The sequence below is a fragment of the Arthrobacter sp. UYCu712 genome, from assembly GCF_040547005.1.
GTDB lineage: Bacteria > Actinomycetota > Actinomycetes > Actinomycetales > Micrococcaceae > Arthrobacter.
In genome coordinates this window covers 1-54,531 of the sequence record NZ_JBEPOZ010000018.1, presented here as the reverse complement: position 1 = coordinate 54,531, position 54,531 = coordinate 1, and the positions used below count along the sequence as shown (strand labels likewise).

The 54,531-nt window shown below is 65.9% G+C and carries 58 protein-coding genes and 5 pseudogenes (1 of these 63 only partly in view); 43 read left to right on the top strand and 20 right to left on the bottom strand.

The window, feature by feature from the left end; translation table 11 throughout:
* Positions 1-1,364: the 5' portion of a sugar ABC transporter ATP-binding protein gene (locus tag ABIB51_RS16340; RefSeq protein ID WP_354189850.1), read on the bottom strand. 181 nt of this gene lie to the left of the window's left edge; only the first 1,364 of its 1,545 coding nucleotides appear in the window; it begins with the start codon at positions 1,362-1,364; the stop codon falls past the left edge of the window.
* A gap of 255 nt (positions 1,365-1,619) precedes the next feature.
* Between ABIB51_RS16340 and ABIB51_RS16335 the strand changes: the two genes are divergently transcribed.
* Complete coding sequence (locus ABIB51_RS16335) at positions 1,620-2,630, top strand: LacI family DNA-binding transcriptional regulator (RefSeq protein ID WP_354189848.1); 1,011 nt, start codon at positions 1,620-1,622, stop codon at positions 2,628-2,630.
* Positions 2,631-2,758: 128 nt separating this feature from the next.
* On the opposite strand, the gene ABIB51_RS16330 is transcribed toward ABIB51_RS16335, so the two are convergent.
* Positions 2,759-3,118: a VOC family protein gene (locus tag ABIB51_RS16330; protein WP_354189846.1), complete on the bottom strand. Its 360-nt coding sequence runs from the start codon at positions 3,116-3,118 to the stop codon at positions 2,759-2,761.
* Between the two features lie 163 nt (positions 3,119-3,281).
* On the opposite strand from ABIB51_RS16330, the gene ABIB51_RS16325 reads away from it, so the two are divergent.
* The 4 genes from ABIB51_RS16325 (at position 3,282) to ABIB51_RS16310 (ending at position 5,880) form a co-directional block, all read left to right on the top strand.
* On the top strand, positions 3,282-3,578 hold the full coding sequence (locus ABIB51_RS16325) for a hypothetical protein (protein ID WP_354189844.1): 297 nt from the start codon (positions 3,282-3,284) through the stop codon (positions 3,576-3,578).
* Positions 3,579-3,705: 127 nt separating this feature from the next.
* The gene (locus ABIB51_RS16320) at positions 3,706-4,749 is read left to right on the top strand and encodes an NAD(P)-dependent alcohol dehydrogenase (protein WP_354189842.1); all 1,044 of its coding nucleotides are present in this window, start codon (positions 3,706-3,708) and stop codon (positions 4,747-4,749) included.
* A gap of 42 nt (positions 4,750-4,791) precedes the next feature.
* Positions 4,792-5,193 carry a (R)-mandelonitrile lyase gene (locus ABIB51_RS16315; RefSeq protein WP_354189840.1) on the top strand — a complete coding sequence of 134 codons (402 nt, stop codon included), beginning with the start codon at positions 4,792-4,794 and terminating at the stop codon, positions 5,191-5,193.
* A gap of 135 nt (positions 5,194-5,328) precedes the next feature.
* On the top strand, positions 5,329-5,880 hold the full coding sequence (locus ABIB51_RS16310) for a heme-degrading domain-containing protein (RefSeq protein WP_354189838.1): 552 nt from the start codon (positions 5,329-5,331) through the stop codon (positions 5,878-5,880).
* Between the two features lie 78 nt (positions 5,881-5,958).
* On the opposite strand, the gene ABIB51_RS16305 is transcribed toward ABIB51_RS16310, so the two are convergent.
* Positions 5,959-6,840, bottom strand: a complete 882-nt coding sequence (locus ABIB51_RS16305) for an SDR family oxidoreductase (RefSeq protein WP_354189836.1) — start codon at positions 6,838-6,840, stop codon at positions 5,959-5,961.
* 101 nt (positions 6,841-6,941) lie between these two features.
* On the opposite strand from ABIB51_RS16305, the gene ABIB51_RS16300 reads away from it, so the two are divergent.
* From ABIB51_RS16300 to ABIB51_RS16290, 3 genes are all read left to right on the top strand, one after another.
* Positions 6,942-7,352 carry a winged helix-turn-helix transcriptional regulator gene (locus ABIB51_RS16300; protein ID WP_354189834.1) on the top strand — a complete coding sequence of 137 codons (411 nt, stop codon included), beginning with the start codon at positions 6,942-6,944 and terminating at the stop codon, positions 7,350-7,352.
* Positions 7,353-7,364: 12 nt separating this feature from the next.
* Complete coding sequence (locus ABIB51_RS16295) at positions 7,365-8,273, top strand: MBL fold metallo-hydrolase (protein ID WP_354189832.1); 909 nt, start codon at positions 7,365-7,367, stop codon at positions 8,271-8,273.
* Between the two features lie 69 nt (positions 8,274-8,342).
* The gene (locus ABIB51_RS16290; RefSeq protein WP_354189830.1) at positions 8,343-8,717 is read left to right on the top strand and encodes a hypothetical protein; all 375 of its coding nucleotides are present in this window, start codon (positions 8,343-8,345) and stop codon (positions 8,715-8,717) included.
* A gap of 33 nt (positions 8,718-8,750) precedes the next feature.
* Here the strand turns inward: ABIB51_RS16290 and ABIB51_RS16285 are convergent, their stop codons facing one another.
* Positions 8,751-9,440 (bottom strand): DUF2306 domain-containing protein, encoded by a 690-nt coding sequence (locus ABIB51_RS16285; protein WP_354189828.1) that lies wholly within the window; start codon positions 9,438-9,440, stop codon positions 8,751-8,753.
* A 108-nt stretch (positions 9,441-9,548) separates the two neighbouring features.
* Between ABIB51_RS16285 and ABIB51_RS16280 the strand changes: the two genes are divergently transcribed.
* Together ABIB51_RS16280 and ABIB51_RS16275 are read left to right on the top strand one after the other, a co-directional pair.
* The gene (locus ABIB51_RS16280) at positions 9,549-10,280 is read left to right on the top strand and encodes a TetR/AcrR family transcriptional regulator (RefSeq protein ID WP_354189826.1); all 732 of its coding nucleotides are present in this window, start codon (positions 9,549-9,551) and stop codon (positions 10,278-10,280) included.
* Between the two features lie 91 nt (positions 10,281-10,371).
* A complete protein-coding gene (locus ABIB51_RS16275) occupies positions 10,372-11,340 on the top strand; it encodes a dienelactone hydrolase family protein (RefSeq protein WP_354189825.1) in 969 nt (322 codons plus the stop codon).
* On the opposite strand, the gene ABIB51_RS16270 is transcribed toward ABIB51_RS16275, so the two are convergent.
* Complete coding sequence (locus ABIB51_RS16270) at positions 11,291-12,103, bottom strand: SDR family NAD(P)-dependent oxidoreductase (protein ID WP_354189823.1); 813 nt, start codon at positions 12,101-12,103, stop codon at positions 11,291-11,293. The genes ABIB51_RS16275 and ABIB51_RS16270 overlap by 50 nt on opposite strands.
* Positions 12,104-12,216: 113 nt before the next feature.
* Here ABIB51_RS16270 and ABIB51_RS16265 point away from each other — a divergent pair, with 113 nt between their 5' ends.
* The 3 genes from ABIB51_RS16265 (at position 12,217) to ABIB51_RS16255 (ending at position 14,665) form a co-directional block, all read left to right on the top strand.
* The gene (locus ABIB51_RS16265) at positions 12,217-13,110 is read left to right on the top strand and encodes a helix-turn-helix transcriptional regulator (RefSeq protein WP_354189821.1); all 894 of its coding nucleotides are present in this window, start codon (positions 12,217-12,219) and stop codon (positions 13,108-13,110) included.
* A 58-nt stretch (positions 13,111-13,168) separates the two neighbouring features.
* Positions 13,169-14,104, top strand: coding sequence for a prenyltransferase/squalene oxidase repeat-containing protein (locus ABIB51_RS16260; RefSeq protein WP_354189819.1), 936 nt, complete (start codon positions 13,169-13,171; stop codon positions 14,102-14,104).
* Positions 14,105-14,218: 114 nt separating this feature from the next.
* The gene (locus ABIB51_RS16255) at positions 14,219-14,665 is read left to right on the top strand and encodes a YegP family protein (protein WP_354189817.1); all 447 of its coding nucleotides are present in this window, start codon (positions 14,219-14,221) and stop codon (positions 14,663-14,665) included.
* A 9-nt stretch (positions 14,666-14,674) separates the two neighbouring features.
* Here ABIB51_RS16255 and ABIB51_RS16250 read toward each other — a convergent pair whose 3' ends face one another.
* Positions 14,675-15,382, bottom strand: a complete 708-nt coding sequence (locus ABIB51_RS16250; protein WP_354189815.1) for a FadR/GntR family transcriptional regulator — start codon at positions 15,380-15,382, stop codon at positions 14,675-14,677.
* A gap of 125 nt (positions 15,383-15,507) precedes the next feature.
* Here ABIB51_RS16250 and ABIB51_RS16245 point away from each other — a divergent pair, with 125 nt between their 5' ends.
* From ABIB51_RS16245 to ABIB51_RS16230, 4 genes are all read left to right on the top strand, one after another.
* Positions 15,508-16,926: an SLC13 family permease gene (locus tag ABIB51_RS16245; protein WP_354189813.1), complete on the top strand. Its 1,419-nt coding sequence runs from the start codon at positions 15,508-15,510 to the stop codon at positions 16,924-16,926.
* 61 nt (positions 16,927-16,987) lie between these two features.
* The gene (locus tag ABIB51_RS16240) at positions 16,988-18,232 is read left to right on the top strand and encodes a CaiB/BaiF CoA transferase family protein (protein WP_354189811.1); all 1,245 of its coding nucleotides are present in this window, start codon (positions 16,988-16,990) and stop codon (positions 18,230-18,232) included.
* Between the two features lie 3 nt (positions 18,233-18,235).
* Complete coding sequence (locus ABIB51_RS16235) at positions 18,236-19,780, top strand: carboxyl transferase domain-containing protein (RefSeq protein WP_354189809.1); 1,545 nt, start codon at positions 18,236-18,238, stop codon at positions 19,778-19,780.
* Positions 19,781-19,799: 19 nt separating this feature from the next.
* Positions 19,800-20,432, top strand: coding sequence for a DNA alkylation repair protein (locus ABIB51_RS16230; protein WP_354189932.1), 633 nt, complete (start codon positions 19,800-19,802; stop codon positions 20,430-20,432).
* Positions 20,433-20,512: 80 nt separating this feature from the next.
* Here ABIB51_RS16230 and ABIB51_RS16225 read toward each other — a convergent pair whose 3' ends face one another.
* Together ABIB51_RS16225 and ABIB51_RS16220 are read right to left on the bottom strand one after the other, a co-directional pair.
* Positions 20,513-20,716, bottom strand: coding sequence for a hypothetical protein (locus ABIB51_RS16225; RefSeq protein WP_354189807.1), 204 nt, complete (start codon positions 20,714-20,716; stop codon positions 20,513-20,515).
* Between the two features lie 101 nt (positions 20,717-20,817).
* The gene (locus ABIB51_RS16220; RefSeq protein WP_354189805.1) at positions 20,818-21,042 is read right to left on the bottom strand and encodes a hypothetical protein; all 225 of its coding nucleotides are present in this window, start codon (positions 21,040-21,042) and stop codon (positions 20,818-20,820) included.
* Positions 21,043-21,663: 621 nt separating this feature from the next.
* Between ABIB51_RS16220 and ABIB51_RS16215 the strand changes: the two genes are divergently transcribed.
* On the top strand, positions 21,664-21,993 hold the full coding sequence (locus ABIB51_RS16215) for a DUF6221 family protein (RefSeq protein ID WP_354189803.1): 330 nt from the start codon (positions 21,664-21,666) through the stop codon (positions 21,991-21,993).
* A complete protein-coding gene (locus tag ABIB51_RS16210; RefSeq protein WP_354189801.1) occupies positions 21,971-22,141 on the top strand; it encodes a Rieske 2Fe-2S domain-containing protein in 171 nt (56 codons plus the stop codon). The genes ABIB51_RS16215 and ABIB51_RS16210 overlap by 23 nt, the downstream gene beginning before the upstream one ends.
* A gap of 295 nt (positions 22,142-22,436) precedes the next feature.
* On the opposite strand, the pseudogene ABIB51_RS16205 reads toward ABIB51_RS16210, so the two are convergent.
* Positions 22,437-23,324 (bottom strand): annotated as a pseudogene (locus ABIB51_RS16205) (phospholipase D-like domain-containing protein); the annotation flags it as partial.
* A 34-nt stretch (positions 23,325-23,358) separates the two neighbouring features.
* On the opposite strand from ABIB51_RS16205, the gene ABIB51_RS16200 reads away from it, so the two are divergent.
* Genes ABIB51_RS16200 through ABIB51_RS16185 form a run of 4 tightly spaced genes read left to right on the top strand, consistent with a single transcriptional unit; the run spans position 23,359 to position 25,645 of the window.
* A complete protein-coding gene (locus tag ABIB51_RS16200) occupies positions 23,359-23,886 on the top strand; it encodes a GAP family protein (protein ID WP_354189930.1) in 528 nt (175 codons plus the stop codon).
* Between the two features lie 42 nt (positions 23,887-23,928).
* A complete protein-coding gene (locus ABIB51_RS16195) occupies positions 23,929-24,255 on the top strand; it encodes an ArsR/SmtB family transcription factor (protein ID WP_354189799.1) in 327 nt (108 codons plus the stop codon).
* Positions 24,252-24,953, top strand: coding sequence for a cation diffusion facilitator family transporter (locus ABIB51_RS16190; protein ID WP_354189797.1), 702 nt, complete (start codon positions 24,252-24,254; stop codon positions 24,951-24,953). Before ABIB51_RS16195 ends, ABIB51_RS16190 begins: the two co-directional genes overlap by 4 nt.
* Positions 24,950-25,645, top strand: a complete 696-nt coding sequence (locus tag ABIB51_RS16185) for a DsbA family protein (protein ID WP_354189795.1) — start codon at positions 24,950-24,952, stop codon at positions 25,643-25,645. Before ABIB51_RS16190 ends, ABIB51_RS16185 begins: the two co-directional genes overlap by 4 nt.
* A 141-nt stretch (positions 25,646-25,786) precedes the next feature.
* Here ABIB51_RS16185 and ABIB51_RS16180 read toward each other — a convergent pair whose 3' ends face one another.
* Positions 25,787-26,089: a DUF4193 domain-containing protein gene (locus tag ABIB51_RS16180; protein ID WP_354189793.1), complete on the bottom strand. Its 303-nt coding sequence runs from the start codon at positions 26,087-26,089 to the stop codon at positions 25,787-25,789.
* A gap of 407 nt (positions 26,090-26,496) precedes the next feature.
* Here ABIB51_RS16180 and ABIB51_RS16175 point away from each other — a divergent pair, with 407 nt between their 5' ends.
* On the top strand, positions 26,497-27,120 hold the full coding sequence (locus ABIB51_RS16175) for an AAA family ATPase (RefSeq protein WP_354189791.1): 624 nt from the start codon (positions 26,497-26,499) through the stop codon (positions 27,118-27,120).
* A 503-nt stretch (positions 27,121-27,623) separates the two neighbouring features.
* On the opposite strand, the gene ABIB51_RS16170 is transcribed toward ABIB51_RS16175, so the two are convergent.
* Positions 27,624-28,688, bottom strand: coding sequence for a class I SAM-dependent DNA methyltransferase (locus tag ABIB51_RS16170; RefSeq protein WP_354189789.1), 1,065 nt, complete (start codon positions 28,686-28,688; stop codon positions 27,624-27,626).
* A 279-nt stretch (positions 28,689-28,967) separates the two neighbouring features.
* On the opposite strand from ABIB51_RS16170, the gene ABIB51_RS16165 reads away from it, so the two are divergent.
* The gene (locus ABIB51_RS16165) at positions 28,968-29,693 is read left to right on the top strand and encodes a hypothetical protein (protein WP_354189787.1); all 726 of its coding nucleotides are present in this window, start codon (positions 28,968-28,970) and stop codon (positions 29,691-29,693) included.
* An 8-nt stretch (positions 29,694-29,701) separates the two neighbouring features.
* Here ABIB51_RS16165 and ABIB51_RS16160 read toward each other — a convergent pair whose 3' ends face one another.
* Complete coding sequence (locus ABIB51_RS16160) at positions 29,702-29,917, bottom strand: AsnC family protein (protein WP_502916158.1); 216 nt, start codon at positions 29,915-29,917, stop codon at positions 29,702-29,704.
* Between the two features lie 35 nt (positions 29,918-29,952).
* On the opposite strand from ABIB51_RS16160, the pseudogene ABIB51_RS16155 reads away from it, so the two are divergent.
* Positions 29,953-30,360 (top strand): annotated as a pseudogene (locus ABIB51_RS16155) (VOC family protein); the annotation flags it as partial.
* Positions 30,361-30,454: 94 nt separating this feature from the next.
* Here the strand turns inward: ABIB51_RS16155 and ABIB51_RS16150 are convergent.
* On the bottom strand, positions 30,455-31,042 hold the full coding sequence (locus tag ABIB51_RS16150) for a ferritin (RefSeq protein WP_354189783.1): 588 nt from the start codon (positions 31,040-31,042) through the stop codon (positions 30,455-30,457).
* A gap of 359 nt (positions 31,043-31,401) precedes the next feature.
* Between ABIB51_RS16150 and ABIB51_RS16145 the strand changes: the two genes are divergently transcribed.
* The 4 genes from ABIB51_RS16145 to ABIB51_RS16130 all read left to right on the top strand — a co-directional run bounded on the left by ABIB51_RS16145 (position 31,402) and on the right by ABIB51_RS16130 (position 34,023).
* On the top strand, positions 31,402-32,262 hold the full coding sequence (locus ABIB51_RS16145) for an alpha/beta fold hydrolase (protein ID WP_354189781.1): 861 nt from the start codon (positions 31,402-31,404) through the stop codon (positions 32,260-32,262).
* A gap of 17 nt (positions 32,263-32,279) precedes the next feature.
* Positions 32,280-32,867: a hypothetical protein gene (locus ABIB51_RS16140; protein WP_354189779.1), complete on the top strand. Its 588-nt coding sequence runs from the start codon at positions 32,280-32,282 to the stop codon at positions 32,865-32,867.
* A 207-nt stretch (positions 32,868-33,074) separates the two neighbouring features.
* On the top strand, positions 33,075-33,551 hold the full coding sequence (locus ABIB51_RS16135; RefSeq protein ID WP_354189777.1) for an NUDIX hydrolase: 477 nt from the start codon (positions 33,075-33,077) through the stop codon (positions 33,549-33,551).
* 145 nt (positions 33,552-33,696) lie between these two features.
* Positions 33,697-34,023: a GYD domain-containing protein gene (locus tag ABIB51_RS16130; protein ID WP_354189775.1), complete on the top strand. Its 327-nt coding sequence runs from the start codon at positions 33,697-33,699 to the stop codon at positions 34,021-34,023.
* Between the two features lie 24 nt (positions 34,024-34,047).
* On the opposite strand, the gene ABIB51_RS16125 is transcribed toward ABIB51_RS16130, so the two are convergent.
* From ABIB51_RS16125 to ABIB51_RS16115, 3 genes and pseudogenes are all read right to left on the bottom strand, one after another.
* Positions 34,048-34,350 (bottom strand): hypothetical protein, encoded by a 303-nt coding sequence (locus ABIB51_RS16125; protein WP_354189773.1) that lies wholly within the window; start codon positions 34,348-34,350, stop codon positions 34,048-34,050.
* Between the two features lie 113 nt (positions 34,351-34,463).
* Positions 34,464-35,786: a right-handed parallel beta-helix repeat-containing protein gene (locus tag ABIB51_RS16120; RefSeq protein WP_354189771.1), complete on the bottom strand. Its 1,323-nt coding sequence runs from the start codon at positions 35,784-35,786 to the stop codon at positions 34,464-34,466.
* A gap of 289 nt (positions 35,787-36,075) precedes the next feature.
* Positions 36,076-36,934: pseudogene (locus tag ABIB51_RS16115) on the bottom strand (pyridoxal-phosphate dependent enzyme).
* 140 nt (positions 36,935-37,074) lie between these two features.
* Between ABIB51_RS16115 and ABIB51_RS16110 the strand changes: the two are divergent.
* The 7 genes from ABIB51_RS16110 (at position 37,075) to ABIB51_RS16080 (ending at position 45,228) form a co-directional block, all read left to right on the top strand.
* Positions 37,075-38,763: an alkaline phosphatase D family protein gene (locus tag ABIB51_RS16110; protein ID WP_354189769.1), complete on the top strand. Its 1,689-nt coding sequence runs from the start codon at positions 37,075-37,077 to the stop codon at positions 38,761-38,763.
* A gap of 98 nt (positions 38,764-38,861) precedes the next feature.
* The gene (locus tag ABIB51_RS16105; protein WP_354189767.1) at positions 38,862-39,128 is read left to right on the top strand and encodes a hypothetical protein; all 267 of its coding nucleotides are present in this window, start codon (positions 38,862-38,864) and stop codon (positions 39,126-39,128) included.
* Between the two features lie 71 nt (positions 39,129-39,199).
* Positions 39,200-39,928, top strand: a complete 729-nt coding sequence (locus tag ABIB51_RS16100; protein WP_354189765.1) for a FadR/GntR family transcriptional regulator — start codon at positions 39,200-39,202, stop codon at positions 39,926-39,928.
* Between the two features lie 23 nt (positions 39,929-39,951).
* A complete protein-coding gene (locus ABIB51_RS16095) occupies positions 39,952-41,025 on the top strand; it encodes an asparaginase (protein ID WP_354189763.1) in 1,074 nt (357 codons plus the stop codon).
* Positions 41,022-42,455, top strand: coding sequence for an aspartate ammonia-lyase (locus tag ABIB51_RS16090; protein WP_354189761.1), 1,434 nt, complete (start codon positions 41,022-41,024; stop codon positions 42,453-42,455). Before ABIB51_RS16095 ends, ABIB51_RS16090 begins: the two co-directional genes overlap by 4 nt.
* Before the next feature lie 13 nt (positions 42,456-42,468).
* Entirely contained in the window at positions 42,469-43,971 is a 1,503-nt protein-coding gene (locus ABIB51_RS16085; protein WP_354189759.1) for an amino acid permease, read from the top strand.
* Between the two features lie 231 nt (positions 43,972-44,202).
* On the top strand, positions 44,203-45,228 hold the full coding sequence (locus ABIB51_RS16080) for a Gfo/Idh/MocA family protein (RefSeq protein ID WP_354189757.1): 1,026 nt from the start codon (positions 44,203-44,205) through the stop codon (positions 45,226-45,228).
* Between the two features lie 34 nt (positions 45,229-45,262).
* On the opposite strand, the gene ABIB51_RS16075 is transcribed toward ABIB51_RS16080, so the two are convergent.
* Complete coding sequence (locus tag ABIB51_RS16075) at positions 45,263-46,375, bottom strand: EAL domain-containing protein (RefSeq protein ID WP_354189755.1); 1,113 nt, start codon at positions 46,373-46,375, stop codon at positions 45,263-45,265.
* Between the two features lie 364 nt (positions 46,376-46,739).
* Between ABIB51_RS16075 and ABIB51_RS16070 the strand changes: the two genes are divergently transcribed.
* From ABIB51_RS16070 to ABIB51_RS16055, 4 genes are all read left to right on the top strand, one after another.
* Positions 46,740-47,717 (top strand): glutamate ABC transporter substrate-binding protein, encoded by a 978-nt coding sequence (locus ABIB51_RS16070; protein WP_354189753.1) that lies wholly within the window; start codon positions 46,740-46,742, stop codon positions 47,715-47,717.
* 10 nt (positions 47,718-47,727) lie between these two features.
* Positions 47,728-48,375, top strand: coding sequence for an amino acid ABC transporter permease (locus ABIB51_RS16065; protein ID WP_354189751.1), 648 nt, complete (start codon positions 47,728-47,730; stop codon positions 48,373-48,375).
* A 13-nt stretch (positions 48,376-48,388) separates the two neighbouring features.
* Positions 48,389-49,231 carry an amino acid ABC transporter permease gene (locus ABIB51_RS16060; protein WP_354189749.1) on the top strand — a complete coding sequence of 281 codons (843 nt, stop codon included), beginning with the start codon at positions 48,389-48,391 and terminating at the stop codon, positions 49,229-49,231.
* 112 nt (positions 49,232-49,343) lie between these two features.
* Positions 49,344-50,573, top strand: coding sequence for a phosphotransferase (locus tag ABIB51_RS16055; RefSeq protein ID WP_354189747.1), 1,230 nt, complete (start codon positions 49,344-49,346; stop codon positions 50,571-50,573).
* Positions 50,574-50,598: 25 nt separating this feature from the next.
* Here the strand turns inward: ABIB51_RS16055 and ABIB51_RS16050 are convergent, their stop codons facing one another.
* Positions 50,599-51,873 (bottom strand): MFS transporter, encoded by a 1,275-nt coding sequence (locus ABIB51_RS16050; protein WP_354189928.1) that lies wholly within the window; start codon positions 51,871-51,873, stop codon positions 50,599-50,601.
* Positions 51,874-52,007: 134 nt separating this feature from the next.
* Here ABIB51_RS16050 and ABIB51_RS16045 point away from each other — a divergent pair, with 134 nt between their 5' ends.
* Positions 52,008-52,589: an antibiotic biosynthesis monooxygenase gene (locus tag ABIB51_RS16045; protein WP_502916159.1), complete on the top strand. Its 582-nt coding sequence runs from the start codon at positions 52,008-52,010 to the stop codon at positions 52,587-52,589.
* An 18-nt stretch (positions 52,590-52,607) separates the two neighbouring features.
* Here ABIB51_RS16045 and ABIB51_RS16040 read toward each other — a convergent pair.
* A pseudogene (locus tag ABIB51_RS16040) lies at positions 52,608-53,076 on the bottom strand (Dyp-type peroxidase); the annotation flags it as partial.
* Between the two features lie 41 nt (positions 53,077-53,117).
* Positions 53,118-53,786, bottom strand: a pseudogene (locus ABIB51_RS16035) (siderophore-interacting protein); the annotation flags it as partial.
* Between the two features lie 543 nt (positions 53,787-54,329).
* Between ABIB51_RS16035 and ABIB51_RS16030 the strand changes: the two are divergent.
* A partial coding sequence (locus ABIB51_RS16030; protein ID WP_354189743.1) for a PRC-barrel domain-containing protein occupies positions 54,330-54,531 on the top strand: 202 nt, incomplete at its 3' end.

Sequence of the window (54,531 nt, the reverse complement as noted above, 5' to 3'; positions counted from 1 at the left end):
TCGGAAATGAGCCGGTGGACTTCGCTCTTGGTTCCGACGTCGATCCCGCGGGTGGGTTCGTCAATGATGAGCAGCCGGGGGTCGGTGGCGAGCCACTTGGCGAGCACCACTTTTTGCTGGTTTCCGCCGGAGAGGGTGGAGACGGCATGCTCCTGCGAGCCGGTTTTGACCTGGAGCCGCTTGCTCCAGTCCTGTGCCGCCCGGCGTTCCGCCGCACCGTTGATCAGGCCCGCCGTCGCGAATTTGTGGCGCAGGGTCAGGGTAACGTTCCGGGCCACGGACAGGTCCATCACGAGGCCCTGCTTGCGGCGGTCCTCCGGAACAAAGCCCATGCCCGCGGTGATCGCGGCCTGCGGATCCCGGGACTTGAGTTTCCGGCCCTCGAAGCTGATGTCACCGGCGTCGTAGGGATCGATGCCGAACACGGCGCGGGCGACCTCGGTGCGGCCGGCGCCGACGAGGCCAGCCAGTGCGACGATTTCGCCGGCGCGGACCTCGAAGCTGATGTCCCGGAAAACCCCGGCACGGCTGAGTCCGTCCACCTTCAGGACCACATCGCCGATCTCCGCCGCTGATTTGGGGAACAGCGCACCGATGTCGCGGCCCACCATCTCGCGGACGATCTGCTCCACCGTCACGCCTGAAACCCGGTGAGTGGAGATGTACCGGCCGTCCCGCATGACAGTGATGCGGTCGCACAGGTCGAAGACCTCGTCGAAGCGGTGGGAGATGAAGAGGATGCCGGTGCCCTTGTCCTTCAGGCTGCGGGCTACGGCAAACAGCCGCTCCACTTCCACGCCGCTGAGGGCGGCGGTGGGCTCGTCCATGACGAGGACCTTCGCGTCCAGCGAGATGGCCTTGGCAATTTCGATGATCTGCTGGTCCGCGATGGACAGGCCCTCGGCGATGCGCGTCGGGTCGATGGGGACGCCGAGCCGCTCGAACAGCTTGCGCGCCTCCCGGATCATGGCGGCCTTGCTGATCAGTCCGAACCTGCCCTTGGGCTGGCGGCCGATGAAGATGTTCTCGGCGACGGTGAGATCGGGAAAGAGCGTGGGTTCCTGGTAGATCACGGAGATCCCGGCGGCCTTGCTCTCGCCGACATTGCGGAACTGGACGCTTTCCCCGCTGACCCGGAAGTCCCCGGAGTCAGGGTGGTGCAGGCCGGCGAGGATCTTGACGAGGGTGGACTTCCCGGCGCCGTTCTCCCCGACCAGTGCGTGCACTTCGCCGGCCAGGATTTCGATGGTTCCGTCGGCCAGGGCGACCACGGGGCCGAAGGTCTTGGCGGCATGGGCGAGGGAGAGGACTGGACCGGACGATTCCCCCGCGGGACCGGACCGGGAACTGTTTGTCTGCTGCATAAATTGACCGCACCTTTGGGGCTTAGCGAACAACGCAATGAATCGTTTCATAACGTGCTGTGATTTGAATCATAGGGGTTCGGGGAGGTCTCGTCAACAGCGCCCAATCGGCCCGGCCGGATCGTTTTGATTCGTTTCATTTGAAAGGGTTCAAAACCGGCTCCGAACGGTATCCTGAGGAAAGCATTTGCGCACGCCCGCCCCGGCCGTCCCCCTTCCCGGGCCGGCGGCGCCCACCTTCAGGAGCTCAGGAAAATGGTTTCAGCCAGCGTCAAGGACGTCGCGGCACTGGCCGGCGTCTCGGTCGGGACGGTCTCCAACGTCCTGAACCGGCCGGAAAAGGTCTCGGCCGACGTCATGGCCAGGGTCCAGTCAGCCATTGACAAGCTCGGCTTCGTTCGAAACGACGCCGCCCGCCAGCTCCGGGCCGGAATGAGCCACAGCATCGGCCTGGTGGTCCTGGACGCCGCCAACCCCTTCTTCACGGAGCTGGCCAGGGGTGCCGAGGACCGCGCCGCAAAGGAGCATTTCACCGTACTGGTGGGCAACAGCAACGAGGACGCGGACCGGGAGTCCGCCTATCTGGATCTCTTCGAACAGCAGCGCGTCCGCGGCGTCCTGCTCTCACCGGTGGGGAACGTGATCCCGCGGCTGGAGCAGCTGCGCCGGAGGGGCATCCCCACTGTGCTCGTGGACCGCCAGACGGAGAACCTGAGCTTTTCCTCCGTCGCGGTGGATGACCTGGCCGGCGGAGAAATGGCCGTAGCGCACCTGCTCTCCGTCGGCCGCCGGCGGATCGCGTTTGTCGGCGGACCGGCCAGCATCCGCCAGGTGGCGGACCGGCTGTCCGGGGCACTCAAAGCCATGGAACCGGTCAGCGGCGCAACCCTGGAGGTCGTCGAAACAGACTCGCTGACGGTGCTCTCCGGCCGGGCCGCGGGCGAGGCCATCCGCCGCCGGCCTGCGGCCGAACGCCCGGATGCGATATTCGCGGCCAACGACCTCCTGGCCGTCGGAGTTCTCCAGGGCCTGATGCTCATGGGCGGTATCCGTGTGCCGGAGGAGATTGCGCTGATCGGCTACGACGACATCGAGTTCGCGGCCGCCGCCGTCGTGCCGCTCTCGTCCATCCGGCAGCCGAGCGCCCTGATCGGGTCCACCGCCCTGGAGCTGCTGTTGCGGGAGGCCGCCGCGGAGCCCGGGTTTGAACCCAGCCAGGTGGTCTTCCCGCCGGAGCTGGTGGTCAGGGCCTCCACCCGGGAGTGAGTCCGGGGGCTGCTCCCCCGCACGGCCCAACGATCACCGTCAACCGTGAGTGGCCGCCCTGCAGCGCGCCCGTCCGATCGTTGGAAGTGGGGCAGGACAGACGGCCCGCCGCTTCACCGTCGGAGGAGCTAGTCCACGCAGAGGCAGAACGGGTGACCGGCCGGGTCGAGGAAGACCCTAAAGGTGTTGCCGGGCTGAGTCTCTGCTTTGATGGCCCCCAGTTTGATGGCTTCCTTTTCTCCCACTTCCAGGTCCTCCACCATGAGGTCCAGGTGCATCTGCTGTGGCTTGGACTGCCCGGGCCAGTCAGGCCTCTGGTAGCCGTCTACCTGCTGGAAGGAAATGCAGTTGCTGCCGTCGCCGGGGCGGATCTCGGCCCAGTCGCCGTCGACCTTTGCATTCCAGCCCAGCAGGTCGCCGTAAAACGCTGCGAGGGCCCCGGCGTCGGGGCAATCGATAACGAAACCTGGGAAGCGTGCGATAGCCATACCGGAATGCTACCCCGGGCGGGTGCGGCCGTCCCTGAAGTCCGTGGGGCGGAGTAGTCCACCGCGGTGCCCATGCGGTTCAACTACACGGCCCCTTGACACGCCCGAGGGTGGAGTCTACGGCTGGCCTTGTCGAGTCCAGCACACAATTGTAGGAGCAGAAATGGCAACCACGGCGTACGGAATCGTGCACTTCTTCCCGGGAGGCACCAAAGAGCAGTACGAGGCCTCCCTTGCCGCCGTCCATCCCGGTGAGGGGGTCCTGCCGGAGGGCCAGATCTTCCACGCCGCAGGCTTGTCCGGGGGCGGCTGGACCATCGTGGCGGTCCATGAATCGAAGGAGAGCTGGGAGAAATTCCGCGACGGAATCCTGCTCCCCCGGATGCAGGAGGGCATCGAAGGCGGCTTCGCTTCTCCGCCCGAAGAGACTGTCGTCGACCTCTACAAGGTCATGCTCTGACGAGGGCGAAGGGGGTACGGCCAGTACCCGCATCAGCAGGGACTCCCGTGCGGCGTGGGGTCCCTGTTTACTTGGTAGGGGTCCATAGACACCATCCCCAACGCACCATCACCAGCACTGGAGAAACATGCCTACCGTTAACGCTTACGCCGCCACCTCGGCGACCGGCCCCCTCGCCCCGACCACCATCGAGCGCCGGGACCTTGGCGCCCACGACGTCCTGATCGAGATCAAGTTCGCCGGCATCTGCCATTCCGATATCCACACCGTCCGCGGCGACTGGGGACCCCAGACCTACCCGCTGGTCCCCGGACACGAGATCGCCGGAATCGTCACCGAGGTCGGCCCGGAAGTCACCAGGCACAAGATCGGCGACCGCGTCGGCGTCGGCTGCATGGTCAACTCCTGCCGCGAATGCGTCAACTGCCTGAGGGGCGAGGAGCAGTACTGCCTCAACGGAATGACCGGCACTTACGGGGCAGTCGACCGCGACGGCACCATAACCCAGGGCGGCTACTCCACCCACGCCGTCGTGACCGAAGACTTCGTCGTCACCGTCCCCGAAGGAATCGAGCTCGACGTCGCCGCGCCCTTGCTGTGCGCCGGCATCACCACGTACTCCCCGCTGCGCCACTGGGGCGCCGGCCCCGGCAAGAAGGTCGCCGTCGTCGGCCTCGGCGGTCTCGGTCACATGGCCGTTAAGCTCGCCCACGCCATGGGTGCCGAGGTCACCGTCCTGTCCCAGTCCCTGAAGAAGCAGGAAGACGGGCTGCGGCTGGGCGCGGACCACTACTACGCCACGAGCGACGAAGGGACCTTCGAGACGCTCGCGGGGAGCTTCGACCTCATCGTGAACACCGTCAGCGCCCCCATCGACATCAGCTCCTACCTGCAGCTGCTGACCCTCGACGGTGCCCTCGTAAACGTCGGCGCGCCCGCGGAACCGCTCGCGGTGAACGTGTTCGCCCTGATCATGGGGCGCCGGTCCTTCGCCGGATCCGCGATCGGCGGTATCCGCGAAACCCAGGAAATGCTCGACTTCTGCGCCGAACACAACCTCGGCGCCGAAATCGAAGTCATCCCGGCCAGCAAGATCAACGACGCCTACGAACGCGTCCTGGCCTCGGACGTGCGGTACCGCTTCGTGATCGAGATCTCCACCCTCAACTAGGACCGCGCACCCGGCGACATCATCGACATAGAAGGAGACAGGATGGAAGTCCAGGCAAAACTGCCGAGCACCAGGGGTCCGGCGGAGATGTTCACCGGCGACGTGTGGTTCGACGTCATCGCCAGGGGCGCGGAGCCCTCCCGCCTGCGCGTCAACACCGTGCGGTTCGCACCCTGCGCCCGCACGGCCTGGCACACCCACGCGGCCGGACAGACCCTGCACGTCACCGAGGGCGTGGGCCTGGTCCAGTCCCGGGGCGGCGACGTGGTTGTGATGAAGCCCGGCGACACTGTCTACACACCGCCCGGGGAATGGCACTGGCACGGCGCGGCCCCGGAGCACTTCATGACCCACCTGGCCATGTGGGAAGCCCTTGGCGAAGGCCAGGGCCCGGAAACCCAGTGGGGCGAACACGTCGGCAACGAGGAATACCACCCCGGCTAGCACCGCCCACCAACGCGGGGGCCCTCTGAGAGGGGCCCCGCTGCCGTTTTCCATGACCTCGTGGCAGGATCTTGCCAGGGAGTTCCGCGCGCATGCCGCCCGACGGACAGTCCATCAACACGAAAGTCTTGACTCATGATCCAGGAACCGCCCGGAGCGACGTCCGGACCGGAAGCAGAGTTCGATCCGGACTCTGCCGCAGCACAACCGGAATCATCCCTCCGGTCCCTGATCAGCCGCATCGAACATGAAATGGCGACCCTGCAGTTCGGCAGCTTCAGCCAGACCGAGGCGCTCGCCCTCGGACTGCTGCTGGTGGAGCTGGGAACGTCACGGAATCTCCCCATCGCGATCGATATCCGCAGGAACGCCCACATTCTCTTCCGCGCTTCCCTGGCCGGAGCAACAGCCGACAACGAGATCTGGGTGGAACGGAAGAGCCGGACCGCAGAACAATACGCAGAGCCGTCGCTCCTCGTCGGACTGCGCGGGCGGCTCGGCGGCGGCAGAATCGAGGACAACGCCTGGTTTGACCAGTCCCGATATGCCGCCCACGGCGGGGCCTTCCCGCTGTACGTGAAGGGAACCGGGGCGGTGGCAACGGTGACGGTTTCCGGGCTGCCGCAGAAAGCGGACCACGATCTTGTGGTCGAGGCATTGACGTCCTTCGCCAGCAGCGCCTTCTGACAGACCCGTCCGCCCCTGGGCGTGCACAAATCACCCCGGCCACCAGCATGCTGGTGACCGGGGTGATTCGACGCCGGGTCAGGCGTTGAGCGCGCCGGGAACTGCGCTGATGGCGGTCCGCACGGCTTCGCGCATCGGCGTGGACGGACGTCCGATAAGGGTGCTCAGGTCCCCGCTGGTGACGAGCAACTCGCCCCGGGCAATCCCGAGGTCGCTGTCGGCCAGGATGGCCGCATAGCCCTCCGGCATCCCGGCACCCACCAGGACCTCCGTGTACTTCTCTGCCGGCAGGTCCTGGTACTGCACCGAACGGTCGGCGGCCGCAGCCACTTCGGCCGCGAGCTCGCTGAGAGTGAAGGGCTCGTCGCCTCCAAGCTCGTAGACCTTTCCGGCTTGGTCCTCCAGGAGCAGGACTGCGGCGGCCGCCTGGGCGTAGTCGGCGCGGGTGGCCGCACTTACCCGGCCGCCGCCGGCGCTGCCGAGCACGGCGCCGTGCTCGAGGAAGTTGGCGAGCTGCGCGGTGTAGTTTTCCAGGTACCAGCTGTTGCGGAGCAGGGTGAACGGCAGACCCGAATCCTGCAGGGCCTTCTCCGTGCCCTGGTGTTCGGCTGCAAGCTGCATTTCGGCGCGGCCCGCGTTGGCAATGCTCGTGTATGCGATCAGACCGACGCCCGCTTCCTTGGCGGCCTCGATCGCTTTCCGGTGCTGCTCCACACGCTGGCCGACGTCGGTGCCGGAAATCAGCAGTACTTTCTCAGCGCCGGCAAAGGCCTTGCGCAGCAACTCCGGATCGTCGAAGTCGATCGGCCGGACCTGGACGCCGCGGTCCGCGAGGTCGGCGAGCTTGGCGGTGTTCCGGCCTGCCGCCACGATCTGGTCCGCGGGAACATTGCTCTCGAGGAGCGCTTCAACAACAAGGCGGCCGAGCTGTCCGGTGGCGCCGGTGATAACGAGGGTCATGGTGGTCCTTTCACGAAGGGGATGACTGACACCGATAACAACTGCACCGAAAACGGATTACTTCCCCAAAGAGAGTACGCACTTTCAGGTAAGGTACTGGCATGAAAGTAAGTACCTCGATCGGACAACCGGCGACCCTCGGGGCAGCCGAAATTTTCCCTGCCGGCTGCCCCAGCCGCACGGTCCTCGATCACGTGTCCAGCAAATGGGGCGTATTGATCCTGGTGGCGTTGTCGAACGGCCCGCTCCGCTGGGGCGAGCTTCGCCGCCGGGCCGAGGGCATCAGTGAGAAGATGCTCGCCCAGACCCTCAAGACGCTCGAAGGCGATGGCTTCATCCGCCGCGATGCCCAGCCGGTCATCCCTCCCAGGGTCGACTACAGCCTCACCGGCCGCGGCCAGGAACTTGTGGCCCTGCTATTGCCGTTGGTCACGTGGATAGCCGAGCACGCCACCGAAATCCTGCAGACCGGACACCCGGCGGAGGCGGCTTCTGCTGTTGCGCCTGGATGAGACAATGGCGCGGTGACCGAGCTGAATCTTGATGTGACCTGGCACGCCGGGGCTCCTGCCCGCACGGGCGGCGCAGCTGCCCCGATCCAGATTCACTGGGCCGACCCGACCACGGTCATCCTCCGGCAGAACATGGCGGTGAACTTCGAAGCACCGTTTCTCTACCTGCTGTTTGGCGACCACACGGCCTTCCTCCTGGACACCGGCGCCACCGAGGACGCCGCAAGGTTTCCCCTGCGCGCAACAGTCGACGCGCTCATCGACGAGTGGCTTCAGCGCCATCCCCATGAGGCCTACGCGCTCATCGTCGCCCACTCGCACGCCCACGGTGACCATGTGGCCGGAGACGGCCAGTTCGCGGGCCGGCCGCTCACCCGGATAGTCGGCCACACTGCCGGGGACGTCGCCGGCTTTTTTGCGCTTGCCGGCTGGCCGGACGGAGTTGCGGAGGTCGACCTCGGCGGCCGTGTCCTGGAGGTGATCCCGTCGCCTGGCCACCACCCCTCGGCAGTCACGGTCTACGATGCGGTGACCGGCACGCTCTTCACCGGAGACACGGTCTACCCGGGCCGGCTCTACGTCAGTGACTTCACGGCGTTTGAAGCCTCCCTCCGGACACTCTGCGATTTCGCCGCGTCGCACCAGGTCAAAGCTGTCCTCGGGGCACACATCGAAATGTCGACCACGCCGCGCAGGGATTTTCCGCTCGGCTCGACGTCGCATCGTGCCGAGGCTCCGCTGCCGCTGACGGTCCGGGACCTGCAGGGCATCAGGGACGCGGCGGCCGGAGTCACGAACCGGCCCGGGGCCCACCGCTTTGACAACTTCATCATCTGGAACGGGCCGTGCCGGCGGGAAGCCGCGGTCCACTTCGCCCGGCTCCTTCTGTCGCGGGTCAGCAGCAGGCACCGGCCCAGCTAGTCACCTGCGGGCCACGCTCTGCGGCGGGCGGAGATTCTCCCGCGCTTCCCGGAACGTCCGAGCAATGGCGTGGCCTTCGCCATGACCCAGGTTGCTGATGATGGCAGTGGTGCCTGCCAGATCCGCCGTCAAGGTCTCACCGGTGGTCTTCGTGCCAAGCGTCAGGCTTCCGACGGACTCCAGCGGGCACCTGAAGAGGGCGCGCCGCGGAGCGCATTTTGTGAGGAACACAAGACACCGGTCGGTCAGCGAAACCAGGCCCGGTTCGCCATTGAAGATGCCGGTTCCGATGGCCTGGACCCCCATGCCATGATGAAGTTGCTCTCGCTCACCCGGTCCGAGGCAGAAGAGCTGCATGCGAATATGATCCGCCTCATCGGGGCGGTCCAGGCGGGGTCCGCCGAGGGTCCCGGACCGGGCCGGCCGCTGGCCGAAATCAACTAGCCGGAGCAGGCTTCGGACCACCGGAAGAAGCGATCAGGGGCGACCGGTTGACCGTACGGACGGACGGGAGCGCCCGGAGCGCCGGTAGATGGCGTATTCGGCGACGGCGAGGTTGCTAACCCATGCCGCCCCCAGAAGGACGGCCCGGGTCAGCTCGTCGGTGGGGCCGACCAGAAGCAGCCACGGGATGCCCACCAGGGCCTGGGTACCCGCGGCGACGCCGATCGCATAGCCGCGTGTCATCCACGCGCTGTGCCGGACATAATCCCGGCGCCTGATCGACACGAGCCCCAGGACGATGCTCAGCACCATGGCCGTACCGAAGATCAGCCGCAGGACCAGGAGAAGGTCTCCGTCGCCGGCCGGGAGCGGGTAGAACAACGACATCCACAGGCCGGATAGGCCGGCGAGCAGTCCTGCGGGGATGAGGATGCTCCCCGCAATGCGATGCCAGCCGCGCCGGCCGCGCAGGGAGGGAACGAACTGGAACGCCCCGAGCATGCTGTAGATCGTGACCGAGACGATGTGGGTTACAACGGGGATCGGCGAGGCGAAGAACCGCGCGTTCTGCGGCGTGACGACGGCAGAGCCCGTCAGTTCCGCCAGCCGCAGGGCCCCGAAAATAACCGGGATGAGACTCAGGAGGATCAAGGCGGCGGGCACGGGCCACTGCGGCCTCGGGCGCCGGGCGGGAATGCGGACTCGGGTGGCTGCTGCGGTCATGGCGGGATCCTCGAATCTAGCAGGTATACGGCGTACACCTAATGCGGCCTACCGTAGGTGTACGCAGTACACTTGTCAAGGGAGGACTGTTACGGAAAGGTTGTCGGGATGACTCAGCAGCTGGATACGGCGCGACGGACTCCGTTGAACCGGGAGCGTGTGCTGCAGGCCGCCGTCGCGCTCGCGGATGAAGTCGGATTCGAGTCGCTCAGCATGCGCAGGCTCGCTGAGGAACTGGGCGTGGTGCCGATGGCGCTCTATAAGCACGTCGCGAACAAGGAAGGGCTGCTCGACGGCATGGTGGGTGTCATCATCGGCGGGATCGATCCCCCCGTCCGGGATGCCAACTGGAAGGTTGCGGTGCGGCTGCGGGTGCTCTCGGCGCGTCGGGCGCTGCAGCGCCACCCGTGGGCCAGGCAAGCTGTCGAATCCCGGACCAACAAGACACCGGCCGTCCTTGATTACATGGACTCCTTCACCGGGATGTTCCTGGCGGGCGGCTTCTCTGCCGATCTCACCCACCACGTCATGCATGCGATTGGCGGACGCATGTGGGGCTTCACCCAGGAGTTGTTCCAGGACGCGGCCGACCCTCAAGCACAGCCACCGTCGGAAATACCGGCCGACGCCCGCGCTGCCATGCTCCAGCAGATGGCCGCGCGGTACCCGAACATCGTGGCGATCGCGACATCCATGAGCCACGACGACGGTTCGGTCGTCGGGCACGGCTGCGATGACCAGTTCGAGTTCGAGTTTGCCCTCGATCTCCTGCTGGACGGTTTTGAGCGGCTGCAAGGGCGGGGCTGGACCTCAAAGCAAGCGATGATCGGGCGCCGCTAGCGGGTTCCCACCGTGCCGGGCCGAGCGCCGGACCTCTTGCCGGATGGCCCACTTCGGAGGAGGATATGCGGCACACTCCAGGAGGCCCGGGATGACCCAACTTGGCAAGTTCGAGAAGTACCTGATCGAGGAATTCTTCGACGACTTCCGCTCCGGCGACATGACCCACCGCACGTTCACCCGCCGCGTGGCTTTCATTACCGGGAGTATGGCCGCGGCGGCGGCGGCAATGCTGCTGGTCGGCTGCACCCCGGAGGAAGTCCCGCGCAGCACCGACCCGATGCCCACTCCATCGTCCCCCACCGGGACCGGAACCGCTTCGGCAGGTTCCGTACCCGGGGCCAAGAGCCCGCTGTCCGTCCCGGAAGGCGCCGCGGGCCTGGTAACAGCCACGGTGCGTTTCCCGTCCAGCGGAACCGACATCAGCGCCTACCTTGCCCGGCCGGAGTCCGGAACAGCCGGACCCGCCGTGCTGGTCTGCCACGAGAACCGCGGTCTGACCCCGCACATCCAGGACGTGGCCCGCCGTTTCGCCAAGGCCGGCTACTCAGCCCTGGCGCTGGACCTGCTCAGCAGGGAAGGAGGCACCGCGAGCCTGGACCCGGACGCCGTCTCCGGCGCCTTGACCAAGGCCGGCCCGCAGCGCCACGTCTCCGACTTCGCTGCGGGATTCGACTACCTGCAGTCACAGGACTTCGTGGCGGACGGGCGGATCGCCATGAACGGCTACTGCTTCGGCGGCGGCATCACCTGGCAGGCCGCAACGGACCTGCCCGGGCTGAAGGCCACAACAGCGTTCTACGGGCCCTCTCCCGACCTGGCCAAGGTCCCGTCCATCCAGCCGGCCGTCTTCGGCGTCTACGCCGAGCTGGATCAGCGGATTACCGGCGCAATGCCGGCGCTCCGGGACGCTCTCGGAGGCACGGAGGTCCGGCACCAGCTCACCGTCTATCCCGGCGTAGACCACGCGTTCCACAACGACACGAGCGAGCGTTACGTCGAGGCGCAAGCTACCGCCGCCTGGAACGACATGCTGGCCTGGTTCGGCAGGTACGTCTAAGCGCCGGGATGCCGGGGCTGCCTCCCGGGTCTAGGTCTGCTCGAAGGCCAGCGATGAGGACAGCGCACTGTGGGCGTCCACTTGTGCCAGCAGATCCTTCGCCTTCCGCTCGACACCCTCGACGGCGTCGGCGCCGGCTACCCAGCAGCGGCGGCTGGTCCTCGCCTGCAAGCCGCGCAGGGGCGTCCGCGAGCCTGGCGGGATCTCCGCCCCGCCGGCCGTTCATTCCGTTCCACGCCGAGACGGCCAGCCGGGTGCGTTCGGCGTAGTCCGTGGACTCCGGCGTGAGCAGATCCGTGCGGAAGAATCCCGGTTCGACGACCATGGTGCGGATGCGGAACGGGGCGGCCGTGGAGGAGGAGACCGTCAGCACGAGCCCGGAACGTTGCCGGCGCATCACCGGCAGGGCGGCCCGGGTGATGTTCATCGGGCCGAACAGGTTCGTTTCAATCTGCCAGCGGAACTGCTCCGGGCTGATCTCCTCGAAGAAGCCTGCGATGAAGTTCCCGGCATTGTTGACCAGCACATCGATGCGGCCGAACCGCTCGACGGCGGCCTGGACCGCCGCTTCGGACGCGGCGGGGTCTGTGATGTCCAGGGTGACTACCAGCAGGTCCCCGGCTTCACCTATGGCCTGGGCCACCTTCTCCGGGTTCCGCCCGGTGGCGACCACTGCGTGCCCCGCGGCAAGCGCAGCCTTGGCAATGTCCACACCCATCCCCCGGCCTGCGCCGGTGATGAAATAGACCTTTTTCTCAGTCATGTTCTTCCCATCCTCTTGTCGTGGTGGTTCGCCGGTCGGCGCACTATCCGTGCAACGTGGTTCTGCCGCCGCAGGGACTCCCTCCCCCGGCGGGGTACGCCTAGGCTTGGGGGATGGACAACCGCAACGAGGCCCGCGCGTTTCTGACCTCCCGGCGGGCCAAGATCACGCCGGAACAGGCCGGGCTGCCCGCCTACGGGGGTACCAGGCGGGTGCCTGGGCTGCGGCGCGGGGAGGTCGCCACGCTCGCCGGCATCAGCATCGAGTACTACACCCGCCTGGAACGGGGCAACCTTGCCGGCGTCTCCGAAGACATGCTCGAGGCAGTGTGCAGGGCGCTGCAGCTGGACGAGGCCGAGCGGGCCCACCTGTTCGATCTGGCCCTCGCCGCCTCCGCGGGCAGCAGGGCGCGCCGTCGTCCCGCCCCGAAGCAGCTCATCCGCCCCGGGGTGCAGTTGGCGCTCAACGCGATCACCGGTGCGCCGGCCTACGTCGGCAACGGGCGCCTGGACATCCTGGCCGCGAACCCGCTCGGCTACGCCCTGTACAGCGACATGTTCGCCAACCCGGCACGCCCGGCAAACCACGCCCGGTTCATTTTCCTGGACGACCGTTCCCGCTCGTTCTACCCCAACTGGGAGCGCGCGGCCAACGACACTGTCGCGATTCTGCACACCACGGCCGGCCGCGACCCGTACGACCGTGCCCTCACGGACCTGATCGGTGAAATGTCCACCCGCAGCGACGAGTTCCGCACCCGGTGGGCAGCGCACAACGTCCGGCTGCATTTCACCGGCGCCAAGCACTTCCACCACCCGGTGGTCGGGGACCTCCACTTGCTGTTCGAGGCCATGGAACTGTCCGCCGACACGGGACTGTCACTGTATGTCTACAGCCCCGAGCCCGGCAGCCCGTCCGACGACGCCGTCCGGCTCCTTGCGAGCTGGGCCGCGACCGACCAGCAGGACGTCCAAACGGAACGCGCCCACTCCCCCAAAGGCAGCTGAGTCACACCCGGTCCCCGGCACGATGTCATGGCGGCCCGCAGGGTGCTATTTTGTCCGGATGGACGTGCTCGACTGGCTGCTCGACTCTGACCCTGCGATCCGCTGGCAGGTCCTGCGCGATCTCACGCGCACACCGCCGGAGGATCTGGCCGCAGAACGGGCCCGCGTTGCCACCCAAGGCTGGGGCGCCCGCCTCCTCGCGCTGCAAGGCGACGACGGACAGTGGGACGGCGGGACGTATTTCCCCTCGCACTTCGGCGAATCCGAGAAGGGCCAACCCTGGACAGCGACCACCTACAGCCTGCTGTTGCTGCGCGACTTCGGGCTCGATCCCCGCAGCGACGGAGCCCGCCGCGCCGTCGGCTTCGTCCGGGAAAACAGCCGCTGGGAGGAGGGCGACCAGCCCTTCTTCGAAGGGGAAGTGGAACCGTGCATCAACGGGATGGCAGTCGCGCTGGGCGCCTACTTCGGCGAAAACGTCGACGGCGTGGTGGCCCGTCTGCTCGGCGAGCAGCTTGCCGACGGCGGCTGGAACTGTGAAGCGGAAAGAGGATCCACCCGTTCCTCGTTCGGCACCACGATCAACGTGCTCGAAGGGTTGCTGGAGCACGACCGAGCGAGCGGCGGGTCCCCGGCCGCGCTCGCAGCCCGGCGCCGTGGCGAGGAGTACCTGCTCGAGCGCCGGCTGCTCCGGCGCAAGACAACCGGCGAGCTGATCGACCAGGACTGGCTGCAGGCCTCGTTTCCGACCCGCTGGCAGTATGACGTGCTCCGGGTTCTCGAGTACTTCCGCGCCGCCGGCGGGCCGCCGGACACCCGCATGGCCGAGGCCATCGAGGTGGTGCGCTCGCAGCGGCAGCCGGATGGCACCTGGCTGCTGGAGAACACTCATCCCGGCAGAGTGCACTTCGCGCTGGAGGACGGAGACGGGCGGCCGAGCCGGTGGAACACGCTCCGGGCGCTCCGTGTCCTCGACTGGTACGGAAACTCCTAGGCTGGTGCCGCCAGGAAGATCCGCGTCTCGCGGACGTTGCACGGGTTTTACCCAGGGTTAACCTGCCCGGTCTTGTATGCCCGTACGGTCCGGACCCAGACTGGATATCACGAGATGGATGATCCAGCGGGATCGTCCGACCAGACCAGCGGGCACGGGCGCAGCGATGCGCTGAGGCCGATCCGCGGCGATGACGCTGCGGCAGTCCCGCAGACCGGGAGGATAGCCATGGCCGGCACATTTGAAGTGTTCTTGGACGACGAGTCGAATTTCAGGTTCCGGCTCAAGGCACCGGACGGCACCGTGATGGCTGTGTCGGCGGCATTCGACACCAAGTCAGCGGCTGTCGCCGGGATCGCCGCCGTCCGTGAATACGCCGGCATGGGGTTGATCGCCGACCTCTGCCCGGCCGGCATGCTGCAAAAACCCGTAGCCGCGGCAGCCCCAGGCGCGGTTCCGCAGGCCAAAGACGGCCGCCGCAAGCCGGCCGAGGACTTCCACATCAGGGCCAGGGCACTGCGCCGGGCGGCAACAGCACCCCGGTGGGCCGGCGCGGCGTAGTTCTTCGACTCAGCCGTTCTTCAGCAAGGCGACGTCGGAAACCAGGTCGATGTGCTCCAGCATGGCCGCCGCCGCTCCCGCTGAATCCCCGGCCCGGATCGCGTCCGCGATCTTGCGGTGCGAAGCCAGCGACTGCTCCGGACGGCCAGGCTGGCCGAGCGATTCGAGGCGCGTCTCCAGGATCATGCCCGCAATGAAAGTCATCAGCTGGGCCAGCACGGCGGAGTGCGCCGCCGCGGTCACCGCCTGGTGGAAGAGCTCGTCGCCCCGCGCACCCTTGGCACCGGAGGCCACCTCTTCGGCCATCGCGTCGAGTGCCGTGTCGATGGCCTTCATGTCCTCATCGCTGCGCCTCGCGGCGGCGAGTTCGGCCAGCTTTACCTCCAGCGTGCTCCGCGCCTCAACGATCTCGGGCAGCCTGCTGCGGTGCTCGCGGAGGCCCTTGATCACGGAGGGGACATTGGGGCGGTAGACCAGCACCGCGCCAGTGCCGTGCTGGACGTCTATCACGCCGAGCACCTCCAGTGCCACGAGGGCCTGGGCCAGCGTTGCCCGCGAAACTCCCAGCCGCTCGGCGAGTTCCCGTTCAGCCGGCAGCGTGTCTCCGGGCCCCATCTCGGCGGACTCGATGAACTCCATGATCTGTTCGACCAGTTGCTCATAAAGCCGGGGCCGGGAAACGCGGGAAATCTGGTGCGTTGCTGCCTGCTTTGCCATGCGCGTCCTTCCGGGGGTCCTAGGTACCCAGACTACCGGAGAACTATTGACAAAGACACCTAGTGTCTAGGAGGCTAGGCCACTAAGCCAGTCAACCACCCGCTTTCTGATCCGGAGGAACAACGATGTCCGCTCCCGTCCTGTCCATCATCATCCTGGCGGTGATGTTCCTCCTGGCCACGGTGCTCCCCCTCAACATGGGTGCCCTGGCCTTCGTGGGCGCATTCCTGCTCGGCTCGGTCGTGCTGGGAATGTCCACCAACGACATCCTCGCCAACTTTCCGGGCGGCCTGTTCCTGACGATTGTCGGGGTCACCTACCTTTTCGCGATTGCGCAGAACAACGGCACCATTGACCTGCTGGTCCGGGGCGCGGTCCGTTTGGTGGGCAGCAAGGTGGCTCTCATCCCGTGGGTCATGTTCGCCATCACTGCGGTGATCACCGCCGTCGGCGCACTCTCCCCCGCCGCCGTCGCCATCATCGCGCCGATTGCGCTGAGCTTCGCCGCCAGGCACAAGATCAACCCGCTCATGATGGGCATGATGGTGGTCCACGGCGCGCAGGCCGGCGGTTTCTCCCCCATCGCGGTCTACGGCGTGACCGTCAACGGCATCATCGCCAAGACCGAGCTGGAAGCCAGCCCCCTCGCGATCTTCCTGGCGAGCTTCGTCTTCAACCTCGCCATTGCCCTCGTGTTGTTCATCGTTCTCGGCGGCAGCAAACTGCTGTCCACCAGCGGCGGCCGCCTCATGGAACACGCCGCTGAAAAGCGCATGTCCGTCAGCGTCGGGGCCCGCGCGGCCGGCGTCACGCTGCAGGGCTCGGGATCCGACATTTCCGCCGCCGGCGTCTCGTCGAAGGGCACCTCCGGCTCGGGCGCAGCCCCGTCAACCGGTTCAGCCGGGTCCACCGGGGCCGGCGCACCTCCGGCCAGCGGCGCCCGCGCGTCCCTGCCCCAGCTCGTCACCATCCTGGGCCTGATCGCCCTGGCCGTGATCTCCCTCGGCTTCAAGGTGGACGTCGGGTTTGTGTCCATCACCATCGCCATCATCCTGGCCCTGGTCTCCCCGGCAGCCCAGAAAGGCGCCGTCAACAAGATCAGCTGGTCCACCGTGCTGCTGATCTGCGGCATGCTCACCTTCGTGGGCGTCCTGGAAGAGGCCGGCACCATCAAGTTCGTGTCCGACGGCGTGGCCCACCTGGGCATGCCGCTCCTGGCGGCCCTGCTGATCTGCTACATCGGCGCAGTGGTGTCAGCCTTCGCGTCCTCCACCGCCATCCTCGCGGCCCTGATCCCCCTGGCCGTGCCGTTCCTGGCCACCGGTGAGATCGGCGCCGTCGGGGTCATCGCCGCCCTGGCCGTGGCCTCCACAATCGTGGACGTGTCCCCGTTCTCCACCAACGGTGCCCTGGTGCTGGCCAACGCGCCGGAAGACGTGGACAAGGACAAGTTCTACAAGCAGATTCTCGCCTACAGCGGCATCGTCGTCGCCGCCGGTCCCGCCATCGCCTGGCTGGTCATGGTGGTCCCGGGCTGGATGTAGCCGGCCAGGCAACCACTGCACCACCGCAACTGCAGGCACCCCACGCAAGAGAAGGAAGACCATGACGAGCACTGAACCCACGCCGCAAGCCGAAGGCCCCCTCGCGGGCTACCTTGTGGTCGATTTGAGCCGCGCATTGGCCGGCCCGCACGCCGGGATGATGCTGGCCGACCTCGGCGCGCGGGTGATCAAGGTGGAGAACCCCGGTACCGGAGACGATACCCGCGGCTGGGGACCGCCGTTCGTCGGACCCGAGGACGATCCGCAGGCCACCTACTTCCTGTCCTGCAACCGCAACAAGGAATCCATCGCACTGGATTTGAAGAGCGACGACGGGCGGACAGTGCTGCGCGAACTCCTGAAGCGCACGGATGTTGTCATCGAGAACTTCCGGCCCGGTGTGCTGGACCGGCTGGGGTTCTCGGCCGCGGAGATGCACGCCCTGAATCCGGCGCTGGTGGTGCTGTCGATCACCGGGTTCGGGCACGACGGGCCGGAGTCCCGGCGCAGCGGCTACGACCAGATCCTGCAGGGCGAAGCCGGCCTCATGTCCCTGACCGGGTCCGGGCCGGACGATCCGCAGCGCGTCGGCGTGCCGATCGCCGATCTCCTTTCCGGAATGTACGGAGCGTTCGGCACACTCGCGGCACTGCTGCAGCGTGAGCGGACGGGCCGGGGCCAGATCGTGCGCACGTCCCTGCTTGCCGCGCTGATCGGGGTCCACGCGTTCCAGGGCACCAGGGCCACGGTTGCTGGCGAGGTGCCGCGGGCCCAGGGCAATCACCATCCCTCCATCGCCCCCTACGGCCTGTTCCCCTGCCGGCAGGGCAGCGTACAGATCAGCGTCGGAAGCGAAAAGCTCTGGACCACGTTCGCTTCGACATTCGGAATCGACGCCGCACGGCCGGAGTTCGCCACCAACGCGGACCGCGTGCGCAACCGGGAGAAGGTCATCGAAGATATCGAGCAGGCCTTCTCCGACTTCGAGGCAGAACCGCTGCTTGCCAAACTGAACGACGCCGGGATCCCGGCCGGCAAGGTCAGGACCCTGGCCGAAGTGTACGAATGGAAACAGGTCCACTCGCAGGGGCTCGTGATCGACGTCGACCACAAAATCCTCGGCACCGTAAGCCTGCCGGGTCCGCCGCTGCGGTTCTTCACCGCTGCCGACACCGCAGAAACCACATTGAAGACGCATACCGCACCACCGCTGCTGGACCAGGACGGGGACCAGATCCGGCACTGGCTCGGACTGGCGCCGGCCGGCGGAGCCGGCTCCGCGGCCGGCACAGCGCAGGAAGGCTGACGCATGCTGACACAGCAGAAAGTACGGCACCTCGACGCCGCCGAACTCATCACCGCCGTACTCGATCCCGGGTCATACCGGAGCTGGGACACCCCGGTTGTGGACCCGGGTCCCGGCCCGGAGTACCGGCAGGAACTGGCCGCCGCCCGGGCAAAAACCGGGGTGGACGAATCGGTCCTCACCGGCGAAGGCCTCATCCGAGGCCGCCGGGTCGCCGTGATCGTCAGCGAATTCCGGTTCCTCGGCGGTTCCATCGGGCTGGCTGCAGCCGAACGCATCGTCACCGCCGTCGAAAGGGCCACCCGCGAAGGGCTTCCGCTCCTCGCAGGTCCGGCGTCGGGCGGGACCCGCATGCAGGAAGGGACCATCGCCTTCCTGGCCATGGTGAAGATCAGTGCTGCCGTCCGGGCCCACCGGCAGGCCGGGCTGCCCTACCTGGTCTACCTCCGGCACCCCACCACGGGCGGCGTCATGGCGTCGTGGGGCTCGCTTGGCCACATCACCGTGGCCGAGCCCGGTGCCCTGCTTGGCTTCCTCGGGCCCCGCGTCTACGAGGCCCTCCACGGCGTGCCGTTTCCGGAAAATGTCCAGGTGGCCGAAAACCTCTTCGACAAAGGACTCGTCGACGCAGTGGTCCCGCCGTCGCAACTGTCCGACGTCGTCCACCGCGCCCTGAGCATTTTGGTCGCGGCTCGACGTCCGCCTGTCGCCGCTCCCCCGACGCTGTCCGTTGCACCGTCCGGAGCCACTGCGTGGGAATCGATTGAAATCTCCCGGAATCCGCGCCGGCCGGACCTTCGCCAGCTGCTGGCGCACGGTGCCCGGGATGTGCTTCCGCTCAACGGCACCGGCCAGGGCGAAAAAGACCCCGGCCTTCAACTGGCCTTGGCCCGGTTCGGCCAGGAATCCTGCGTCGTGATAGGCCACACAAGGCCCCGGCCATCTCAGCAGACGGCGATGGGTCCGGCGTCGCTCCGCGAGGCCCGGCGCGGCATGCGACTGGCCGAGGAACTCGGTTTGCCGCTGGTCACCGTCATCGACACCGGTGGCGCGGCGCTCTCCCGGGAGGCGGAGGAGGGCGGGCTGGCTGGCGAGATCGCCCGGTCCCTGCACGACCTGATCGGGCTCAACTCGCCCACGGTGTCCGTGCTGCTTGGACAGGGGGCCGGGGGCGGGGCCTTGGCGCTCCTGCCCGGGGACCGCACCATCGCCGCCCAGCATGCCTGGCTGTCGCCGCTGCCGCCCGAGGGTGCCAGCGCCATCGTCCACCGCAGCATCGACTTTGCACCTGCCATGTCCGAAGCCCAGGGCATCAATGTCGCGTCCCTCCACGCCAACGGCCTCGTTGAACACATCGTGGATGAACGCGGCGACGCGTCCCTTGAGTGCCGGGCGTTCTGCCAGCGGATGGGCCGGGCCATCGAATACGAGCTCGCCACCCTCGCATCCGCCGGGATCACCGAATTGCTGCCGCGGCGGCTGGAAAAGTACCGGAACCTGGGCAGTAGGCTGAACTCGACTTCATGGACAGGAGGCCCAGGTGGCTGAGCAGACTCTGACCGGGGTGATGGCCGAGCTGGCCGCGCTCGAGGACCCGAGGGCGCGGGAGGTGAACGAGAAACACGGTGTGAACCTCAGCAAACTGCGCGCGGTCGCGAAGCGGCTGAAGACGCAGCAGGAGCTCGCACGCCAGCTCTGGGAGACGGGCGAGACCGCGGCGAGACTGCTGTCGATCCTCATCTGCCGCCCGAAGGCGTTCGAGCGCGGCGAATTGGACGTCATGTTGCGCGAGGCGCGCACTCCCAAGGTGCACGACTGGCTCGTGAACTACGTGGTGAAGAAGAACCCGCACGCCGAAGAGCTGCGCCAGGCCTGGTCCGCGGATCCGGATCCAGTGGTCGCGAGTGCCGGCTGGGCGCTGACCACCGAACGGGTGGCGAAGAAGCCCGAGGGCCTCGACCTCGCAGGACTGCTCGACGTCATCGACGCGGAGATGAAGGAAGCCCCGGATCGCCTCCAGTGGGCGATGAACCACTGCCTGGCGCAAATCGGGATCGAGCACGCCGAGCACCGCAGCCGTGCAATCGACATCGGTGAGCGCCTGGAGGTGCTCAAGGACTACCCGACTCCGCCGAACTGCACGTCTCCGTTCGCGCCCCTCTGGATCAATGAGATGGTGCGCCGCCAGCTCGCGACGTAGGAAGATCCGCGCTCACGCTCGCATCCGACGCTTACACAACGAGATCCTGCCGCGGCGGCCGGCAAAGTGCCGGGCCTGGGCTAGCCGGCCGGCGTCACGACGTCCTCCAGCACTGCCCTGTCGAAGAAGCGGATCTCGCCCGTCGCTTGGAAGTACACGGGAACCACCGAGGTGCTCGGGTCCTTCGAGGTTTCGAAGATCTCGGCTGCGCTCCCGTGTTTGCGCGCAATGGTTCCAATCAAGTCGGTGCCGCGAACCCGGACGGTTCGAAATTTGTAGCTCATGGGGACCCCTTTGTCGGTTGGTGCAAACCTACACCTGGGACCTGCGGCCGGTCCGATCCCCACGGACCCGCTGCGGTTCCGGACATTCCGGCTCTGCCTGGTTAGCCCGCGGTGGTTTCTGTCATCCGGGGCGGATCCGGGCTCACCAGCATCTCCGGCGCCCGCGAGACCAAGAGCCATGTGGGCAGGATGACCAGGCACAGGAGGGGCAGTACGGCAATGTCACCGGATACGGCGACGGCAAAGAAGAAGGCCATCCATCCGTCGCGGGCCACCGCAAGGACCACCCCGAGGATTCCACAGGCGACCGCCAGGCCAAGCGGCATGGTTGGAACGAGTGCGTGTGCAACTGTTCGAAAGGCAGACCCGATGGTGACCCCTTGAACAAGGTGATCCGCCCTCCGACGGCTCCCGGAATACCGAGAACGACGCCACCGAGCGTGAGGTAGATGACCGGGTGCCGGAGTCCGTGGAAGAACCTGTGGATGTAGGGAAACAGGAACACCGCGGCCAGCCCGAACAGTGTCGGCGATGCCGACACGAGCGGGTGCCTTATCAGCGTCATGGTCAGCGAGCCAGCGGCCGCCGCGACCAGCGGGAGGAAGAGGCGGTCCCACAGCGCCCCGCCCCCTTGAGACCGGCGACGATGCCCGTAAAGAGGAGAGCGGAATACGAACGCATCCAGACGCAGAAGATGACCAAACTTCCCGGTGTCCACCGCATCATGTCGCATCCAATGATGAAACTGATCAAGAGCCTGGACTGAACTCCGGATATCTGTTGAGGAGGGTACCCACAGCCATGCCCGCAGAGAAGCCCTGCGACTTGCCACTGGCAGGACAAAGCCAAAAGCGGCCGGACGCACAACCCGGGACGCCCTGCGGCTTTCGAGTTCAAGTCAAGAGTTCGGGCTCTAATTCTTTGTGTGCAGATGCAAGACTGTCGGCATGAACATTGTCGAATTCCTTGAGGCCCGCATCTCCGAACAAGAGGCCGGCATCCAAGGTCGAAACTTCATCGAGAGCCAGGCCAACGGCACAGCAACGAGCGACAACATGGCCGTCCCCCCGCCCCTCACAGAGGCGCTTCTGGCGGAGTGCGCTCACCAGCGGGGAATCCTGGCTGATTGGAAGGTGGCCGCTGAGGCGGACGGCATCACAGATCCGGCAGATGCTGACGGACCCGTTGCCCTCGCCCGCCGTTCCGTGTTGATCATCCTCGCCGCCAACTACAAGGATCACCCCGACTACAACTATGCATGGGCGCTCCATAGCTGAAGGTGGATGGCCCAGCCTCCCACCCGTCGGCTTCAATCCCGCCGACGCCACGTGGGATTGCCCGTGTCACGGTTCCCGCTTCGCCATCGACGGCTCCGTCATCCAGGGTCCGGCCACCCGGAACCTCCCGCCCCGGCCTGCGCCATAACCAACTGTTCCATTCGGCGGACCGAACGTGAAGTATGGTGCCATGAGTTCAACATATGAAGCATCCCGTCCCGTCTCGTCCGACACTCCCGACGCTGTCGCAGCCGCGGTCCGGGCCGCCACCAAGGAGCTGAGCGAGACTCTGCAGGGCCGCGGCATCGACGTCGCCTACGAGGACGTCGCCCGCCTGGGGCACTCAGAGTCGTGGGACGACGAAGGCCAACGCTGGGTCCAGGTCGTCTGGGACGCCGAAGAGGCGCCTGCCCCCGGACCCGAGGCCTGACGCCGGCGCACCATTGGAGCGATGAGGTCAGGCGCGCGAGGTTGTCGGCGACTTTCTCGCCAATCGGCCGCCGCATCCAGTCCTCGAGCTGCAGTTCCCGGCTGTCCTTCCGATAACCGTCTTCAATCCCCCGCATGTCATCGACCAGCTTGCGTCCGTGCACCAGCACGGATACTTCCATGTTCAAGCTGAAGGAACGGATGTCCATGTTGCTGGATCCAATGACGGCAACGTCCTCATCGATGGTGAAGTTCGAGTGCAGCACTTTCGGGGCCCGGTACAGGTAGATCCGCACGCCGGCGCGGAGCAGGGCCTCGTAGTATGAGCGCTGGGCGTGGTAGACCAACTTCTGGTCACCGATCTCCGACACAAAGAGCTCAACACTCAGTCCGCGGGAAGCCGCCGTGACAATGGCCAGCAGAATCGAATCCTCGGGCACAAAGTACGGGCTGGTGATGCTCACGCGGCGCTCGGCCTTGTGGATCAACGCAGTGTAGAGCTTCAGGTTGTTGTCGTTGTCGAAACTGGGACCACTTGGCAGGACCTGGGCGTCGATATGCCCCGACGCCTCTCCGAGGACCACGGGGCTGGTGTTGAGCGACAGCAGGGTATCTGACTCGCTATACCAGTCGGTCGCGAACACCGCATCGAGCTCACGGACGGCCGGCCCCTCCAGGCGGACCATCCGTTCGTGCCACTCCAGGTTGTTGTTCGTGTTGTAGCCGGCGTCGAACAGGTTCTGCGAACCGGTGAATCCCACCCTTCCATCTACGACGACGATTTTCCGGTGGTTCCGCAGGTCGGGGCGCTGCCACTGTCCGTGCAGCGGCCTCAGCGGGAGCATCGCAAAATATTCGACTCCTGCCTCCTGCAGAAAGACCAGGGTTTCCTTCCGGCCGGGATAGATCAGGCCCAGCGTCGCCGGATCGATCGTGATGGTCGGCCTTTCGGCGGTCGGGCTGCGCTTCCTGCCGGTCAGGCCCGAGGTGGACAGGGACGTGTTCCTGTCATGGTTTGGCCTGTTCATCGGCACAATCCTCATTGCTTACGCCATCTACCTGTTCACGCACAAGACCACGTCGGACAGCGCCGTGCTAGGAAAACTCAAGACGAAGTTCCATTCAGCCCGGCCCTGGCAGTTCGTGGTCCTCGGCTTGGGACTTAACCTGCACCCGAAGGCCCTCCTGCTCGCCGTCACAGCCGGTGCGCTGATCAGCGTCCGGGAACCGCCGGTCCTCGAAGGATCGCTGTTCGTCCTCGCCTACGCCGCCGTCGCCCAGTCCGCCGTCGTCCTGCCGGTCGCCGTCTGGATGCGTTCCCCGGAGCGTGCGGAAGTGCCGCTGACTGCCCTGTACACCTGGTTGCAGCGGAACGGGCGAAGCATCGAGGCCATCGCCACACTGGCCATCGGGCTGTTCATCGTCGGCTACAGCATCCTCCAGTTCATATCGGCAGGAAACTAGTACACGATTGATTGAATACACCAGTGGCTGTACTTTGGATTTATGGAAGCCCTCACACATGCACCGGTACTGGCGCGGTTCGGCTACGCGGTGTCCGATCCGACCAGGGCCCGGATCCTGCTAGCACTGGCAACGGATCCGGCGTACCCCTCGGACCTCGCCGACGCCCTTGGAGTTTCACGGCAGAGCATGTCGAACCACCTCACCTGCCTCCGCGGCTGCGGACTTGTGGTCGCCGTTCCGGACGGCCGCCGGAGCCGGTACGAACTCGCCGACGCGCGGCTGGGCCACGCCATCGGCGACCTGATCGGCGTTGTCCTCGCCGTGGATCCGGCCTGCTGCGCCCCCGACGGGACGTGCCTGGCATGACGGCACTCCGGCTGGGACCGGACCCCGTCCGCCGCGCCGTGCTCACCCGGCGCATCCGCCGCTTCGCCGCCGCAACCATCAGCTACAACGTCATCGAGGCGGTCGCGTCGCTCTGGGCCGGCGGCGTGGCCGACTCTTCCGCGCTGATCGGCTTCGGACTGGACTCCGTGATCGAGGTGGCGTCCGCCGTCGCCCTGTCCTGGCAGTTCTCCGCCAAAGACCCGGAACGGCGCGAACACCTCACGCTGCGGATCATCGTGGTCTCATTCTTCGCCCTTGCCGCCTTCGTCGCCGTCGACTCCGTCACGTCCCTGGCGGGCGGCGGCGAGGCCCGGCATTCGACCCCGGGCATCGTCATCGCAGCCCTGAGCCTGGCCATCATGCCGGTGCTCTCGTGGTTGCAGCGGCGGGCCGGGCGGGAACTCGGCTCCCGCACGGCGGTGGCGGACTCCAGGCAGACGCTGCTCTGCACCTACCTCTCGGCCGTGCTGCTTGCCGGGCTGGTGTTGAACAGTGCCCTAGGCTGGTGGTGGGCCGACGCCGGCGCCGCTCTGGTGATCGCCGGGATCGCCGTCCGGGAGGGCGTCAACGCGTGGAAGGGGGACGCCTGCTGCGCCGGCTCCGCACCAGCCCCCGGACCGAATCGCGTGAGCATCGAACCCGCCCACCACAACCAGGAAGGCATCCCGCACCCATGACACGTACCTCCACGAAAGCCGTGCCCGCCCCGAACGATCCTGCGAGGAAGGCCCGCCTGGTCATCTGGATCCTGCTGGCGGCCATCGTCGCAGCCGGCCTCATCTGGTACGCCGTGTTCACCGCGAACAAGCCCGCGCCGGCGGCCCCGCAGCCGGCGGCCAGCGCGCAACTGGTCCGCGAGGACAGCCACCGCCTCAGCTCACCGGGCGTCGAAAAAGCGCAACTGGTTGAGTTCCTGGACTTCGAATGCGAGTCCTGCCGCGCAGCCCATCCGCTCGTGGAGGAACTGAGGAAGGAGTACGGCGACCGGGTCACCTTCGTGAACCGCTACTTCCCCCTCTCCGCGCACCGGAACTCCGGCACAGCCGCACTGGCCGTCGAGGCTGCCGCGCAGCAGGGCAAATACGAGCAGATGGTGGCGAAATTGTTCGAAACCCAGCCCGAATGGGGTGGACAGCAGGATTCCCAGGCACCCGTCTTCCGGATGTACGCGCAGGAGCTGGGGCTGGACCTGGCCACCTACGACGCCGCAGTGGCTGACGAGAAGACCAGCGACCGGATCCGGAAGGATATTGCCGACGGCAACGCACTGGGGGTCGCTGGCACACCCACGTTCTTCCTCAACGGCAAAAAACTGACGCTGAACACCGAGGCGGACTTCCGCCAGATGCTCGCCGACGCCGCAAAGTAGGGCGATACACCGGTCAGCGGGACTCGAATGCACGAAAGCCCGGCCGGGGATATCCCGGCCGGGCTTTCTTGGTTGATCGAACGGCGCGCTCGGTCGTGCGCCTTCCCGGGCACTGCGATCCGCCCGGTTCGCGGCTACGTCTTAGCCTTCACATTCAATGCAGTAGACGTGGCCGTTCTTTTCCCGCGCGATCTGGGAGCGGTGCCGGACCAGGAAGCAGGAGTAACACGTGAATTCGTCCTCCGCCTGGGGGATGACCTGCACAACCAGTTCCTCGGCGACAAATTCGCCGCCCGGGACGATCGAGTCGTCCATCGAGTCGGTCTCGTCCAGTTCACGCACGACGCTGCGGGCATCCGGGGCGTTCGCGGATTGCAGCGCCTCCAGGGAACTCGCCTGGGATTCCTTAACGTCGGAACGTACTTCGTCGTAATCGGTAGCCACCTGAGTGATTCTCTTTTCTTTGGCGGGCTTGTCTGACAGAGGTTCAACCCATAGAAGTCCTCAAGTATTCCCTAGTACGGGCCCGCAGGAAAATGCGGGCTACTTTTTTACTTCCCGCCGACGCCGTGACGGGCCCAGCGCCGTGCGCGCCGGGCCGGCTTCCACCCGGGGCGGGACAGCCATCCGGGCGTGCACGGACAGCCGATTAGGCCGGCTGCCGTGATGCCTGACAGTGTGAACCGGAGACGACGTCGAAACGCGGAGATTCCCGGTCGGGACGATTTCGCCGTTTCCAGCGTTGGAGTAATTGGCGGGCCCTCTCACAGGCCGAAGGCCTCCACCCTGACCGTGCCGGTGGTATACCCTTCCCAAGGTCCCCCGGCGCCCCACCATTACCAGGAGTTTGTTTGCTGATTGTCCTAACAGGAATAGACGGCTCGGGAAAGACCACAGCCGCCCAGGCGACGGTCGCCGCCGCCCAACGGGACGGCAAGGACGCGCTTCTGCTCAGCAATTACGCCGGCCGGCGCAGGATGTCGCTGCTCAGCGCACGGTTTGGGGTGCAGCTCCACCCGCGGCTGGCTGATGCCGCGGAGACAGTACTCCGCACCGCAAATGTGCTGATTTCCCATGCCAGGGCCTACAGACACCCGGGCTTGGTGATCATGGACCGTCATTTGCATTGCCAGCTGGCGCTCCGGCAGGCGCGAGGCCTCCCCCGGGGAAGGTTCCTCCCTTCCCTCCTCAGGCATCTGCCACAACCTGACCTGGTCGTCCACCTCGTTGTCGACCCCGAACAGGCGCACGAAAGAGTGATGGCACGTGGCACCGATTCGGAGACCATCGAGGAGCTCGAAGCTCTCAGCACCGGATACGAATCGTCGCCCGAATACGCGCATTTCACCGAGCTCCCCGCATCAGGAACACCGGCAGAGGTGCTCTCCGGGCTGACGGCCGCCATTGCCGGCGCCGCTAACCGTCGGGGCGACCAGGCTGGGACAACCCGCCCGAGCCGCCGGACCACGGACTAGGCGGGACGCTAAGCCCGCGGGACCACGGACTAGGCGGGACGCTAAGCCCGCGGGTCCTCCCCTGTCCGGATAAGACGTGCGACGACGGTGTCCACCGGAGCGGTGGTGTCGATTTCGCGGGTTGATGATTTTCGGAGCATGGGCTCGACCGTGAAGATGTTGTGCGCTATCTCGTCGCGCTCGGCCGCCCGCTTTCCCTAGACATTCGTCGTCCGGGTAACCAGACGGCCAAAGAGAACGTCGTGCGGTGCGCTGAGAAGGACGACGGCGTCGAACCGGTCGTGAAACCGGCCCTGGTTGAGACGGTGCCGGACACATACAGGACGCCGGACCGTTCCTGGCGAGGAGCGACGCCATCCTTCGCTCGTCCCACACGCAGTCACCGTGCACATCGATACACCACGAGTCATAGTCGGTGTCCACCGTATCGAAGCCCTGCAGGTCCAGCTCGCGCAGAAGCGTCGACTTACCGGCGCCGGACATCCCGGTCACGAAGACAACACTCATGGGGACCCGGCAGGCGCAGCAGGAACCGTCAGTCGGGGCGCCACAACAATCTGGACTTCATCTTCGTAGAGCAGGGATCCCGGGTCGTCGGAGTGCAGCACGTGGAACTCAATCCCGTGGCGACGCAAGAGCTCTTTGTAGAAAGGCAGGTCCGCCAGCAGGTGCTTCGCGGTGGTCTTGAACCACGACTGGGCGGTGGGGTTGATTCCACGGTCGTACACTGACGCATCCACGGTCGCCGGGTCCGGGCAGGCGGAGTCGAACCGGTCGTTGGCCTGCCGCCACGCGGCCCGGTCCTCCTTGCTGAGCTTCCCGCCATCGGCCAGACCATTTGCGAGCGCGAAAATTCCGGGATAGGTGCCGCGGCCATTTGGATGCCTTGCCTGGTAGCGGACGTACCTCGGCTGCTCGGCGGCCGGCCGCCGCTGCGCCAGCAGGACAGCCTGGGGCGACTTCTCCCGGGGCCCGGGGCCGCGTGTCATCCGGGCGACCACCTTGAAGCCGGCAACAGTGAGCTGTTCGATGACGGCCTCCGGTGCGAAGAGGTGCGCTTCCATCGACACATCGTGCCCGTAGGCGCGCGAGAGTTGCCGAGGGCCATCGCCTACCTGGAAGCTGAACATCGCGTGACCACCGGGAGCCAGGACACGGTGGAACTCCGCAAAGACCCGCGGCAGGTCACCGGGCGGCGAATGGATGATCGAATACCAGGCAAAGACCCCGCCCAACGCCATATCGCTGTAAGGAAGGTCCGCCAGTTCGGCGACCTCGAAGCTGAGGTCAGGATAGGTCCGGCGGGCTACGTCAACCATTCCAGCGGACAGGTCGATTCCTGCTACATCGATTCCCAGTGTCGACAGCAACCGGGTCATGCGGCCTGCCCCGCAACCCGCATCGACCACCGGCAGGGCGGGCCCGCCGCTCACGCTGGCGGCGAAGGACTCGATCATCCGGCGGTCTTCCGGCGCCTCGAAGCTGGCATCGGGCAGCAGCCTCGCGTAGCTCTGTGCGACGACGTCGTATGCCGACCGGACGAGGGCAAGACGATCATCACCATGCATCTGGACAGGCTACCTCCGGCGGCCGCGCCTGCCGTCCACCGTTGCCGAGTGTCAGAAACAGGTAGTGGCCTCTCTATTGTGCTGCCGATCCCGTCCTGTAGCCTTGGCGCCATCGCGTCAGCCAGCGGTGCACGAGGGGGGGGACCGTCGCACCGGCGTTCCGGCACCGCCGGAAACCCTCCGATTTGCCCCCCTCCTACCTCTTTCCGGCGTGCTTCACCACGCCGCACGGGTCCGTCTCCCGGCAGGCGGACCGGCCGATAGAACGGGGATCACCTTATGCAGCGACGCATCACACCGGCAGCCCTTGTCCTCACCGCACTCGTGGCGCTTACGGGCTGCGGGGCAGGCACAGGCAGCGGAACGGCAGCGGCCTCACCGGCTACCGCGGAAACCCAGAGCGCCACACCCACACTGGCTAAGACCTACAGCAACGAGGACCTCACGGCTCTGATCTCCGCGCTGAAGGACTCGGAGGGCCGCCCGTTGACGGTGGTTCCTTCAGCACAGATCGACCAGGGCATCATCAAATCCAAGGAACTGCTCAAGTCCGCAGTCTTCACGCCTACTGCCTGCAAAGTCCTCGCCGACAGCAACTCCCAGCTACCGGAGAACAGCACCTACGCTGCGGGAAGCACCATGTCGGCGGCCGACAAGGCGGCAACGGTCGTTACGGTCATCGCGCTCCAGGACGCACAGACCATGACCGCCCAGCTGAAGGCAGCCCGAAGCGCAGCCACGCAATGCCAGACCTTCACCATCGAGGCCGCCGGCCAGAAGATCACGACCGAGACCACGCCCGTGGGTGCCGCCACCGCCGGGGATGAGTCGTTTGCCGCCCTCGCCAAGCAGAGTTTGGGTACCGGGGCGGAACAGACTGTCCTCACCGTCACCGGCGTCAGGGGCAATCTGGCGGCCACCGCTGTCAAAGTGGGCCCCGCCGTCACCGAGGAGGCTTCCGCCGAACTCATCCAACTGATCAACGCCATCCTTGCCCACGGCTGATGCGGGGGCTACTGCTTCCCGTACTTCTTGTGCACCGCCTGCTTGCTGACACCCAGGCACAACGCGATGGCCTCCCAGGACAGCCCCGCTTGCCTCGCCTTCCGGACCAGCGCCCCCTCGGCCCGCCCTACTTCCTTCCGCAATTCAGCCACGGCATACAGCGCCTCGGCCGGTCCTTTGCCATCCATTGACCCCACGAGTGTTTTCATCCGTCCCACTTCCATTTCGTCAACATTAGTTGACGTGACGGTAGACTTCAATGGCTGCAGGTGCATGGGGTTTCATTCGACGACGAAAGGCGGGCGGTGTGTCCTACTCATTCCAAGTCACCTTTGACTGCCACAGCATCGAGGTCATGACGCGCTTTTGGGCGGTTGCCCTGCGCTACAACCTCGAAGAGCCGCCCGCCGGATACCCGGGCCGGGCGGAATTCGCCGCGGCCCAGGACATCCCGGATGAACTATGGCGTGGCGCCGTAGTCGATCCGTCCGGCAACGGCCCCCGGCTGTTCTTTCAGCCCGTCCCCGAGGGCAAGGTCGCGAACAACCGCGTGCACCTGGACATCCACGCCAGCGAGGGGCCGGGATCCAAAGAGGACGGACGACGCCGGGCCCTCGCCCATGCGGATATATGCGTTGAGGCCGGAGCCACCCTCTCAAGAGTGTTCGACGGCGACGACGGCTGGCACGTCGCGCTGCTCGACCCCGAGGGCAATGAATTCTGCATCCAGTGGCTGCAGCCCCGGGAGGCCGCGGCACCAACTAGAGCGGTCCGCCTGCGGCTTCGGGCGTACCCGAGTCCTCGGGCGGTCCGCCATGGCCGGCTCCATGACTGTGGCCCCCGCCTTGCCGGCCGCCGCGCGGGTCCGCGTCGCCCACGCGTTCACGGGCAAGGAAAGTCTCAACGTCAAAGAGATTTTCGGCACGGCGCGCAACGTTGAGCAGCGTCGACATCGATGCCACTTCCTCGACCTGCTCCTTGAGGAACCACAGCATGAACTGCTCACCCAGTGCGTCATTTTCCGCCCGGGCCGCCGCGAACAATTGCTTGATGCGGTCAGTCACCTCAACCTCCTGGGCGAGGGCAAGAACCAGGGGCTCCTCTGCCGACGCAAAATCATTCCGGACCGGATCGATGCCCGGGATAGTGACTTTGACGCCGCGGTCCAGGATGTACCGGACCATCATCATCGCGTGGTTCCGTTCTTCGAGCGACTGACGGTAAAAGTGCTTGGCAAGCCTGGGAAGATCCTGCCCGTCGAACCAGGCGGCGATGGCAATGTATTGCTGGGAAGCCGCAAACTCATTCCCGACCTGCCGGGTAAGGAGTTCGTTGAATTGCGCGCTCATGGGAACACTCCTCGGATCGGTGACTAAGGCCGCGCACCCGGGGGCGCCGGGACCTTGCAACGGGCCCGGACTGCCGGAGGACCTGACACGAGAGTCCCCCGCATCGGACATCCGCGTCAAGACCCTACTTGTGGGCCGGCAGGGATCTATCCGGCGTCTTAGATTGAACAGGAAATTGAACGGGAGCGACGTGCGCCGGCACTGTGCGCCACTGGCCCGGGCACGAGGGAGGCAGGCAGGCAGGCAGGCAGGCAGGCAGGCAGGCAGGCCACGAAATCACTGCGGCTTTGCCACCCCTATCCAGCGCTTAGGTGACAGACTGGCCATTGGACCAGATACTACGACGGATGGAGATCGTGGTGGCCGACAGTGCTGGTGCCGTCCTGCACGACGGGACCACTATTCCGATCACGGTCAGAGGTAACGGCCGGACGCTTCTCCTCCCCGCCAGGGTGGAGCCCTATCCCGCGGCAGACGCCGCGACGATGCGTGCGCGGGGCGCAGACCCGGACCTGGGGCCGAACCTTGTGTCCAGTCTCTCGCGGTCCTATCGGGCAATCGCCGCCGACTACGAAGGACACCGGATGGCGCATCTGGCGCCCCACACCCTCACTCCGGAGAACATCAGCGCCGATTTGCTGGCCATCGCAGACGCCGGCCACGCCGACGGGTTTGGCTATTTCGGGTACTCGTGGCTGGCCCTCTGCGGTTTGCAGCTCGCGATCCGCACCAACCGTCTCTGGGCGTTGGTCATGGGAGGATTCCCGCCGCTCGACGGCCCGTACAAAAGCATGCTCGCGGTGACCAAGGCGGCGCACTCCGTGGCCGCCTGGGCAGGGCAGCAACCTCCCGAGTCGGATGCGACGGCGGAACCGGGTGACTGGGACGCAGCCACGATACAAGCGAGCGAAGCGCAAACACGGCAGTTCCCCACCCTGTACGACGCGCTCCAAAGCTTCGACGACGCAACGGCCCCAGTCCCCCGCGGCCTGCCCCGGCTGGTGTTTGCCGGCTCCGCCGATCAAATTGTTTACGGACCCCGATGGGGAGACGTAGAAGTGCGGATTGGACCGGCGCTGGCCGAACATGAGCGGGAGCTCACCGCGGCCGGGTGGGACGTGCAGGTACTGCCCGGGCTCGGCCACCTCGGTGCGACGCAAAGCGCAGTTGTTGTGCCCCTCCTGAAAAGCTGGCTCGAAACAGCGGGCCCGGACAAATGACCGGGTGAAGAGATCTCATGCAAATGCTCCCCCGCATCACGGTGGAGGTGCCGGTCCTCGCCATCGGATCGGTGCCCTCGGACTATGAGGAACTGGCCAGCCACGTCGACGCGCTGCGCCGGCGGAACGGGCTGCACATGACCCTGCTGCACATCGGCGTACTTGAGGATTTTTGCCGGGATGTCACGCAGTGGACCAACGGCGTCACCAGCGTCGAGGATGCCACCTTCAAGACGGTTGCCTGGCTGACGGCGCTGCCGGTGCTGCGGGGCTTTTCCGGCAGCGCCGAAAGGTTGGTCGTTCTGGGCGGCGGAGGCGTGTGCGGGCTGGAAGTGGATGCCCCGCAGCCGGTGCATGACTACCAGGTCGGCCTCGTGCAGGCGCTGCACGAACTGCTGGACGAGCTGCTCGTGGACAACATCGACGACTTCATACTCGGCTCCCGCGCCCTCGGTTTCCGGTACCCCCGTTGGGCACCCCACATTGCAGTGGGGCGCCCGAAGACGAGGGGCTCCGGCCCCTGGGAGATCGGCGCGCTGGGAGTCGAGTTCGGCGATTCGAGGATCAGGAACCGCCAGCTGCTGCCGCCCCTCGGCGCCGGTTGAGTGCGCCGGGCGCCGTATCCTCAGTGCTGATGGTGACCGGTTTGGTGTTGAGCCTTGCCGGTGCTGTCCTGATGTGGCTGCCGCCGTCGGGTGCGTATCTGCGCCGCCGCCCGGTGCGGTCCGGCGTCTAACCGGCCGCGGAAGAAGCTTCTGGATCGTCAATGTTCGACGTCGTCCGCGGGGATAGCCTAGGGAAATGGAGGACAAGTGACGGTGCGGAGCGCAGGCATTCTGCTGTACCGGCGGAGCGCCGGACCGGAACTGGAAGTGTGGATTGCCCATATGGGCGGACCCTTCTGGGCCCACAAGGATGCCCGTGCCTGGTCGATCCCCAAGGGCGAATACCTTCCCGACGAGGACCCCCAGGTTGCAGCCCAGCGGGAGTTCGCCGAAGAAATGGGCACCCCGGCACCGCCCGCCAACTACGCCCTGTTGGGTTCCTTCCGGCAACCCTCGGGCAAGATCATCACGGTCTTCACGGCCGAGGCGGACTTTGCCCCCGAGCGGATCGCAAGCAACACCTTTCCGCTTGAGTGGCCGAAGGGATCCGGCATAGTCCGGGACTATCCCGAGATCGACGACGCTGCATGGACCACTGAGTCCGATGCCCGCATCAAGCTGGTACGGGGCCAACTGCCGATCCTGGACGCGCTCGTCCGGAAGGAACAAGCCGGCGACGCCTGACGGGCGAGGCTCGTATTCAGGGCGCCGCTTTCAGCACAGAGCAAAAGCGGCCGCCGCTGAAAGCATTTGCCATTGCTGGCATGCCGGCAGACTGCCATTCTTGGGGAATCCGCAGCCCTGGTATGGACCGAAAAGGGGAACCACGATGCCGCTCTACCTGTCGAAGTTCAGCTACACCCCAGAGACCTGGACCAGGTTGATCAGCAACCCGGAGGACCGGAGGAAGGCCGCCCAGACTTACATAGAATCCGTCGGAGGAAAGCTCCATGGCTTTTGGTACGCGTTCGGCACCCACGACGGCTTCAACCTGTGGGAGGCCCCCGACAACGTATCCATGGCCGCGGTGGCGCTGGCAATCAGCGGGGGCGGTGCGCTGAGTTCGTTCGAAACGACGGTGCTGCTGACCGTCGAAGAATCGATGGATGCCATGCGGATGGCCGGAGAGATTAAGTACAGGGCTCCCGGCTCCTAGGGTGCCCCGGACTTTCGACGGCATTCAGGAGGCGGACACGATCTCGATGGCGACCGTCTCGATGATTCTGGTCGATGGTTCACCCACCAGCGCAGGCGCTGTAACACCGGTTTTCCACGTGTCATTCTGCAGCCGGGCAAGGAAGTCCACAGCAGCTTCCTGCGACTCGAAATCCAACTCGAGCATCACGTAGTCCTCCTGGTCGAGCGGACGGGAGATCCGGTAGGACCGCACCCCCGAAGCGGCACGGTCCAGCGGATCGCTGTCGAAAGCCCTCCTCCACATGCCAAAGTCCCGGACTTGGTGTTCAATCTGCAGCGTAATCATGGCGGCACTCCTGTCGACGGTTCTACAGGCCCAACATTAGGCCCGGAAGTCCGATCCAAACAGGGCCACGGACATGAACTGCCGTCCGGACTGGGTTTTCAAAGACCGCCTTGTCAGCACCTGGGCGAGTCGAACTCGTAGGCCCCCGAGTCGGCCGCCGCTGTTCCGGTACAGTCCCCGTTCTGGGGGACTGTAGTCCCGGACAGGTCAAACGTGGAAAAACTGGTCCCGGCGCGGTCAATTGCCGGGCTGGTGCTCGTGAGGTGGAGGTCGGCCGGTGCGTTCACGAAACGAGCCGGCGCCGTGGTGGATGTGCTGTTGCGCGTGAAGTTGATGGGACCGTTGAGGACGTTCTGCTTTTCTGTCCAGCCGGAGCCATTGATCCATAGGGAGTTCTTGACGCCCACCAGGATATTGGCCCGGATGACCGTCGATGAAGGGCAGCCCGCATGGCAGACAATCGCCTGGGACTGCGAACCATTCAGATATACCGTATTGAATTCAAAGACCGTACCGTTGGTGGGACCGAATGATGTGCCCGCTCCGCGCGCGATCAGGCCTTTGGCCTCTGAACAGTTGGCCCCGCAGGTTGAACGGACCAGGTTGTAACGGAAGGTGTTTCCGTCCGCAGTTCCCGAGGACTTTCCAAGCTCCGAGAAATTATTGTTGTCGAGGGCCACATTGTGATGAATGCTGTTCCGGTTGCCGTTGTAGATTTCGAACGCACCGCCGTCGCGGTTGTAATCGTAGGAAAACGCATTGGATCCGCTGACCGTATTACCGGAAAACTCATTGTCGTTGCCGTTGATCAGCACGCCGAAAGCGCCTGAGTCGTCACTGCAGTTCACTGCCTGCGGAGTTCCGCAATTCGAGCCAGGCGTTTTCACGTTCATGATGTTGTTATTCGTCAGCACATTGCCGGTGTATATCCCGAAGTCCGACCCCGCGCCTGCCTTGATGCCGACAGCGTTGTTCGAGGCGCTTGAATTCCGGACCGTGTTTCGGTCGCCGGTGATGCTGATGCCTGCATAGCCGCAGGAGACCCCGCGGAGTCCGTCAACAATGGTGTAGTTGCCGTTGATCCTGATGCAGTTTCCCGACTGACCGCCGGTTATTGTCGGGGTGTTGCCGCTTCCGTAGCCAATCAAAGTGATAGGAGCGGCGCCGGTCCCGCTCTGATTGGCCACGATGCCTCCCGTCCAGGTGTCGCCCCTGCGGAAACTGACGGTGTCGCCGGGCTGGAGGACGGTGGAGTTTATCTTTGACAGCGATTTCCATGGCGCCGAGCTTGACGATCCGGAGTTGCTGTCGATCCCCGCGGCACTGACGTAATACGTTGTACCCGCAGCCGAGACTGGAGCCGGCATTCCTGCGACCAACGCGCTGACCATAAGAAAAATCATGAGTGCGGCTGCTGTGGTGGACCTGATTTTCATGTCTTACCCCTGCGGTTTGATGGTGAATGGAAATGCTCGCATTCGACCACGTAGATTATTGAAATCAGCCAGCGCAGAACAATCTCACCGCCTTTTGGGCGTGGGATATTAGTGGTAGTAACTCGGGGACCGCTACTTTCGACTGACTAGCCACGCATCTGCAACTGCAGAACTGAAGTGAGTCCTGAAATCAGGCAGGTAAGCCTGTTGCCGAAGTAAATCCAAACCTGTGCGCTTAAAGCTAGGGACTGCTCTGGCCAAAGTCAAAGATATCGGCGGAATATCTTGGTCAGGGCTGGCGCTCCAGCGTATGCACGTCGGTATTGGCTCCGCAGACAATGATTGCGACGCGTTCCCCCTCGCTGGGAACATAGGCCCCGGACGTCAGCGCGGCGAAGGCGGCCGCGGCGCCGTACTCGGCGGGGATACGGTAGTCGCTCCACAACTGCCTGCGGGCAGAGGCGATGGCCTCGTCGTCAACGAGCACCGAGGCCGGCGGGACCCTCGACGCCATGCTGAAACCTATCTCACCCACACGCCGGGCACCCAGGGAACCCGCCGCGATCTCGGACACGGGCACATCGACCGGCCGGCCGACCTTGAGCGCCGTGTGCAGGGTGGGGATGTTGAAAGGTTCAACCGCGACCACGCGCCCTGCCCTCGGAAGCTGCGCCCACCCCGGCGTACAGTCCGCCGCCACCGACAGCGACGATTATTGTGTCGATGCCCGGCTCATCCTGGAGAATCTCTTCGGCGACAGTACCTGCGCCGGCAGCGATCTCAAGCTGGTCGTAGGCATGGCAAAACAGTGCACCGCTCGCTTCGACGTAATCCATTGCGGCCGCGTAGGCCTCCGGCACGAAAACCGTTGCCGGAACGCCAAGTACCGCCGCGGCATAGGCATTTGCCAGGCCCGCATTGCCGCCGGACGCCGCGACCAGGCCGGCGCCGGGGTCGAGTTCGCCCCGCTCGCGCGCTGCCAGCAGGCGGTTGAATGCCCCGCGGGCTTTGAAAACGCCGGTGTGCTGCAGGAACTCGCACTTGAACCAGAGCGGAGCGGCAGAGGTACCCGCACGGAGCAGGGGTGTGCGCCTCACCTGGCCGCTGATGCGGCTCTCGGCCTCGAGCACATCGCCTCGAGTGATCATGATTTCTCCCTGGGTAGCCGCATGTGAAGCTGTCTGGCATCATGGGGGCGCCCATGATCGGCATTAAGAGGCTATCGAAAGTTCTTTCGGATTCCACCGCGGCATGGCCTTGCTCGGGTCGGAGCGGGTACAACAGAGACATGACGACATCACTCCTGGTGCTCGGCCCGATGATGCGGTATGTGGATGAGACCTCGGCGAGTATTTGGGTGGAAACCCGGGATGCCGCCCGGGTCTCGGTCCGTGCCGGCGGCAGGGCGTGCGAGGCCCGCACTTTCGCTGTGCACGGCCACCACTTCGCGCTGGTGGAGATGGACGGACTGGAGCCGGGCACAGTCACGCCCTACACCGTGGACGTCAACGGAACACGGGTCTGGCCTGATGCCACGTCCGGGTTCCCCCCGCCGGTGATCGCGACGCTGAAACCCGGGAAGCCGCTACGAATGGCCTACGGTTCCTGCCGCACCAGCGTCCCGCACGACAAGTCCGGCAACCGAAGGCACGGCATCGACTCGCTGCGTGCGTACGCACTTCGGATGGCCTCCGACAGCAACCTCGCATGGCCGGACCTGGTCGCCTTCCTCGGGGACCAGGTGTACGCCGACGCGACCAGCGACCAGATGCAGGAGTTCATCCGCGCCCGCCGGGACATAGATGAACCGCCCGGCGAGGAGCTCAAGGGCTTCGAGGAATATGCCCACCTCTACAACCTGGCGTGGTCGGACCCGGCGAACAGGTGGTTGCTGTCCACGCTGCCGAGCGCCATGATTTTCGATGACCATGACATCCGCGACGACTGGAACTCCTCGCAGAGTTGGAAGAAGGACATGGAGGCCACTTCCTGGTGGCACGAACGGATAGTCGCGGGTCTGGCATGCTACTGGGTCTACCAGCATCTGGGGAACCTGTCTCCGCAGGAACGGGCCCGGGACGCGACGTGGCAGCTTGTTGTCGGCCACGGGGAAGGGTCCGAGCCCGACCTGAGCGCGGAACTCGACCGTCTCGCAGAACGGGCAGACCAGGACCCGGAGTCCTACCGGTGGAGCTTTTGCCGCGATTTCGGTGACACCAGGCTGATAGTGGTGGACTCCCGCGCCGCGCGGAACCTGGACCCGGACGGCCGCGCCCTTATTGACCACGCGGAAATGGCCTGGCTCGACGGCCGGATGCGCGGCGGTTTCCGCCACCTGCTGGTGGCGACGTCCCTGCCTTTCCTGCTGCCGATGGGCCTGCACCATGTGGAGTCCTGGAATGAGGCCGTGTCCGAGGGTGCGTGGGGGAACCTGGCCGCGCGTGCCGGCGAGAAGCTGCGCCGGGCGGTGGACCTTGAACACTGGGGAGCCTTCCAGAAAAGTTTCCAGGACGTGGCGGCCATGGCGTCCGAGGTCGCCGATGGCAAACGCGGCCCGGCGCCGGAGACCGTCATTTTCCTCTCCGGGGACGTACATTTCTCCTACGTTTCGGAAGTGGAGCGCTCCTCGGGAAGCCGGATCGTGCAGGCCGTCTGCTCCCCTATTCGCAACCCTCTGCCCCGGCTGATGAGGTTCGTCACGGCCATCCTGTCCTACGGCCTGGCCGAGCCGGTAGGAGCCTTGGTGGCGCGCTCGGCAAAAGTACCGGATCCGCCGTTCCGCTGGTCCGGCATCAAAGGGCCGTGGTTCGACAACAACCTGGCCTGCCTCGAAGTGGCACCGCACGGACTGAACCTGTGGTGGCAGACGGGCGTCGCGAACCGCGGGGACACGCTGCACCCCGGGCTGGAACGTGTCGCCTCCTTCACCATCGCCCCGCGGGAAGTGGAGGAGCCCGCAAGCGGGCGGAGGGCGTGAGCTCTGACTCAGTACCCTTCCCGGCGGAATAGGACGGGTCGTGGGCTGCTTGTCCTAAGCACGGGGCCATGTGGCCGCCGCCGGAAAAAGGATGCCCCTTGCCCACTGCTTTTATCCCCTTCACCCTGCGAGCCACCGTCCGGGAAGGCCACCAGCGCGCCTTCCGGACAGACATCGAGCGGCTGACATCAGATCACCGCGCGCCGCTGTCCACGGTGAAGACGACGGAATCGATGGCGTGCCTGCGGGGCGCCATCGCCAAAAGCGAGCACACTGCGAGCGAGGCGAGCCTTGCCAGCTTCCTGACGGACCGGCTGGCCACCAACGGCATCCACCTCGACCTCACCGTCCACCTGGAGGACTAGCACCGGGGCAGGCACTTCAGCAGGCCCGTCACACGTTGACACGGCCGTGTGATCCATGCCATATTCGAGGCGTGAACCTGTCAGACAGCCGGACAGCAGGACAGCCTGCCTCAGATCCCCTTGACCCCGGCCGCCAGCCGCTGCCCCGCCTCAGTGCCGCCGAGGCCGTCTTCAACGCCCTCCGGGCCGAGATCGAATCCGGCAGGCTGGATGTGGGCGCCAAGCTGAGCTCCGAAACCACGCTCGCGCACCGCTACGGAGTGAGCCGTTCGGTGGTGCGCGAAGCGCTGCGCTCCAGCACGGCACTCGGACTTACCGTGACGAAAACCGGTAAAGGGACATTCGTCGTCGCCAACCGCGTAGCCAAGGACCTCGACTTGGGGCACTACTCCGCCCGGGACCTCACGGAAGCGCGCCCCCACATCGAAGTGCCCGCCGCCGGGCTCGCCGCGCAGCGCCGCACTGCCGAGGAACTGGAGAGCCTCCGGGACATCGTGGTCGCCATGGCCGCCGAGGATGACCCCGAGGCCTGGGTCAGCCTCGACTCCTGCTTCCATGCCGCGATCGCCCGCGCCAGCGGCAATAAGGTCTTCGAAAGCGTCGTGGCCGATATCCGCGACGCCTTGGCCCATCAGTCCGAAACACTCAACATCGTGGCCGACCGGCAGCTCGCATCTGACCTGGAGCACCAGCGCATCCTCCGGGCCATCGAAAGCGGTGACCCGGCCGGCGCCCGTGCCGCCATGGGCGAGCACCTCCGCGCCGTGGGCGTCGCCCTCGATTCCATCCTCAGCCAGTAGCCAGCAACCCTCTCAAGGACGCCATGCCCTTCCCTGCCCTGACCGACATCGCTCTTCGACTGGAGCGCACCGCCTTGCCGCAGCATGTCCCCCTCGCGGCCCAGACCCGCGACGGGGTGGTGGAAAGCGTCCACTACGGTTCGGTGATCGCCGTGTCCGCGGAAGGCGCGGGCACCCGAACCCTCCTCACGGCGGGTGATCCGCTCGCGCCGTTCTACCCGCGCTCGGCACTTAAGCCACTGCAGGCGGTGGCTATGGTCCGCGCCGGGCTGGACCTGCCCGCCGACCTCCTGGCCCTCACGGCCGCGAGCCATTCCGGCGCAGCGATGCACCGCGACGGCGCCGCCCGGATCCTGCAGCTCCACGGCCTCACGCCGGGATCGCTCGAAACCAGCGCCGATCTCCCGTATGGCGTCCGCGAACGCGAAGCATGGCTCCGTGACGGCGGCTCACCCACCCGACTGGCTCAGAACTGCTCCGGGAAACACGCCTCTATGGCCGCCACGTGCGTCATCAACGGCTGGCCCGTGCAGGGCTATCTGGACCCCTCGCACCCCCTTCAGAAGCTTGTGGCGGAAACCGTCCGGGAGCTTACCGGCGAGGAACCGGCGGGCGTCAGCACCGACGGCTGCGGCACCCCGCTCTTCGCCCTCACCCTCCGCGGCATGGCCCGCGCCTTCGGCCGCCTGGCCTCGGCGGGGGTGCACACCTTTGCTCCCCCGGCCGACGGCGCGGAGGCCGCCGTCGCGGACGCCATGCGCCGCCACCCGGAGATGGTGGGCGGCGGAGGGCGCGATGTCACGAACTTGATGCGCCTGGCGCCGGGGCTGCTGGCCAAGGACGGATTCGAAGGGGTGCAGCTGGTAGGCCTGCCCGACGGCCGTGCCATTGCCCTGAAGATCTCCGACGGCGGCGACCGCGCACGCATGCCGGTCACCATCCGCGCGCTGGAGGCGCTCGACGTCGACACCGCACCACTCGCGGCCATCGCCACGCAGGCCGTCCTGGGCGGCGGCCGGGCCGTAGGACTGTTGCAGCCCACAGATTTCCTCTCCGCCACCACCCCCGCCCCCGAAGCCCCCGAAGGACAGCCATGAGCTCCCCCGAACCCCGCACGGCGTTCCGCCCCGAAAACGGCCTGCGCTCCGAACACGATCTGCTCGGGGACCGCGACATTCCCGCCGACGCCTACTGGGGCGTCCACACCCTCCGCGCCGTGGAAAACTTCCCCATCACCGGCCAGCCGCTCTCAACCAACATGCATCTGGTCCGCGGGCTGGCCGCCGTGAAACTGGCAGCAGCCCGCACCAACTACGAGCTCGGACTGCTCGACGCCGAGCGTGCCCGGGCCATCGAGGCCGCCTGCACCGACGTCATGAACGGGAAGTTCAGCGAGCAGTTTGTTGTGGACGTGATCCAGGGCGGCGCCGGGACGTCCTCCAACATGAACGCCAACGAGGTCATCGCGAACCGGGCGCTGGAATTCCTGGGCCACCGCAAGGGCGACTACGCCCGGCTTCACCCCAACGACCATGTGAACCTCAGCCAGTCCACCAACGACGTTTACCCGACCGCCGTCAAGCTCGGCACCATCTTCGCCGCCCGGGAACTGCTCGAAGCCCTCGCCGAACTGGAGGAAGCGTTCGCCGCCAAGGCATTGGAGTTCCGCACCGTTGTGAAGATGGGCCGCACCCAACTGCAGGACGCCGTGCCCATGACCCTGGGCCAGGAGTTCGGCAGCTACGCGGTCACGATCGGCGAGGACCGGCTGCGGCTCGCGGAAGCGGACCTGTTGATTCACGAGATCAACCTCGGCGCCACGGCCATCGGCACCGGACTGAACGCCCCGCCAGGCTACGCCGAGGCGGCCTGCCGGCACCTGGGCGAGATCACCGGCCTGCCGCTGGTCACCGCCGTGGACCTCATCGAGGCCACCCAGGACGTGGGCGCGTTCGTCCACCTCTCCGGCGTGCTCAAGCGCGTCGCCGTCAAGCTGTCCAAGATCTGCAACGACCTCCGGCTGCTCTCATCCGGACCGCGTGCAGGCTTTGGCGAAATCAACCTCCCGGCCGTCCAGTCCGGGTCCTCCATCATGCCCGGCAAGATCAACCCTGTGATCCCGGAAGTGGTCAGCCAGGTGGCCTACGAAGTCATCGGCAACGACGTCACCATCACCATGGCCGCCGAAGCCGGCCAGCTCCAGCTCAACGCCTTCGAACCGATCATCGTGCACAGCCTCCACAAGAGCATCTCCCACCTCGAAGCGGCCTGCAGGACCCTGACTGCACGCTGCGTCCGGGGCATCACCGCCAACACCGAACACCTCCGGCTCACGGTGGAACAATCAATCGGCCTCGTAACCGCACTGAACCCCCACCTCGGCTACGCGACGGCCACCGCCATCGCCCAGGAAGCCCTCGCCACCGGCAAGGGCGTTGCGGAATTGGTCCTGGAACACGGCCTGCTCACCGCCGAGCAGCTCCAGGAACTTCTCAGCCCCGAGCGCCTCGCCAACCTGAGCAAATAGACAAAGGACTGACATGACACAGCCCCAACCGACCAGCACTCAGAACCAGGCCATTAACGACCACACCATTCCGGTGCATGCCCACGCCTCCTCAGCCGCCCTCCACGTCGAAGACGAGGGCTACCATAAGGGCCTCAAACCCCGCCAGGTCCAGATGATCGCCATCGGCGGAGCCATCGGCACCGGACTCTTTATGGGCGCCGGCGGCCGGCTGGCTACGGCCGGGCCTGCTCTGGTCATCAGCTACGCCGTCTGCGGCTTCTTCGCGTTCATGATCCTCCGTGCGCTCGGTGAACTCGTGATGCACCGGCCCTCCTCGGGTTCGTTCGTCTCCTACGCCCGCGAATTCTTCGGCGAAAAGGCCGCTTTCGTCACAGGCTGGCTGTACTGGCTGAACTGGGCCATGACCGCAATTGTGGACATCACCGCCGTCGCGCTTTACATGAACTTCTTCAAGAAGTACTGGGCCCCCATCGCTGATGTGCCGCAGTGGACCTGGGCGCTGGCCGCCCTGGTCCTGGTGCTTGGGCTGAACCTCATCTCGGTCAAGGTGTTCGGCGAGCTCGAGTTCTGGTTCGCCCTCATCAAGGTGGTCGCCCTGGTGACCTTCCTGTTGGTGGGCATCTATTTCGTAGTCTTCGGCACCCCGGTGGCTGGCCAGGAGGTTGGCTTCAGCCTGATCGCGGACAACGGCGGCCCGTTCCCCAACGGCCTGTTGCCCGCGATCGTCGTGATGCAGGGCGTGGTGTTCGCATACGCGTCGATCGAGCTGATCGGCACCGCGGCCGGTGAAACGGAAAACCCCGAAAAGATCATGCCCAAGGCCATCAACACGGTGATCGTCCGGATCGCGGTCTTCTACGTCGGCTCCTTGGCCCTCCTTTCCTTGCTCCTGCCGTACAGCTCCTACAAGGCCGGCGAAAGCCCGTTCGTCACCTTCTTCGGATCCATCGGCGTGGAGGGCGTGGACGCCATCATGAACCTGGTGGTTCTCACCGCTGCGCTGTCGTCACTCAACGCCGGCCTGTACTCCACCGGACGCATCATGCGCTCCATGGCAGTGACCGGATCGGCGCCAAAGTTTGCCGGACGCATGAACAAGGCGGGCGTGCCGTACGGCGGCATCGCCCTCACCGCGGCAGTGGCGGTGCTCGGCGTCGTACTGAACGCGCTGGTTCCCGCTGAGGCATTCGAGATCGTCCTCAACGTCGCGTCCCTGGGCATCATCAGCACGTGGGGCATGATCGTCCTGTGCCAGATGCAGTTGGCGAGGCTGGCCAGCCGCGGTGAGCTGTTGCGTCCGGACTTCCGGATGCCGGGCTCGCCCGTCACCGGCTGGCTGACGCTCGCCTTCCTGCTGGCGGTCCTGGTCCTCATGGCCTTCGACTCCCCGGTGGGCACCTGGACCATAGCCTCGCTGGCGGTCATCGTTCCGCTGCTGATGCTCGGGTGGCGCCTCTGCCGGGAGCGCGTCCTAGAACTGGCGGCCGTGCGAGACGGCTTCACGGGGCCTTAGCCGGTGGTGGCCAACTGTCCGGCGCGGGGCAACGGAGGAGGAGCGCACTAGCTCCCCCGCCGAGGGCAGCTTTCGAGACGCAATGGCCTTCTCCGGCGCCGTATTGAGGGATCAGGCCCCGGCACCATGAGAAAAGGGGCAGAATGTGCCATGGCGGGACTGCCAATGCGTCCACAATGCTCACAACGCCCGCATGACCACTTGCCCGCTTGCCCGGAAGGAAACGAACAAATGTCGGAGAACGCCACGAGTCCTGCCGCCGATGGCTCCATCCGCGGTGCCAGGTGGGGAATCCTCGGGACGGGATTCATCGCCGGCCTGCAGGCCTCGGACTTGATAGACCATGGGTTCGCCATCCAGGCCGTGGGCTCCCGGACCCAGGCATCGGCCGCGGAGTTCGCCGACAAATTCCACATAGCGTCGTCCCACGGTAGCTACGAGGACCTTGTGGCCGACCCCGAGGTGGATGTTGTGTACGTGTCCACGCCACATCCCTTCCACTACGGGAACGCGCTCCTCGCCCTCAACGCAGGCAAACATGTGCTGATTGAGAAGCCCTTTGCCATGAACGCCTGGCAGGCACGGGAAATTGTGGAGCTCGCCGCGTCCAAGGGACTCGTCGTCCTGGAAGCCATGTGGACACGCTACCTTCCGCACATGGTCCGGATCCGCGACCTGATCAGCTCCGGTGCGCTAGGCGAAGTCCGCACGCTGATCGTGGACCACAACCAGAACCTGCCGAAGGATCCGCTGCACCGCCTGAACGACCCCGCGCTGGGTGGCGGTGCGCTCCTGGACCTGGGGATCTACCCCGTCTCCTTCGCCTTCGACGTCTTCGGTGCTCCCGTCAACATCCATGCGACCGCCAGCATGACTTCGACGGGAGTGGACCGGCAGACCGCGATGATCTTCGAATACAGCGAGGGGCAGCAAGCGCTGCTGTACTGCGCTTTGGACACGGCCGGGCCGAACCATGCCTCGATCATCGGCACGGAAGGCAGGATCGAGATCGATTCTGTCTGGTACGCACCTTCGCCCTTCACGAGATACGACTCTGACGGGAACCTCGTGGAGACCTTCGATGAGCCGGTCACCGGCCGCGGAATGCAGTTCCAGGCCCAGGAGATGGAACGGCTTATCGCCGCCGGGGCAACTGCCAACGGCATCCTGTCGCCCGAGGAGAGCGCGCTCGTCATGGCGGCGATGGACGCCGTCCGACGCCAAATCGGACTCGTTTACAGGGACGACGAGAAATAGCTATGCCGCGGTGTCCGGACGGATGATTCCGCCGTCATGACCTCGCGGCAGTGTCCGGATCCGTCAGCGCCTCGACCTTGTCCGCCGGAATGACCCAGCTGTTCCAGTCCTCCGGCCGGGTGGACGGCCGGCCCAGGAAGTAGCCTTGGCCTGTTGTCATGCCAAGACCGGTGACGGCCGCGAGTTCGGCGCTGGTTTCGATTCCTTCCGCGGTTGCCGACGCACCGATCTGCCCCGCGAGGCCGGCCATGGCTTCAGCGAAAGCATGGCGGAGCGGGTCCGTATCGACGCCCGCAATGAGGTTCCGGTCCAGCTTGATGATGTCCGGCTGGAGCTGCTTCACGTGGCGCAGCGAGGCGAAGTACGAGCCGACGTGGTCGACCGCCAGGCGCACTCCCCGCGCCCGCAGGGGTGCGAGGGCCGCCACCAGGGCTACTGCCTCCTCATCGGTCAGCGCCTCCGTGAGCTGGAGGACTATCCGGCCGAGTGACAGTTCCGATTCCTGCAGCAATTCCGGCAGGAGCGGGTCAAGGCAGCAGGCCGGTGAGATCTTCAGCGCCACGTACAGGTGGCCGGGCAGGCTCCGCGCGGCAACAATGGCGGACTCCAGCGCCGCAAATTCCAACTCGCTGCCGAGCTCTGCGCTGGCGGCCTCGGCGAACCACTGGCCCGGTTCCTCGCTACCGTCACCGATGAACCGCGTGAAGGCCTCGACGCCGACGACGGCATCCGAAGAGAGGTCGAATATCGGCTGGAAAGCAGTCAACAGCGTCCGGTGCGCCAGGACCGACAAAATGCGTGAAGTAGCCCCGGCGGGCCCCGCTTCTGCCGGGTAGTCCTCCCCGGCCGGCGAGGGCGGGCGCTGCGCCTCCTGAAAGCCGCCGGTGTAGTCAGCCAGCGTCCCCAGCGAGACCAGATGTTCCGCGAGTGCTATTTCCGGGTGTCCCGGGTTTAAGGCCAGGTATTCGCGGAGTTGGTCCCGCACGCCGGCATGCTCCGGGGAAGTCTGTGCCAGCACCGCCTTGACAATCTCCGCGGCCTGCCGGCGTATTCTCGAGGCCCCCGCCTCGGGGTGCTCGGTGGCCCCGGGTACTTCCGGCTGCTCGTTGTCGCTGCACGATGGAAAGTTGGACGGATCCGTCGACATTGGCTATTCCCTTGTTCCGCGTTCCGGCTGAGCCCGGAACCGGCCTGCCCACGCACGATGTCCCCCGCCGGCGGACGTGGGAGTCCGTGACAGCACTGTACAGCGGAACCAACGGGTGTGTCCCGGACTTGGAGAAGCAATCGTCACGTTACATGACAGAACTGACTTCCACTGCGCCCTTGAATCACATCGGGCATTGCCAGCCGGCGCGCCGGACTTTAGCCTGCGGGTGGGACGTGCCCGCTGATTGTTACGATCAGGGGCTCTTTTTCCGGTGTTCGCCCCGTTCGATAGGGATCCGGTCATAGGTTGGAACCGACGAGGGCGATCGGTTGGGCGTCGCCGGCAATGAGAGGACCACACCATGTCAGATCTTGAACGGTTTTCGTCGATACACCTGAGCCGGCGCGGAGCACTTGCCCTCGGGCTGGGAGCCTTGGGGGCCGGTACCCTCGTGGGCTGTGGCGGCTCACCCACGCTGCCTGCTCCGTCCGGTTCCGCCAGCGGAACAGCGGCGGCAGGCTCCGTCATCGACCTTGCGGCTTTCGGCGCGGTCCTGGCCAAGGGCGCCGTGGCGAACGATGCGGTGGTGCAGGCCAGCGCCTGGGCGAAGGCCATCAAAGCCAAGGGCCAGCTGGTCCGCGGTGGCACGGACACCTCCACGCTGTTCTCGTTGCGTGATCCTGCCACGGGCAAGGTCGCCGGATTCGATGCTGGCCTCTCCCAGCTTCTCGCGAAGTACATCATCGGCGAGCCCAAGGAGAATCTCTCGCAGGTCACCGTTGATACCCGGGAGACCCTGCTGCAGAACAACTCGGTGGACGTCATTTTGGCCACGTATTCCATCACGCCCAAGCGGGCCGAAAAGGTGGATTTCGGCGGCCCTTACTACGAGTCCAAATCGGCCATCCTGGTGAAGACGGACAACACGTCGATCAAGTCAGTGGCGGATCTTGCCGGAAAAACGGTCGCGACGCAGAGCGCCTCCACCGGTGTCACCCTGCTGAAAGAGGTGGCACCGGAGGCGATCGTGCAGACCTTCGATGACAACCCCAAGTGCCTCGCCGCCGTCCAGCAGGGCCGGGTGGAGGCATACGTGATCGACCAGTCCATCCTGCTGTCCAACGCCGCCAGGAACAAAGACGTCAAGATCGTCGGCGACACGTTCGGCAACAGTGACAAGTACGGCATCGGACTGCACAAAGGCACGGATGCGCTGGACTTCGTCAACGCGTGGTTGAAGGTCGCCGAGGACGACGGCTCGTGGGACGCCCTGTGGAGGGCCACCGTGGGCCAGGTGCTCAAGACAGACCCGCCGAAGCCGCCGGCCATCGGGGCCTGAGACCGGGCCTATGGACCAGCTGCTCACGACCTACCTCGACGATTTGCTGGCCGGTCTCTGGATGACGGTGCGGCTGACCGCCGTCGCCTTCCTCGGTTCACTGGTGGTCGGAACGGCCGTGGCGGCCTTGCGGGTTAGCCCCATCGTGCCGTTGCGCGCCGTGGGGCGGCTGTACGTGGAACTATTCGTCAACATCCCGCTGATCAGCCTGCTGGTGGTGGTGACCTTCGGCCTGCCGGACATCGGCGTCACGTTCGACTTGTTCTCCTGCGCCGCGATCTCCATGATCCTGCTGGGCGGCGCGTTCACCTGCGAAGCCATCAGGACCGGCGTCAATGCCGTGCCGGTGGGCCAGGTTGAGGCGGCCCGGTCCATTGGCCTGGACTTCTTCGGCGTGCTGCGCTTTGTGCTTTTTCCGCAGGCCTTCCGCAGCGTGATCCAGCCGATCGTCAACGTGTTCATCGGCATCCTCCTCAGTTCCTCGCTGGCCGGAGTCATCGGGGTGAAGGACCTCACGCTGCAGGTTTCGGAAATCAACAACGAAGCCGCCCTCGGGCTGACCACCTACCTGGTGGCCGCCGGCGCCTATGTGATCATTTCGCTGCTGGCGGGCGGACTCGGAGCGCGGCTGGAAAATCGGCTCCGGGTGCAACGATGATGTGGTTCCGGCCATGAGCACCGAAGACCGCCTCTTCGACGCGGCGGGCCCGAGGGCCCGCCGTCGGATCCGGATACTCACCGTCCTCAGCCTGCTCGGCATCGCCGGTCTCGCGGCAGTGACGCTCCTGCGTTTCGGGCAGGCCGGACAACTCGCGCCCGATCGTTGGGTGGAATTCACCCAGGCGCCTTACCTGCTCTTCCTGCTCGCGGGACTGGGAAACACGATCGCGGCGGCTGCCGCATCCGCGGTCTTTGCGCTGCCGCTGGGACTTGTCCTGGCCCTCGGCCGGCTGTCGGTCCGCCCGGTCCTGCGGCGCTTCGCCACCGGCTGGATCGAGTTCTTCCGTTCCGTCCCGCTTCTGCTGGTGGTCTATATTTTCGTCAGCGGACTCCCGCAATACGGCATCAACCCCGACATCTTCTGGAAGCTGGTCATCCCCATCGTGCTGTGCAGTTCGGCGGTGATGGCCGAGATCTTCCGGGCCGGCATCCAGGCCCTTCCCGCCGGTCAGAGCGAGGCCGGACTCAGCCTGGGCCTGTCCGAGGGCCAGGTCATGCGCAGCGTCGTACTTCCACAGGCGATCAGGATCGTGGTGCCCTCCATGGTGGCCCAGCTGGTGGTCCTGCTCAAAGACACCACCCTGGGTTACGCCGTCAGCTATCCGGAGCTGATGAAGACCTCCAACAATCTCACGGCCTATACCAACCACCTGATCCAGACGTACCTGATCATCGCGGCGGTGTACGTGGTCACCAACGTCCTGATCTCCCACTTGGCGCGGTACCTGGAACGCCGCATGTCCGGGCGGGCCGCCCGGATCGGGCAGGAGGCCCTGGAACTGCGCATCGGCTGAACGACCGTGAGTGGTGGGTTTCATGAGGGAACTTTCATGCCCCTCTCATGGATGCCTCATTGTTGGGTGTCATGCTTGCACTGGAACCGGCGTACGCCGGAGGAGCTTGCGGATGGTTGAGGACCGCGGTGAACATGCATGGAGGGAGCTGGCCTGCGTCCCGGGCACCGGCCCGGGACGCAGGGGCGCCCGCACCGCACCGGGAACCGGAGCTGGTCACATGAGCTGGTGCTCCCCCGTCCCCCTCTTCGCCGACGACGACACCGGCACAACCTGGCAGGTCCAGCGGGCCTGGCCCTTCGTCACCCCGGGAGACTACATCCTGGAGGTCCGGACACCGGGACGGCCCGGCGTCCGGGGCGCCCATCTGCGCCATGGCCACTTCGAACTTATCCCGCTGGACGATCCGCGGCTGCCGGCGTTGCGGTCGGAATCGCAGCACGGGGTACTAGTCAGGTACATGCCGCACAAACGAGCGGTCATCCGGGCGCAGGGCAGCTACATCAAGGTTTTCCGGCCCGGCCTCGCCATCGTTCCAGCCGAACGCTGCGCGCAATTGGACGTCCTGCTGGACGCCGGACATTTCACGACTCCCCGGATCCTGCGCCGCAGCTCCCAGGACGTCATCGTGTTCAGCGCCATCCCGGGACGAACCCTGAACGAGCTGGGCGGGGACGGCTCCGAGGCCGGCGATGATTTGTTCGATCGGGCGTGGGCGAAATGGGCGCACGCCTGGGTGGCGCAACTGACCACTGCTTACGTGCCCGCCGAACAACGAGTATTGAGCAGCCTTCCGCTCCATTCTCCCGAGGTGGAAGCGGCCAGGGTGCGGCGACGGATGGACCATTGGTTGAGTTGCGCTGACGAGGTCCGGGAGCTGTCGCGTGAGCGAGGCATCCTGCTCGCCCGGGCAGGGCAGGTGACGGAGGAACTGCTCCGGGCGGCACCGGATCCACTGGTATGGGCTCACGGCGACCTCCACGACAAACAGATCATCGCCACCGACGGCCCCTCCGCTCCCGGGTTGCTGGACTTCGATGGAACATCCCGGGCCGAGGCCGCCCTCGATCTGGCGGACCTGGACGTGCATCTGGAGCTCCAGCTCCGCCAAAACCGGCTGACGCCTGCACGGTATCGGACTGCTCATGGGCACGTGCTGGCGGCCGCTGAGGAACTGGGCGTCAGTCCGGACCGGTTCCATGTCTACTCGGATGTCTTCTGGCTCCGTCTGGCCGTTTCTCCGCTGCCCGGCCGTTTGTCCCTGGCCATCGCCGTTCTCGCGGAAAGGGCGACGCCCCAGGAGGCCGTCGCCGGCGAGATCGGCTTCCGGACGGCGCCGTAGCCGCGCCCAACCCGTGCCACAACAGCTACGACGGCTGGGGTTCGGTGTTCGGCGTGCCGGCCGAGGCAATTGTCTGGTCGGCAAGGGCGTGCTGCCGTCGACTCGCCAGCAGGAACGGTACCGCGATCAGCTCGATCACGCCGCTGATCGCCAGCGAGGCAGCGTAGCCGTACACGTCGGCGGCCCTGCCGAGCACCGGCTGCACCACCACACCGCCGCTGGATCCCATAAGGGAATCGAAGCTCAACACTGTTGCCCGCTGCTTTGAGGCGATCATGTCGTTGAGGTAGGCCTGCCGCACCGGGATGCCCGCCGAGAAGACCAGCGCCCAGAGCGCAAGAAGCACCAGGGCAACCCAGAAAACCCGGGTGAATCCAAGCATGACCAGGATCAATGCGCCCATGATGCTGCACGCAACCAACACGGTCGTGCGTTTGCGGACGAGGCCCCGGATTCGGGGCGCCAGCCAGCCGCCGACCACCTCCGCCCCGGCCACAATCGCCGCCGCCAGACCCGCCACGGAGTACGCGCGCGGGTCCCCGAAGAGCTCAAGCAGGTACGGCTGCAGGGCGTAGAAGACATAGATCCCGACGCCGGCGCTGAACGGCGCAGCGAGCATCACGTACCGGACGGGCGGATTCTTCAAGCCGTTCTCGATCGAGGCGGCGAGCACGGCCCGGCTCGCCTGGAGCGGACGGGCCGAACGGTCGGGGGTGAAACCGACGTCGCGCATGAGCCCAAAGGCAACGGCGAACATGGCCAACAGCACACCGACACGCAGCAGGAACGGCACGCCCAAATTGGTGGCCTGCGCGATCACACCGCCGGCCACGGAGCCGACCAGCATGGCGCCGCCGGACACCATCTGTCCCCGCCCGAGCACCGCTTCCAGGCCGCCTTCGTAGCCCGAGAAGCGCAGTGCATCGACGAGCCATGCCTCAACCGCGCCTGAGAAGAAGGTGAAGCCCAGCCCCAGCAACACCGACACAACTGCCCACGCCCAGAACGGGGCGGAAAGCTGCCAGAGCACGTAGTAGAGGTACGTCGATACGGCCAGGGTCACAGTGCCGAGCAGGAACGAAATGCGGCGCCCCCAACCGTCGGCAACCACGCCCGTGGGAACTTCGAACAACACCATGCCGGCCGTGAAAAAGGCATTCGCGGCAAACGCCTCAAGGTTGCTGAGCCCGGCGTCCAACAGGAACAGGGTGTTGATCCCCCAGATAAACGAGGCGGCAAGGGTATTTCCCAGCGTCAACGTGAGAAAGATGCGCTGGATCTTTCGGGCGGCGGCGTTCATCACGTCGGCGCCTCCGCCAGGCCTACGGGGCAGCACGAGCCCATTCTCGTCTTCCCCGCCGCACCGCGCCAGAGGAGGGACCAACTGGGTGCCCGGTTCGGACAATGGCCGGCCATGGCCGCGCCGTCGGTAAGATTCCTGTTGTGCCTCTCCCCGCTTCGCTTCCCCAGCCCGTCACCGTGTCCGTTGCCAGGACCGTCCAACCCGGCCGGACCCGGCAAGCCAGTGCCTGGGCCCACGCCGGCCAGGAACTTGCCCGCGAATGGCCTGGTTACCTCGGCTCCGGCTGGGTCCGCACATCCGCGGATTCGAACGAATGGCACATGCTGTACCGCTTCGCCGATGCCGATCTACTCAGTGCGTGGGAAGAGTCCGGCGAACGGCGCTGGTGGATAGACAGTGCGGCTGACCTCGTCGAAGTCACCCAAGTTGAACGGCGCACGGGCATTGAGGGCTGGTTCGCCCAGCCCGGCGATGCCCGGCTTACCGTCCCCGAAACCGTGGTGCCGCCACGGTGGAAGCAGATGGTCAGCATCTTTCTGCCGTTTTTCCCGTTGAGCCTGCTGGCCAATTTCCTGCTGCACCCGCTGACCCGGGAATGGCCACTGGTATTCCAGGTGCTGCTGGCCACCTGCCTCCTCACACCGCTGATGACGTACGTCTTTCTTCCGGTCACCACCCGGCTGTTGGGACCCTGGCTTCGCAAGAAGCACTGAGAACGATCCTGCAGAGGGTCAGGCCGCGAACAGCCCTTCCCCGATGAAGCCTCCGGGCTTGACTCCGGGAGGAACGGCGAACAGGCCCGAGCCGGTGTGCTCCAGGTATTCGACAGACCGCGTGTCGTTCCGGGCCATGGCCTGCTGCATCGGAACCTAGTGTGTCCGCGGATCCTTGACGAAGGCGATGAAGAAGAGCCCGGCGTCCAGGTGCCCGACCCCGTCCGAGCCGTCCCTGTAGTTGTAGCCGCGCCGCAGCATATGCACTCCATGGTTGTGCGCGGGGTGTGCGATCCGGACGCGGGCGTCGGTGCCAATCAGCGGTTCACTGGCACGCCCGCTTGCCGCAAAGTCGGGATCCGTGAATTCGGTGCCGCCCGAGAGCTGGGCGCCCTCGGACTTGGTCCTGCCGATCAGGTTCTCCTGCTCGCGCAGCGAGGTCCGGTCCCAGATTTTCGATGTGCATCCGAAGGCGGCGCGCCGGTAATTAAGTCGGCGGTCCGACGGCCCTCCACAGTGTTGCTCGATTGCGCCGACAAGGAGTTCGCCTCGAGCGGCGTTCCGCGGCAGCCAGGTAACCCGGACATTGGACCGGGTGCGGATGTCCTGGACGTCGCCGGCGTCGGGCACTTCCAGGTAGGCGCTGCCACCGACGCCAGCCGGGAGGGCTTCCAGGATGGCGCTGATCGCCGGGACGGCTGTTTCATCACCGGCGAGAAGTACGTTGCGGGATCCCTGCGGCGCCCATCTGATGCCTGTCGCGTTCCAGGGGGTCGCAGTGCTGATAATCCGGCAATCCGGGCCGATGATGAGAGCCGGAGTGCCGGGTGTTGCTGTCCTGGCCCAGTCCGATCCTGGCGCGCTGCGGCCGGTCTCGGCAGGGTGGAGGACAAAGTCCACGTCCAGTTCCCGCCCCTGGTCCGTGGTCCGCAGGGCGCGGACCGTGTAGCTGCGGAGTACCCCGCGCCCGGGCTGCTCGCCGCGAAGCCAGTGCTGGTGCCAGCCGTCGGAGAGCGGCCCGCTGGGAGTCCCAGGCCTGGACACGGCATGCCCTCGGACCGGCAGCCGGAGCTTGATTCGCAGATCAAGCGTCGGTCCGGGAACTCCGAACCGGTCCAGATCCGGGCCGGCGAAGGTGACGCGGCGGAGTTGGGGCTGAGGTCCTGAACGCGTCGGGCAACCGCGTCGAACACACACAACGGATAGCTTGGGTGGCCGCTTTCGCCGCTCATGTGCTCTCCTTCCGTGGCGGTACTTAGGCAAGGCTTACCTAGGCCTGCCGTAGGCTGGAGCGGGTAAATAAGTCGTAAATGACTGACGGGACAGGCTGGCGGGCCGCACCGACGTCGGAGGTGGCGCTGTACCGTCCGACCGCGGTGCCGCCGCAGCCCGCAACGCTCCCCGACGGGGAAAACGCCTCCGCCTGGACCAGGCACGTATGTCGTCCTACATCCACTTGACGGGCTGGTGTGATCGCCCTTACAGTTTTCCCTACAAGCATGGGGCGACACCTTCGGCATGTGCACCGACCAATTCGGCGTCAACTGGCTCGTGAACATCGGCCCCTCCCAGCCTTAAGCCGGCCAGCAACGGCCCCACTCCGGCCCATCCCCCACCGCACCGGCAACATACGCCACGGCCCGGCCCGCTGCGGCTCCCGGCGCCGGCAACCGGACAGGCCCCGGCACCCCCCATCCACCACACATCCAGTATCCGGAATCCGGAATCCAAGGAGTCATCATGATCGCCAAGGAAGACATTGACGGCCTGGTCAAGGGCCACGGCAATGTTATGAGCCCCGACGGGGAAAAGATCGGGGGCATCGGCCAGGTCTACCTCGACGATGACACCGACAAGCCCAGCTGGGTCACCGTGAAGACGGGGCTGTTCGGCCTACGTGAGTCCTTCGTCCCGCTCGAAGGAGCCTGGATCCAGGGCGAGG

Coding starts and splice junctions, on each gene's coding strand:
- ABIB51_RS16335 (WP_354189848.1), top strand. CDS start 1,620: ATGGTTTCAGCCAGCGTCAAGGACGTCGCGGCACTGGCCGGCGTCTCG.
- ABIB51_RS16330 (WP_354189846.1), bottom strand. CDS start 3,118: ATGGCTATCGCACGCTTCCCAGGTTTCGTTATCGATTGCCCCGACGCC.
- ABIB51_RS16325 (WP_354189844.1), top strand. CDS start 3,282: ATGGCAACCACGGCGTACGGAATCGTGCACTTCTTCCCGGGAGGCACC.
- ABIB51_RS16320 (WP_354189842.1), top strand. CDS start 3,706: ATGCCTACCGTTAACGCTTACGCCGCCACCTCGGCGACCGGCCCCCTC.
- ABIB51_RS16315 (WP_354189840.1), top strand. CDS start 4,792: ATGGAAGTCCAGGCAAAACTGCCGAGCACCAGGGGTCCGGCGGAGATG.
- ABIB51_RS16310 (WP_354189838.1), top strand. CDS start 5,329: ATGATCCAGGAACCGCCCGGAGCGACGTCCGGACCGGAAGCAGAGTTC.
- ABIB51_RS16305 (WP_354189836.1), bottom strand. CDS start 6,840: ATGACCCTCGTTATCACCGGCGCCACCGGACAGCTCGGCCGCCTTGTT.
- ABIB51_RS16300 (WP_354189834.1), top strand. CDS start 6,942: ATGAAAGTAAGTACCTCGATCGGACAACCGGCGACCCTCGGGGCAGCC.
- ABIB51_RS16285 (WP_354189828.1), bottom strand. CDS start 9,440: ATGACCGCAGCAGCCACCCGAGTCCGCATTCCCGCCCGGCGCCCGAGG.
- ABIB51_RS16280 (WP_354189826.1), top strand. CDS start 9,549: ATGACTCAGCAGCTGGATACGGCGCGACGGACTCCGTTGAACCGGGAG.
- ABIB51_RS16275 (WP_354189825.1), top strand. CDS start 10,372: ATGACCCAACTTGGCAAGTTCGAGAAGTACCTGATCGAGGAATTCTTC.
- ABIB51_RS16270 (WP_354189823.1), bottom strand. CDS start 12,103: ATGACTGAGAAAAAGGTCTATTTCATCACCGGCGCAGGCCGGGGGATG.
- ABIB51_RS16265 (WP_354189821.1), top strand. CDS start 12,217: ATGGACAACCGCAACGAGGCCCGCGCGTTTCTGACCTCCCGGCGGGCC.
- ABIB51_RS16260 (WP_354189819.1), top strand. CDS start 13,169: ATGGACGTGCTCGACTGGCTGCTCGACTCTGACCCTGCGATCCGCTGG.
- ABIB51_RS16255 (WP_354189817.1), top strand. CDS start 14,219: ATGGATGATCCAGCGGGATCGTCCGACCAGACCAGCGGGCACGGGCGC.
- ABIB51_RS16250 (WP_354189815.1), bottom strand. CDS start 15,382: ATGGCAAAGCAGGCAGCAACGCACCAGATTTCCCGCGTTTCCCGGCCC.
- ABIB51_RS16245 (WP_354189813.1), top strand. CDS start 15,508: ATGTCCGCTCCCGTCCTGTCCATCATCATCCTGGCGGTGATGTTCCTC.
- ABIB51_RS16240 (WP_354189811.1), top strand. CDS start 16,988: ATGACGAGCACTGAACCCACGCCGCAAGCCGAAGGCCCCCTCGCGGGC.
- ABIB51_RS16235 (WP_354189809.1), top strand. CDS start 18,236: ATGCTGACACAGCAGAAAGTACGGCACCTCGACGCCGCCGAACTCATC.
- ABIB51_RS16230 (WP_354189932.1), top strand. CDS start 19,800: ATGGCCGAGCTGGCCGCGCTCGAGGACCCGAGGGCGCGGGAGGTGAAC.
- ABIB51_RS16225 (WP_354189807.1), bottom strand. CDS start 20,716: ATGAGCTACAAATTTCGAACCGTCCGGGTTCGCGGCACCGACTTGATT.
- ABIB51_RS16220 (WP_354189805.1), bottom strand. CDS start 21,042: ATGCCGCTTGGCCTGGCGGTCGCCTGTGGAATCCTCGGGGTGGTCCTT.
- ABIB51_RS16215 (WP_354189803.1), top strand. CDS start 21,664: ATGAACATTGTCGAATTCCTTGAGGCCCGCATCTCCGAACAAGAGGCC.
- ABIB51_RS16210 (WP_354189801.1), top strand. CDS start 21,971: ATGCATGGGCGCTCCATAGCTGAAGGTGGATGGCCCAGCCTCCCACCC.
- ABIB51_RS16200 (WP_354189930.1), top strand. CDS start 23,359: ATGGTCGGCCTTTCGGCGGTCGGGCTGCGCTTCCTGCCGGTCAGGCCC.
- ABIB51_RS16195 (WP_354189799.1), top strand. CDS start 23,929: ATGGAAGCCCTCACACATGCACCGGTACTGGCGCGGTTCGGCTACGCG.
- ABIB51_RS16190 (WP_354189797.1), top strand. CDS start 24,252: ATGACGGCACTCCGGCTGGGACCGGACCCCGTCCGCCGCGCCGTGCTC.
- ABIB51_RS16185 (WP_354189795.1), top strand. CDS start 24,950: ATGACACGTACCTCCACGAAAGCCGTGCCCGCCCCGAACGATCCTGCG.
- ABIB51_RS16170 (WP_354189789.1), bottom strand. CDS start 28,688: ATGCATGGTGATGATCGTCTTGCCCTCGTCCGGTCGGCATACGACGTC.
- ABIB51_RS16165 (WP_354189787.1), top strand. CDS start 28,968: ATGCAGCGACGCATCACACCGGCAGCCCTTGTCCTCACCGCACTCGTG.
- ABIB51_RS16160 (WP_502916158.1), bottom strand. CDS start 29,917: ATGGAAGTGGGACGGATGAAAACACTCGTGGGGTCAATGGATGGCAAA.
- ABIB51_RS16150 (WP_354189783.1), bottom strand. CDS start 31,042: ATGAGCGCGCAATTCAACGAACTCCTTACCCGGCAGGTCGGGAATGAG.
- ABIB51_RS16140 (WP_354189779.1), top strand. CDS start 32,280: ATGCAAATGCTCCCCCGCATCACGGTGGAGGTGCCGGTCCTCGCCATC.
- ABIB51_RS16130 (WP_354189775.1), top strand. CDS start 33,697: ATGCCGCTCTACCTGTCGAAGTTCAGCTACACCCCAGAGACCTGGACC.
- ABIB51_RS16125 (WP_354189773.1), bottom strand. CDS start 34,350: ATGATTACGCTGCAGATTGAACACCAAGTCCGGGACTTTGGCATGTGG.
- ABIB51_RS16120 (WP_354189771.1), bottom strand. CDS start 35,786: ATGAAAATCAGGTCCACCACAGCAGCCGCACTCATGATTTTTCTTATG.
- ABIB51_RS16110 (WP_354189769.1), top strand. CDS start 37,075: ATGACGACATCACTCCTGGTGCTCGGCCCGATGATGCGGTATGTGGAT.
- ABIB51_RS16095 (WP_354189763.1), top strand. CDS start 39,952: ATGCCCTTCCCTGCCCTGACCGACATCGCTCTTCGACTGGAGCGCACC.
- ABIB51_RS16090 (WP_354189761.1), top strand. CDS start 41,022: ATGAGCTCCCCCGAACCCCGCACGGCGTTCCGCCCCGAAAACGGCCTG.
- ABIB51_RS16085 (WP_354189759.1), top strand. CDS start 42,469: ATGACACAGCCCCAACCGACCAGCACTCAGAACCAGGCCATTAACGAC.
- ABIB51_RS16080 (WP_354189757.1), top strand. CDS start 44,203: ATGTCGGAGAACGCCACGAGTCCTGCCGCCGATGGCTCCATCCGCGGT.
- ABIB51_RS16075 (WP_354189755.1), bottom strand. CDS start 46,375: ATGTCGACGGATCCGTCCAACTTTCCATCGTGCAGCGACAACGAGCAG.
- ABIB51_RS16070 (WP_354189753.1), top strand. CDS start 46,740: ATGTCAGATCTTGAACGGTTTTCGTCGATACACCTGAGCCGGCGCGGA.
- ABIB51_RS16065 (WP_354189751.1), top strand. CDS start 47,728: ATGGACCAGCTGCTCACGACCTACCTCGACGATTTGCTGGCCGGTCTC.
- ABIB51_RS16060 (WP_354189749.1), top strand. CDS start 48,389: ATGAGCACCGAAGACCGCCTCTTCGACGCGGCGGGCCCGAGGGCCCGC.
- ABIB51_RS16055 (WP_354189747.1), top strand. CDS start 49,344: ATGGTTGAGGACCGCGGTGAACATGCATGGAGGGAGCTGGCCTGCGTC.
- ABIB51_RS16050 (WP_354189928.1), bottom strand. CDS start 51,873: ATGAACGCCGCCGCCCGAAAGATCCAGCGCATCTTTCTCACGTTGACG.